The sequence below is a fragment of the Mesorhizobium ciceri biovar biserrulae WSM1271 genome, from assembly GCF_000185905.1.
Lineage (GTDB): Bacteria > Pseudomonadota > Alphaproteobacteria > Rhizobiales > Rhizobiaceae > Mesorhizobium > Mesorhizobium ciceri.
Genome location: NC_014923.1, coordinates 624362 through 678268, shown reverse-complemented (window position 1 = coordinate 678268; position 53907 = coordinate 624362). Strand labels below are relative to the sequence as shown.

Below are 53907 nucleotides of genomic sequence, written 5' to 3'. Positions count from 1 at the left end.
TAGATTCATCTTCGGGGATCAGGATTTCACGGCGACGCTGGAGGACAATCCTTCCGCGCACGATCTGGTCTCGATCCTGCCGCTGGATCTGACGATCGACGACTATTCGACCAACGAGAAGATCGCCTACCTGCCGCGCAAGCTCACCGAGGAAGGCAGCGGTCGCTTCGGCAACGAGGCGACTGGCGATCTCTGCTACTACGCCCCCTGGGGCAATCTGGCGATGTTTCATGGTCCCTACCGCTGGTCGCGCGGCCTGATCCGGCTCGGGCGACTGGACCAGGGCCCGGCGCCCCTTCTGACGCGCGGAGAACATCCGCTGCGCGTCGAAATGCTTTCCTGAACCCGGGAAGGCCGCTGCGCACGGGGACAATGCCGCGGATGCCGGACAAAACCGAAGCAGGTTTCGAGTGACTGACGCACGCCGACCAAGTGGCATGAGCGCCTGCTGACCTCGATCCATGATCTGATACAAATGATGCTCGCCTATCGGGAGATCGCTGTCAGATCGTCGTCGGCACCATCCACATCAATCACCGCTTGGAACTCCGCTCCGGCCGCGTCGGAACTCCGCCAATCTGAAGAGATTCGAACTCTTTACTGCCTAACGCCGCCGTTTCTACGCTTTTTCGCTCGCAGGCTATTCCCCGCTCGTCGCGTAGGCACCAATTCGGCAGCTATATCGTCGCAGGGAAACGATGAATGGTTTTGGCGCGCCCGAAGAGATTCGAACTCCTGACCCCCAGATTCGTAGTCTGGTGCTCTATCCAGCTGAGCTACGGGCGCGCAACAGGCCATGCTTTCCATGACCCCGCGATCCGATCGTGAACGACCGGTCGCGACGAGACGTGTTCCCTAGCGACTGAATTTCCGAAAAGCAAGCCGATCCGGTAAAAGTTTTGTCGCAGGCGTGTCATCCGGCAATGACAGCTCGCTTCTCGGCGCCTCAAAACAACCAAAGCGCATCGTGTCTGGGTGGTTCAGACGATGCGCTTTCCATGCATGCCGGCCTCTCAGGGCAAAAGGCCGTTTCGCGAGCGACATGTTTCTGGAAGGAAGGGGTGAGACCGAAAAGCTAGGTGTTGCCAAGCGGAAACCGGTCAAGAACCTCACGCCGGGCGGCGCAGGCCGTTGCGGGCCTGGTCGAGCCGGACCGGCTGGTCGGGGATGGTGACGGCGAATGTGGTGCGCCCGCCAATGCTCTCGACCAGCTCGACCGTGCCGCCGTGCGCGCGGATCAGTTCGTGCGCGATCGCCAGGCCAAGGCCGGTGCCGCCGCTGCGCGCCGAGCCGCGAAAGGCCGCGAACAGGTTTTCGCGCGCCTTGGGCGGCAGGCCGGGGCCGGTGTCGCTGACGGCGATGCGGCTGACGCTGCCCAGGCGCACGGCCGACACCGCCAGGCGGCGCACCAGGGCGCTTTCACTGTCGGCCGCCATCGCCTGCACGGAATTCCGGCACAGATTGGTCAGCACCCTGAACAACTGGTCGGAATCGGCATCGACCTCGAAGGCCGGCTCGACCGAATTGACGAACTCGATGCCTTGCTCGATGTCCAGCAGGCCGTGCACGTCCTCGACCAGTTGCCGCAGCCTCAGGCGTCGGCGCGCCGGCGGCGGCTCCTGCGTGCGGCCGTAGTGAAGCACGCCTTCGGAATAAGACACGGCGCGGTCGAGCGCGCGCAGCAGTTTCGGCGCGAAGGCCTGCACCGTCGGATCCTTGACCTGACGCAAGCGGTCCGACATCAGCTGCGCGGAAGCCAGGATGTTGCGCATGTCATGGTTGATCTTGGAAACCGCCAGGCCGAGATCGGCAAGATGCTTCTGCTCGGAGAGCATTTTTTGCAGCCGTTCCTGCATCTGCGACAGCTCGCGCTCGGCAACGCCGATCTCGTCGGCGCGGGCAGCCGGATGGATGATCCGCCCGGGATCGTCGGGCGCCTCGGAGAAGGACAGCATCGAGCGCGTCATCGTCCGGATCGGCCCGATCATGATCAGGTCGATGGCGGCGTAGACCAGCATGGCGGTGAACAGCGAGATCAGCAGCGAGACGAAGGCGACGTTGCGCGAATAGCGCAGCATCGCGTTGCGCAGGCTGTTGTCGGGCATGATCAGCTCGAACTCCTTGTCGGAGTCGCCGACCGGACCGAAGACGCGCAGCATACGGTCGCCGCCGAAAAACAACGTGTCGAGCGCACCGGTCATGCCCTTGATCATGCCGATCGAGGCGATATCGATGTGTTCGTCGACCTTCGGCGGCATTTCGGCCACCACCAGCAGCCGCGAGACGCCTCCGTCGCGCACCGCGATCGCCTTGGCGCCGATCGCCATCAGCACGTCGTTCTGCGCCGTGCGCGACAGCGAGGTGGGTTCACCCTGCACCAGCACGATCGACACCGCCGCCGCCGTGCTCAGCCGCTCCTTCAGCCAGTTCAGCCGGTAGCTGGCGATCCAGGGCAGGAAGATCAGCACTTCGGCCAGCAGCACGAAGACGATGGTCAGCAGCAGCAGCTTGGTCGACAGGCCGCGCGACAGCGGCACCGTGCGCACGCTGGCCGGCGCCTCGGTGGACCCCGCCGTGCCGATCCCTTCCTGTGCCTGTATGGTTTCGCTCATGCGGCTAATGTCTTCACGATCACTTGATCAACGCAGATTAGGCGATTACGGCTTTTTTGCCAATTTCATCCTTGGTCGCAAACATAAACCGGCCTGAATGGCGAAGCTTTCGGCCCGACGACTCCGGATTGACTTCCAAAAGCCTTCTTTCTATAAGCCCGCACACGCTCGGGCCATTCGTCCCGGCGCGGTTTCGATCGCGCCAAAGCCGGCCCGGCAAAGCTCCTGTTACACAGTGACAGAATCAAGAAGGGCCGCACCCCGCGGTATTAAAACAAATGAAGCGTACCTACCAACCGTCTAAACTCGTCCGCAAACGTCGGCACGGCTTTCGTGCCCGCATGGCCACCAAGGGTGGTCGCGGCGTCGTCGCAGCTCGCCGCAACCGCGGTCGCAAGCGGCTCAGCGCCTGAACGGAAGACGAGATCGTTGCCCGCATCCGGCAAGCCAGTGGGACCAAATCCCAAGCGGCTTCTGAAGCGCGCGGAATTCCTGGCTGTCCGTCGTGGTGAAAAACGACGCGGGCGGCTTTTTCTCGTCGAAGTTCTCGACCGCGGCGACGGCCTGTCGCCGCGCGTCGGCTACACCGTCACCAAGAAGGTCGGCAATGCGGTTGTCCGCAACCGCGTCCGGCGGCGGCTGCGAGAAGCCGTCCGTACGCATGCGGCAAGTGACATGGCGCCTGGCAATGACTATGTCATCGTCGGGCGCGAAGACGTGCTTACCACTCCGTTCGGCCAGTTGAAGGCCGAACTCTCCCGCCGACTGCGCGGAACACGATAGGCCAAGGGCTTTCGATGGAAAACAACCGGAACTTCTTCATCACCATCGCGCTGTCGGTGCTGATCCTGGCGGTATGGCAATATTTTTATGTGTTGCCGCGCAGCGAAGCGCAGCGCGAGGCCGCCCGCGTCGAACAGCAGCGCGTCGAGGAGCAGAAGAAGGCCGCCGGCACCAATCCCGGTACCGACACCGGAACGCCCGCCGCCCCTGGCGCCATTCCAAACGCACCCGGCACCGATGCCGTGACGCCGGCCGGCCGCGAACAGGCACTGGCCACGACGACCCGCGCGAAGATCGACACGCCGAGCCTCGAGGGTTCGATCAACCTGACCGGCGCCCGTCTCGACGACCTCAAGCTCAAGCACTACACCGAGACGGTCGACAAGAACTCGCCCGAGATCAGCCTGCTCAATCCGGCAGCACTGCCCAATGGCTACTATGCCGAGATCGGCTTCGTCGGCAACGACAAGACCGGCGCGGTGCCCGGTCCCGAAACAGTGTGGGCTGTCGACGGCAATGCGACACTGACGCCGACGACCCCGGTCACGCTGACCTATTCGAACGACAAGGGCCTGACCTTCAAGCGCACCTTTTCCGTCGACACCAACTACATGTTCACGGTGTCCGACACGGTGCAGAATGCCGGCACGGCCGCCGTCTCGCTGTCCAATTACGGCCGCGTCACCCGCTTCGACAAGCCGCTCGTTGCAAGCACCTATGTGCTGCATGAGGGCCTGATCGGCTTCACCGGCACGGAAGGCCTGCAGGAACACAAATACGCGTCCATCGAGAAGGACAAGCAGTTCACGCCGGGCAAGTCGACCGACGGCTGGCTCGGCATCACCGACAAATACTGGGCGGTGACGCTGGTGCCGACCGAGAAGCAGCCGTTCCAGCCGCGCTATGCCTATTTCGAGGACGGCCGCCATCGCTACCAGTCCGACTTCCTCACCGACCCGATCACCGTCGATGCCGGCCAGTCGGCGACGGTGGAGAGCGAGATCTTCGCGGGCGCCAAGGAAGTCGGCAAGATCAACGCCTATGCGGAAGACCGTCATATCAAGCGGTTCGACCTTTTGATCGACTGGGGCTGGTTCCACTTCATCACCAAGCCGATGTTCTGGCTGATCGACACGCTCTACAAATTTTTCGGCAATTTCGGCCTGGCCATTCTCGCCACCACCGTCATCGTCAAGGCCATCTTCTATCCGCTCGCCAACAAGTCGTACGCGTCGATGGCGAACATGAAGAAGGTGCAGCCGAAAATGCTCGAGATCCGCGAGAAATACGCGGACGACAAGATGAAGCAGCAGCAGGCGATGATGGAGCTGTACAAGACCGAGAAGATCAACCCGCTTGCCGGCTGCTGGCCGGTGGCACTGCAGATCCCGGTCTTCTTCTCGCTCTACAAGGTGCTCTACATCACCATCGAAATGCGGCACGCGCCGTTCTTCGGCTGGATCCAGGATCTGGCCGCGCCCGATCCGACGTCGCTGTTCAACCTGTTCGGCCTGATCCCGGTCACCCTGCCGCACATGCTGATGATCGGCGTCTGGCCGCTGATCATGGGCGTCACCATGTTCCTGCAGATGCGCATGAACCCGACGCCGCCGGATCCGACGCAGGCTGCGATCTTCACCTGGATGCCTGTCATCTTCACCTTCATGATGGCGGGGTTCCCGGCCGGCCTGGTCATCTACTGGGCCTGGAACAACACGCTGTCGATCCTCCAGCAGGGCATCATCATGAAGCGCCAGGGCGCCAAGATCGAGCTGTGGGACAATCTGGTCGCGCTGTTCCGAAAGAAACCATCACCGGCCGAATAGAAGGCGCAGCGCTTTCTCCAGCCTTCAAAGCCCCGCCTCGCGCGGGGCTTTTCGTTTAAGCAGCTCCGGCATCACGTTCCCGTGATCGGCGAAACTTGCGCCCCCTCGGCGGCGTGACTGCCTGTGCGTTTCCAAAGGCTATCAATTCCGATCAGCCCTCACACGGAGGAAGACCACATGCGCTTGCCGTCATTCAGGATCATCGCCCTTTCCGCACTCGTCGCCGGCGTGGCGATTGCCGCGCCCGCCTATGCCAAGAATCCGAATGTCGGCGGCGCGCCGATGTACACAACCAAGAACATCGTCGAGAACGCCGTCAATTCGAAGGACCACACGACGCTGGTCGCTGCGGTCAAGGCTGCCGGCCTGGTCGACACGCTACAAAGCGCTGGCCCGTTCACCGTCTTTGCCCCGACCAACGCAGCGTTTGCGAAACTGCCCAAGGGCACCGTCGACACGCTGCTGAAGCCGGAGAACAAGGGCAAGCTCACCAAGGTGCTGACCGCGCATGTCGTGGCCGGCAAGATCTCCGGCGCCGAGATGATGAAGAAGGCCAAGGCGATGGGCGGCAAGTACGAGATGAAGACCGTCTCCGGTGACACGCTGACCGCCGAAGTCAAGAAGGGCAAGCTCTACATCATGGATGAGTCAGGCGGCGAGGCGCGAGTGACGATCGCCGACGTCAACCAGTCGAACGGCGTCATCCATGTCGTCAACAAGGTGTTGTTGCCGAAGTAACGGCTTTCGGCAAAGGGGATCAAGGCAGGTCCGTTGGGGCTTTCTCGGGCCTGCCATCCCCGCCTCATGACGAGGTGCCATGTTTCTTGGGAAGTCGTATCGGCATCGGCCGGGGTCCTGTCCCTCACAGGACCCCGGTTTCTTTTTGGCTGTTGCCTGTGCAGCCGGATAAGTTTCGAGCGTCGTCACTCCATCACGGCGCTGTGGTCGATCTTGGCCGGAGTCGCCGGCTTGCGCAGCAACAGAACCAGCGGAATGGCGGCAAGCGACAGGATCATCATCAGCTTGAAGTCGTTCATATAGCTGATGATCGTGGCCTGCAGCGTGACCACGCCGTCGAGCGCGGCGCGGCCCGCGGCGCTGTAGGGATCCATTGCCTGGAAGATCGCCGGATTGCTGAACGCCTGGTTGTAGGGTGTCACATAGGTGGCGATGTTGGCGTGGTTGATCTGCACGTTCTGCGTCAACAGCGCGGTGACCACCGAGATGCCGACGCTGGAGCCGATGTTTCGTGACAGATTGTAAAGGCCTGTGCCTTCCGCGCGCCGCTCCGGCGCCAGCGTGGCGAAAGTGATGGTGGTCAGCGGCACGAACAGGAAACCCAGGCCCGCGCCCTGGATGAAGCCGGTGCTGATGATCGTCCATTGCGAGACGTCAGGCGTCCAGCCGGTCATGTCGTACATCGCCCAGGCGGTGACCAGCAGGCCGGTTAGAAGCAGCCAGCGTGTGTCCACCTTGCCGATCAGCCTGCCGACCAGGAACATGCAAGCCATGGTGCCGAGACCGCGCGGCCCCATGACGATGCCGGCCGTCACCACCGGATAGCCCATCAGCGTCTGCAGATAGGGCGTCATCAGGGCCAGCGAGGCCAGATAGGTGATGCCGATGATGAAGATGAAGATCATGCCGACGGCGAAATTCCTGTCGAGGAACAGCCGCGGGTTCACGAAGGTGTTGCGGGCGGTGAAGGTGTGGACGAGGAAGATGTAGAAGGCCGACGCGCAGATCAGCGCCTCGACGATGATCTCGGACGACGAGAACCAGTTGAGCTGCTCGCCGCGATCGAGGAACATCTGCAGCGACGCGATGGTGACGCTGAGCATGCCGAAGCCCAGCCAGTCCAGCCTGGCCTTGAGGTCCGTCTTGGTTTCCTGGACGAACATCGAGACGCCGGCGAAAGCCAGGGCCCCGATCGGGACGTTGATGTAGAACACCCAGCGCCAGCTGACATTCTCGGTCAGCCAGCCGCCGATGACCGGCCCGAGCACCGGCCCGACCATCACCGAAACGCCGAACAGCGCCATCGCCGAGCCGCGTTCCTCGACGCTGTAGATGTCGAGCAGGATGCTCTGCGCCAGCGGCACCAGGGCTGCGCCGAACAGGCCTTGCAGCAGGCGGAAGCCGACGATCTGCGGCAGCGACTGCGCGAAGCCGCACAGCACCGATGCAACGACGAAGCCGGTGATCGAGATCAGCAGGATGCGCTTGCGGCCGAAGCGATTGGCAAGATAGCCCGAAGGCGGCGTCATGACGGCCGCCGCGACGATGTAGGACGTCAGCACCCAGTTTATCTGGTCGGCGCTTGCCGAAACGCTGCCCTGGATATAGGGCAGCGCCACATTGGCGATGGTGGTGTCCAGCGCCTGCATGATCACGGCCAGGATCACGCAGGCGGTGATGGCGCCGCGATTGGCGACCACGCCACCTGTCGCGGACGCGCCGGTCATGACTTTTGTCCGAACCGACCGAGGAGGTCCGTCACGAAGTCCGGCAGGCCGCGCGCATGGCCGGTATCGATGCCGACCACGACGCTCATCCCGCCGCGCAACGGCGGCTTGCCCTGGAGATCGTCCACCGTCACGCGCATCGGAATGCGTTGCACGACCTTGACCCAGTTGCCGGTGGTGTTCTGCGCCGGAAGCAGCGAGAAGCTCGACGACGACGCCGGGCTGATCGAGGCGATCCTGCCGTGCCAGACGGCACCGGGATAGCTGTCGACGCTGATCGTCGCCGTCTGTCCCGGCCGCACATAGGTCAGTTCGGTTTCCTTAGGCTCCGCCGCGATCCACAGATCGGTCGCCGAAATCAGGCTGAACGCCGGCTGCGAAGCCGGCAGGTACTTGCCGACCTGAAGCGCGTCGACATTGGTGACGATGCCGTCGAATGGCGCCTTGACGATGGAATCGGCAAGGTTGCGCTGGGCGTCGTCCACCGCCGACTGCGCCTGGAGATAGAACGGGTTCTTCTCCACCGGCTGGCTGACGTCGCCGCCGAGCTGGGCAAGCGTCGCCTGTGCCTGCGCTTGGGCAACGGACACTTTCTGGCGGGCGGCGACGAGGTCGTGCTGGGCGCTGTCGAAGGTCGCCTTCGAGGAGGTGGAGGTCTTGAGCAGATCCTGCTGGCGTTGGAAAGCGGCCTCGTAATAGGGGATGTCGGCCTGCGCCTGCTCGATCAGCGCCTGCGACTGCTGGTAGCTCGCCTGCAAGGTCAGCACCTGGTTGCGCACTGTGCCGAGCTGTGCCTGGGCGGCGGCAAGAGCGGTTTCGAAAGAGGCCGGCCGCAACCGGAAAAGCACCTGGTCCTTCTTCACCGCCTCGTTCTCGTGCACGTCGATCTCGGACACAGTGCCGGAGACATCGGTGGAAACGCCGAGCGACTGCGCCTGGATGTAGGCATTGTCGGTCGTCATGACCTGGCCGCCGATGACGTAATAGCCGCCGACGACCAGCGCGAACGGAAGCAGGGCAAACAGGATCGGCCGTGCCCGGCCGCGCTTGGGCTTGACCGGCGCCGGAGGCGCCACCGCAACCCCGGCCTGGCGTGGCTCCTTGGACGGAGCCTCGAGCGCCGCCGGCTCCAGGGCGACCGGTGCTTCGAGCTCGTCATTGTCGATGACGGTGCTGGCTCGCCTTTGCTCGCGTTCGCTGTCCAGCCGGATGACCTGGTCGCGCGCCCGGTCGGCGGCGGATCCGTCTTCTTCGACAGGCTTCTTTGGTGAGGTTGATTCAGCCATGTGTTTTCTCCCGGTCGGCGGCAGGCTGGGCGCAAGCCGCGAGCAGATTGGATTTGATGAGGGATAGGGTTTGCAGCAGATGCAGTTGCGCATCCGCGGAAAGGCCGACAAAGGCCTCGTCACGCGTCTTCCGCCCATTGCCGCGCATGATTTCGATCAGCGGATGGGCTTGCGGCTTCAGGTACAGCAGCCATGCCCGGCGGTCAGCGGGATCGGGCCGGCGCTCGATGAAGCCGCTTGCTTCCATCTTGTCGAGCAGCCGGGCGAGCGTGATCGGCGTGATCTCGATCAGGTCCGCCAGTTTGTTCTGGTGGATGCCTTCATGCAGGCTGAGATAGGCCAGCACCTGCCACTGGGCGCGGGTCAGCCCCGATGCCCGCGACCTCTGCTCGAACCGCTTTCGAAGCAGGCGCGCGACATCGTGCAGCACGAAGCTGATGTTGGGTGACGATGGCATGGGAGGTACTGGAGTTTTTCGGCGCGACTGTTAGTGAGCATGCTTATTATCATCATGCACATAATCTTGCTGGACGCGGTGCGCAAGACGGACTAAGCCCGCCTGGAAAAAATGACGCATGGGCTGCGACCCACCCAAAGGCTCAGGTAGCGGGCTGTTGCCGGGCAAGGACACGACGATGAATTGGCTGAAGATCGCGACCGTGGCGGCCATTGCGGGATGGCCGGGCATTGCGCTCGCAAAGGGCGCCGTCAGTTGCGGCGGCGCCGCCATGCTGGGTGGCGCGCAATTGAACTGCAGCCACGTCGAACCCCAGGCGCCGCCTCAGTTTTGCACCTATAGCTGGGCTCTCCACATGCCGGACGGCGACCAGAAAATCGTCGAAGGCAGCTTCATGCTGCCGCCCGGCGCCACGAATGTCACCGTCTATCAGGGCAGCGGTTTCGACAGTGCCCTGTCCGATCCGATCGTGATTTGCCGCGGCAGCAAATGAGCGAGGCCGTCAAGGAAAGCTCGCTCGTCGCCCGATTGGTGCTATAGGGCGGATCACGCTATTTTGAACGGGCGCATTCGAGTTTCGGATGCACCTGGCGGCCATTTCTCTGACGGATTTCGACATGGACGGACCCAACCCAGACATCAAGCACCCGATCCCGATGCATACCCGCGTCGGCTTCCTCAAGGGACTGGTGAACGCGCCGAACATCGAGATCGGCGACTTCACCTATTATGACGACCCCGACGGGCCGGACAAATTCGCCGAGAAATGCGTCCTGCATCACTATCCGTTCATAGGCGACAAGCTGATAATCGGCAGGTTCTGCGCCATCGCCGAGGGCGCGCGCTTCATCATGAACGGCGCCAACCACGCCATGTCCGGCTTTTCGACCTATCCGTTCAATATTTTCGGCCATGGCTGGGAAAAGGGTTTTGACCCGGCGACCTGGTCGAAGGAGGTGCGCGGCGACACCATCGTCGGCAACGACGTCTGGATCGGCATGGAGGCGGTGATCCTGCCCGGGGTGGAAATCGGCCACGGCGCCATCGTCGCTGCGAAATCGGTGGTGACGCACGACGTGCCGCCCTATGCGATCGTCGCCGGCAACGCGGCCAAGGTGGTAAAGATGCGTTTCGACGACCGGACAATCAGGCGGCTGCTGGCGGTGGCGTGGTGGGACTGGCCGGTAGACAAGGTCAGCCGCAACCTCGATCCTATCCGGGGTGCCAATATTTCTCTTCTGGAGGCAGCAGCTTGAACGCTCTGAACAGCAGCATAATCGGCACCGAACTGTTTACGCGAGGGTGGATCTTCATCCGCGGCGTGCCGGCGATGAAGTTCCTGCCACCGGAAGGGCCGCCGGAAATCGCCTTTGCCGGCCGCTCGAATGTCGGCAAGTCGTCGCTGATCAATGCGCTGGTCAACCAGAAGGGGCTGGCGCGCACTTCCAACACGCCGGGGCGCACGCAGGAGCTCAACTATTTCGTGCCGGATGGATTTTCGGGCGAGGGCGCCGACCTGCCGCCCTTGGCGCTGGTCGACATGCCCGGCTACGGCTACGCCACCGCGCCGAAGGAGAAGGTCGACGAGTGGACCAAGCTGGTCTTCGATTACCTCAAGGGCCGGGTCACGCTGAAACGCGTCTATGTGCTGATCGACGCCCGTCATGGCATCAAGGCCAAGGACGACGAAGTGCTGTCGCTGCTTGACAAGGCGGCGGTGTCCTACCAGATCGTGCTGACCAAGACCGACAAGATCAAGACTGCCGGCGTGCCGAGGCTGATCGAGGAGACGCTGGCAAAGATCAAGAAGCGGCCGGCGGCGTTCCCGTTCGTGCTGGCCACCTCTTCTGAAAAGGCCGAGGGCCTTGAGGAATTGCAGGCAGCCATCGTGCTTGCCGCCAATGGCGGCTAAAGCATCCGCACCTTAGAGCAATCCTAGGAAAAGTGTGAAGCGGTTTTCCGTCCAGAATTGCGTCTAAACAAAGAGTTAGAGCATGGTCTGGCTAGGGCTTGGCCTCGATAGCAATCGTCTGATGGCCTTCTTCCGCCACAAGCCTTTCGGTGCCGTAGGCCTTCAGGAACATGCTGACGCCTGACCTAACGATGTGGTCGATCTCGTCCTGGGTCGGGGCCTTGGTGCGGTAGGCGAAGATGCACTGGCGGAACAGACCGGCCAGGCACAGTTCGGTGAACTGATAGGCGGCAAGATCGACATCGTCGATGCGCAGCAGGTCGCGCTCGATGGCGGCATTGAGAAAGGCCGCGACCTTGTCGTGGCCACGCTTGGGACCGCGCTCGTAAAAACGCGCGCCCATGTCGGGGATCCGGTCTGATGCCCCGATCACCGTGCGCTGCGCTTGGACGACCTTGGCCGACGTGATCTTGAGAGCCAGCACCTTGCCGAACTTCACCAGCGTCTCGCGCAGGTTGTCGGCATTGTCCAGCACGTCATACATGTTCTTGAAGATGGTGCCGCGCTCTTCCTCGATCAGCGCCTCGAACAGCTCTTCCTTGTTGGCGAAGTAGACGTAGATCGTACCCTTGGAGACGCCGGCCTCGCGGGTGATGTCGTTCATCGAGGCGGCTTCGAAGCCCTTGTCGATGAAGACACGACGGGCGCCGTCGATGATCTGGCTGCGCTTGGCCGGATCCTGCCCCGCGGCCGGGCGGCCACGACGCAAGCTTTCCAACAGGTCGTCACACGACTCGTTTTCGACATTGGGCGGGGTCTCGGCCATGAAAGTCACACCTCGAAAATAATTCGAACCAAGCGGTTCGATTGCCCTTGATATGGTCCTCTTTACGCGCTATGTCAACGGCCGGATCGAACCGAACGGTTCAGTATTATATTATAACTTTAGAGAGATGTCATGTCCTCGAACGCGCCGACCACTGCCGAAGTCCGTCCCTTCCCCAACGCCAAGGTTGCGCCAGCGACGGAAGCACCGGAAGTACCTGTCCAGCCCGTCTCGTCGCCGCCGGCAGAGGCTCCGGCCAGGAAGAAGCGTTCGGTGCGTTCCTTCCTGCTGCCGGTCATCGGTGTTGCCTTGTTGGGCGCCGGCGCCTGGTATGGGTACGACTACTGGACAACGGGCCGCTTCATGATCTCGACGGACGATGCCTATGTCCAGGCGGACATGGCGTTCATCTCGCCCAAGATTTCCGGCTATGTCGATCAGGTCAAGGTCAGCGAGAACCAGCTGGTCAAGGCCGGCGATCCGCTGCTCGTCGTCGATGACGGCGATTACAAGATTGCCGTCGCCCAGGCCGAGGCGCAGATCGCCACCTTGAGTAAGACGCTCGACCGTATCGACGCTCAGACCGACGCGGCCCGCGCCTCGCTGCAGCAGGCCCAGGCGCAGAAGGTCGCCGACCAGGCCGCGGCCGACAACGCAGCCAAGGTCGCGGCGCGCGCCTCGCAGCTGCTCAAGACCCATGTCGGCACACAGGCGCAGCTGGACGACGCCCAGACCGCGGTCCAGCAGGCCGATGCCGCCCTTGTCGGCGCCGACGCACAGATCGCCGCCGCGCAAGCCAATATCGGCGTGCTGCAGGCGCAGCGCGCGGAATCGGCGAGCACGCTGGCGTCCCTGCAGCTCAGCCATGACAAGGCGCTGCGCGATCTTTCCTTCACCGTGCTCAAGGCGCCATATGACGGCATCGTCGGCAACCGCTCGGTCGAGCAGGGCGACCTTGTCAGCCCCGGCCAGAAGCTCGCCGTCATCGTGCCGATGGACAAGCTCTACATCGTCGCCAACTTCAAGGAGACACAACTTGCCCGGCTGGTTCCCGGCGAGAAGGTCAGGATCTCGGTCGATGCGACCGACGGCCAGGACTTCGAGGGAACCGTTTCGTCGCTGGCGCCGGCTTCGGGTGCCGTGTTCTCGCTGCTGCCGCCCGAAAACGCCACCGGCAACTTCACCAAGGTCGTGCAGCGCGTTCCGGTCCGCATCGATGTGCCGGCCGATGCGCTGAAGAGCGGTAAGCTGCGCGCCGGCCTGAGCGTCGTCGTCGCCGTCGACAGCCGCACCGCCCCATCCGGGTCGGCGTCAGTGGCAGCGTCGAATTGAGCGGCGGCCGGGGAGCAATGCCATGGCAACCGCAACCCTGACAGCAGGAGCGCCGCCGGCGAGGCCGGCTGTGCCTGACACCATTTCGACGCGGCGCGTCATCGCCTTCCTGGCGATGGTGTTCGGCATGTTCATGGCCATCCTCGACATCCAGATCGTCTCCGCCTCGCTGTCGGAGATCCAGGCCGGCCTGAGCGCCAGCTCCGACGAAATTCCGTGGGTGCAGACCGCCTACCTGATCGCCGAAGTGGTGATGATCCCGCTGTCGGGCTTTCTCAGCCGGATGCTGTCGACGCGCGTGCTGTTCACCATCTCGGCGGCAGGCTTCACCGCGGCCAGTGCGCTGGCGGCGACCGCCACCAACATCGACCAGATGATCGTCTACCGCGCCGTCCAGGGCTTCATCGGCGGCGGCATGATACCGAGCGTCTTTGCCGCTGCCTTCACCATCTTCCCGCCCTCGCGCCGCGCCGTCGTCTCGCCGATGATCGGCCTCGTGGCGACGCTGGCGCCGACCATCGGCCCGACCGTCGGTGGCTATATCAGCCATGCCATGTCATGGCATTGGCTGTTCCTGGTCAATGTCGTGCCCGGCATCCTGGTGACAACGGCGGCCTGGACGCTGATCGACTTCGACAAGCCCAACCTCAAGCTGTTCAGCAAGTTCGATTGGTGGGGCCTCGCCGGCATGGCGGCCTTCCTGGGCTGCATGGAATATGTGCTCGAGGAAGGCCCCAACAATGACTGGCTGCAGGACCAGGGCGTCTTCATCTGCGCCGTCGTCATGACCGTCGGCGCGGTGCTGTTCTTCTGGCGCGTATTCACCGCCGAGGAGCCGATCGTCGACCTGAAGGCCTTCACCAACATCAACTTCGCCTTCGGCTCGCTGTTCTCGTTCGTCATCGGCATCGGTCTCTACGGCCTGACCTATCTCTACCCGGTGTTCCTCGGGCGCATCCGCGGCTACGATTCGATGATGATCGGCGAGGCTTTGTTCGTCAGCGGCCTGGCGATGTTCTTCACCGCGCCGATCTCGGGCATCCTGTCGAACAAGATGGACCCGCGCCTGATGATGATGATCGGCTTCTTCGGCTTCGCCACCGGCACCTGGTGGATGACGCATCTGACCGCCGACTGGGATTTCTATGAGCTGCTCATCCCGCAGATCCTGCGCGGCTGTTCGATGATGCTGTGCATGGTTCCGATCAACAACATCGCGCTCGGCACCTTGCCGCCCGAGCGGCTGAAGAATGCGTCAGGCCTGTTCAATCTCACCCGCAACCTTGGTGGTGCTGTCGGCCTTGCGCTGATCAACACCGTGCTGATCGACCGCAACGCCTTCCACTACGCAAGGCTCTCCGAGCATGTGCAATGGGGCAGTGAAGCCGCGCAGACCAAGCTGCAGAACATGACCCGCAATTTCGAGCAGACCCCCGGCCTCGACGCCACAAGCGCTGCGATCTCCAAGTTGTCTGGCATGGTCCAGCAGCAGGCGGCGCTGTTGTCCTTCATGGACGTGTTCTTCATGCTGACGGTGCTGTTTGCGACGCTTGGCCTGTTCACCATGCTGATCCGCAAGCCGGCCGTACCGGGTGGCGGCGGCGGTGGGGGGCACTGATACGGAGCAATTCCAAGAAAAGTGTAAGGCGGTTTTCCCGGGAAAAGCGCGCAGCGCTTTCCCTTGGAGATTGCGACAAGACAAGGATACGTGGGCAGCGGTTTCGGGAAGCTCCTCCAGTCCACGCCCGAAAAGCTCTGACCGCGTAAAAAACTCCGGGCCGCAAGCCCGGAGTTTTTTGCATTCGAGTCTATGGACTCAGGCCGTGGCCGGTTTGAAGGTCAGCGCGACGCCGTTGATGCAGTGGCGCAGGCCGGTCGGCGCCGGACCGTCGTCGAAGACATGGCCGAGATGGCCGCCGCAGCGGCGGCAATGTGCCTCGGTACGCGTCATGCCGAGCGACCTGTCCACGGTCGTGCCGATCGCCTTTGGAATCTCTTGCCAGAAGCTCGGCCAGCCGGTGCCGGAATCGAATTTCGTCTCCGACGAATAGACCGGCAGGTCGCAGCCGGCACAGGCGAAAATGCCCTTGCGGTGTTCGTTGAGCAGCGGGCTGGTGCCGGGGTACTCCGTGCCTTCCTTGCGCAGCACGTCGAAGGCGGCCGGCGACAGGATGGCTTTCCACTCGGCGTCGGTCTTGACGACCTCGAAGCTCTCGGCCGCTTGTGCTGCCTGCGGATCGCCCATGCGCAGCATCGTTGCCGCGGCCCCGATCACGCCGATGGCGGCGGCACCGCTCAAAAGAAAGTCGCGACGGTTCATGACCAGTTCCTCCTGATGTCCTTTTTGCCAAACTACACCGCCGCGCGGAAATCAAAAGCCGGTGACGGTAGCCCCTCGAACGAACACTCCGCGCCCTCCCACATCCGAATGCAGGCGGGCGCGAAGTGCACGGGCCAATTGCGGATCACGGGAGCGGGATCGTGCAATCGACGGAGGGTCCTTGCCGTCAGTTCGCCGGCAGCAAGCCCCTTGTTACATCTTGGGCAAAAGAACCTTGTCGATGACGTGGATGACGCCATTGGACTGTTCGACATCGGCGATCGTCACATTGGCGACATTGCCGTTCTCGTCGGTGACCGTGACCTTGCCGCCGTCGGCCTTGAGCGACAATTCGCAGCCGCCGACCGTCTTGACCTTGTGGGTGCCGCCGTCAGCCTTGGCCATCGCGGCGACATCTGCTCCCATCGCCTTGGCGCCGATGACATGACAGGTCAGGATCTTGGTGAGCTTGTCCTTGTTTTCGGGCTTGAGCAGCGTCTCGACCGTACCGGCCGGAAGGGCTGCGAAGGCTTCGTTGGTTGGCGCGAACACGGTGAACGGACCGGCGCCCTGCAGCGTCTCGACAAGGCCGGCGGCCTTCACGGCGGCGACCAGCGTGGTGTGATCCTTCGAGTTCACGGCGTTCTCGACGATGTTCTTGTTGGCATACATGGCGGCGCCGCCAACCATCGGGTTTTCGGCGTAGGCGGCGGTGGCAAGGGCCGAAACGGCGATCGTACCGGCGAGCAAAAGGGTGGCGTATCTACGCATGATGTCGAACTCCTCGGGTTTTTCTCTTCCCATTTTTGGGGACGCGAGGAGATACGGAACAAACTCGCCCGAGTTTCAGAAATATTGTGATTTTTGATTTTATCCATGGCGCAGAGGGATTTCCCGAGCCATCGGCCGCCTGCCGACATGCTGTCTATGGGCATGTTCAGCGAAGGATAGACTTATGATAGTCTGTTGTGATTTTTCAGGTGAAGAGCCGGTCAGATGCTCTTCAGGTCGCCAGCGGCGACCACCGGTCCGGTCGGCTGTCCGGTCGGCGAACCGCCCGACGGCTCGAGGCTGACGGCAAGCACCGCGCCCTGGGCAAGTTTCTGATGGGCCGCCGGCGAGACGATAATATGCGCCGTTGCACCTGCCGGAATGACGCCCATCGAGACCGGCGGGTTCTTGCCCTCGATCATCCACAGCTCGAAGTCCTTGCCGGAAGCACGCTCACCGGAGACATGCGACAGGCCGACTTCGTGATGCGCGGCGTCGTAGACGGCAAGATATTTGACGTCGCTGCCTTCGGCGGCCAGCGAAGCGACGAGTCGCGCCTGCGGCTGCTCGACCGGTGGGTTGAGAATGGGCACGGCGATGTAAATCGCCAGTGCCGCAACCGCGGCTGCGGCAAGGCCGCGCCAGAAGGCCAGGCTGGACCACAGGCCGCCGCGCACTTCGGCGGGCCTGCTCACCGCGGCAGCGGTAGCGAACAGGCGGCGGTCGACCGCGGTCTTCACCGAAACCGGCGGCTCGACTTCCCGATAGGCGGCGGCAAGCGGTGAGAGACTGACCTCCCAGTCCTCGACAAGACGGGCGAAAGCCGTATCCGCATCGATGCGGCGAGAGACGATCTGGCGTTCGTCGGCATCGAGCACGCCGAGAACGTACTCGGCGGCGAGCAGGTCGTCGCCTCCACGTTCCGGTCCTGTGTCTTCTGCCAGCGTCATCTTTCCAGGCATTCTCTGAGTTTCAACAGGCTGCGGCGCAGCCATGTACGCATCGTGTTCAGCGGCACGCCATGGCGCTCCGCCAGTTCGGCATAGCTCTCGCCCTTGAGATAGGCGCCCCGGACGGCTGCTGCCCGGTCCTTCTCCAGCTCATCGAGACAATGGTGGATACGTTCGGATTCGTCGCCCGCCACCGCCATCGCTTCAGGCCCCGGCGCCGGATCGGCCACGTCGAGCGCGGCATCGATGTCGGCGGCGGGTTTGCGCCGCGCTCTGATGCGATCGATCGCATGATTGCGCGCGATTGCCACCAGCCAGGAGATCGGGCTTAGATCGGAAACAGCAAAACGGTCGGCCTTCGTCCATATCTTGACGAAGACTTCCTGCAGCGCTTCTTCCGCGTCTCCCCGGTCGTTCAATACACGAAGACAGACGCCAAAAAGTTTCGCGCTGGTCTGCCGGTAAAGCAGATCGAACGCGGCCCGATCCTTCATCGAAGTCCGAACGATCAGCTTGGTGATGTCCTGCGGCGTCATTGCAGGCAAATTAGGCGATTGCCATGTATTTGCAACGACGGAAATAACCTTGTGCACGCCTAAGCTTTTGTGTGTCGCCGGCCCGGATCCGTCGGTCGATTGCCAATGGAATTGCCACTGGCTAGCTTGCTTTCATTGATGGGGGAGCGCGCATGTCGGTCGAACGGATCCTTTGGGAAGAAGATGCCACCGGCCTCGCCAATCTGGTCCGCAAGGGCGAGGTTTCGGCCGTCGAACTGACCGACGCCGCGATTACCCGCGCCGAGGCCACCCGTCCCGACATCAATGCCACGGCCGAACCGCTCTACGATGCTGCCCGCGCCTGCGCCAAGACCGTCGACCCCTCGCTGCCGCTGGCTGGTGTTCCCTTCGCCATCAAGGATCTCGGCATCGCCATCAAGGGCGTGCCGACGCATGGCGGCAGCCGCATTCCGGCATGGCTGGCCGACGTCAATTCGGCGCTGACCGACCGCTATCTCGCTGCCGGACTTATCCCGATCGTCACCTCGACATCGCCGGAGCACGGGCTTCGATTGATGACCGAATCCAGGGCCTTTGGCATCACCCGCAATCCGTGGAACACCGGCCATACCAGCGGCGGCTCTTCGGGCGGTTCGGCAGCACTGGTCGCAGCCGGCGTCGTGCCGGTGGCGCATGCCTCCGATGGCGGCGGCTCGATCCGTGTGCCTGCCGCCTGCACCGGGCTTGTCGGCCTGAAGACGTCGCGCGGCCGTACACCGCTGACGCCCCTGGTGAGCGAAAGCTGGTACGGCATGGTCGTCGACCATGCGCTCACCCGTTCGGTGCGCGATTGCGCGCTGCTGCTCGACCTGACCCACGGGCCCGATCCTCTGTCGCCCTATGCCGCGCCGCGGCCGAAAGGCACGTTCGCGGCTGCCGCCGCGCGCGATCCCGGCAAGCTCAGCCTAGCCGTGTACCGCAAATCGCCGCTTGGCCTGCCGATCTCGGACGAGACGCTCAAGGCGCTCGACAACGGCGGTGGCGCTTGCCCGCGAGGGCGGCCACACGGTCGAGGAGATCGACTTGCCCTTTATCGGCCGCGATTTCTTCGCCGATTTCTGCAGGACGGTTGCCTCCGCCGTCGCTGGCACGATGCGGGCCGAAGCGCTGCGCGTCGGCCGTTCCGTTGCTGGCGACATCGAGCGGGCCACGCGCGTGCTCGCCCGCTTCGGCGAACTGGTGTCGGCCGGCGGGACCTATGCCGACCTGCAGCGGCTGCATGCCGCCTCACGGCGGCTGATCGCAGAGACCGCGCAGTATGACGCCGTGCTGATGCCGATCATTGCCCACCCGCCGCTTGCCTGCGGCGCAATGGATCCGAAAGGCGCCGACGACCTCATCGAGAACCTGCTCGACAAGCTTCACCTGACGCCCTTGCTGAAGCTGAAGCCGTTCTTCGGCCAGTTGATGGACAAGAGCCTCTGGTTCACCCATTGGCCGGCGATCCAGAATGTCAGCGGCCAGCCATCGATCGCCCTGCCGGTCCATGTCACCGACGCCGGCCTGCCGATCGGCGTCCAGGCTGCCGGCCGTCCGGGCGACGAGGAGACGCTTTTGTCGCTCGCCGCGCAGATGGAGAAGATCTCGGGTTGGCTGGGTCGCAGGGCGCCGCTGATGGTGCCGACACGATGACGAGGCCGTGAAGCGCTCGAATATGACAGCAAAGCCATTTGCGGGCGGCGCCAATTCCCGCTAAGACGCCGCCGTCCTTACCGATCTCCAGGGAAAAAAGCCGATGACGGAAATAACCGCCACCGCCGAAATGCAGGCAGCCCTGTTGTCGCGGGCGCTGCCCTACATGCAGCGCTACGAGCACAAGACGGTCGTGGTGAAATATGGCGGCCATGCCATGGGCGACATCGAGCTCGGCAAGGCCTTCGCGCGCGACATCGCGCTGCTCAAGCAATCCGGCGTCAACCCGATCGTCGTCCACGGCGGCGGCCCGCAGATCGGCGCCATGCTGGCCAAGATGGGCATCGAATCCAAGTTCGAAGGCGGCCTGCGCGTCACCGACCAGAAGACGGTCGAGATCGTCGAAATGGTGCTGGCCGGTTCGATCAACAAGGAGATCGTCGCGCTGATCAACGCCGAGGGCGAATGGGCGATCGGCCTGTGCGGCAAGGACGGCAACATGGTGTTCGCCGAAAAGGCCCGCAAGACCATGATCGATCCGGACTCCAACATCGAGCGCGTGCTCGATCTCGGCTTCGTCGGCGAGCCGGTCGAGGTCGACCGTACCTTGCTTGATCTTCTGGCACGCTCCGAAATGATCCCGGTGCTGGCGCCGGTGGCGCCGGGACGCGATGGCCACACCTACAACATCAACGCCGACACCTTCGCCGGCGCCATTGCCGGCGCCTGCCAGGCGACGCGCCTGCTGTTCCTCACCGACGTGCCGGGTGTGCTCGACAAGAACAAGAAGCTGATCGACGAACTGACCGTGGCCGAGGCCAAGGCGCTGATCAAGGACGGCACGGTCTCGGGCGGCATGATCCCCAAGGTCGAGACCTGCATCGAAGCGATCGAGCGCGGCGTCGAAGGCGTCGTCATCCTCAACGGCAAGACCCCGCATGCGGTGCTGCTGGAACTGTTCACCGAACATGGCGCCGGCACGCTGATCGTGCCCTGAGGGGCTCGTCAGCCGGCTAACTTTCTCGCCTCAGAATCTTCAATATTGTCGATGGTGGGAATGGCGGGCTTTCTGGCCGGGCGTCGAACGGACATCGATTCCTCCTCGGCGTCCTGCGGCGCGCCCCAGAATTCGGCCAGCGTCGGGCCGTCTTTCACCCTGATGTCGCGGACCAGAAAGCCCCAGACCTCGCGGAACCACACGCGGCGGCCCATCTGTGTGTACCAGCGCATCGAATGGCGCTGCTCGGGATCCTTGTGGAACAGGATGCGGGCCAGCGCCTTCGGCCGTGATTGCACCGCCAGCTCGATCAGCTTGACGCTGAAGAACAGCATCCACGGCTTCAGCCGCGTCATCTGCAGCACCTGGTGCTTGTAGTCCCACAGGCGCGCATCCTGCTGGATCACCTTGCGATCCCGCGCGATGCGGAAGAACGGCGTCCAGCGATGCGGCGTCACATAAAGCGCCTGGATCTGGTCGGGGTCGTAGGCGATGAGTTGGCGAAAGCCGCGCCACAGGTCGCGAAACCCTTCGTCCTCGAAGCCGGACACCCAGGTCGCCATAGACAGGATGCCGCTGAGACGCAGCAGCCTTATCGCCTCGCGATCGGATGAGGTGCTGCCGCCCTTGCGGATCAACTGAAGCGTCTGCTCGTCGGTGTTTTCCATGCCGAGCAGCCAGCGGATGACACCGGCCTTGCGGTAGAGATGCAGGATGTCGGCATCGCGCACTATGTCGTCGGCACGGGTCGAACCGACGATCAGCACCGGCACGTTCTCGGCGATCAGGGCATCGAGGAAGGCCCGCCAGGCTTTCTTCGAGACCGTCGGATTCTCGTCGGCGAGATTGATGAGCTCGACGCCATGTTGGCGATGCAGCCATGCTATCTCCCTGGCGAATTTCACCGGATCGCGATGCCGCCAGCGGGTCCAGAAGCCGCGCTGGCCGCAATAGTTGCACAGATGCGGACAGCCGCGCGAAAACTGCATGACCACGGCCCGCTTGCCGCCCCAGTAGCTGTAACTGGTATGGTCGATCAGTTCCCAGCCGACGCGGTAGGCGTCGAGGTCGGCAATGGTCATGGCCGCCTGTGTGGCGAAGGGGCGGCTGAGATCGTCGCGATAGGCGATGCCGGCCACGCTCGCCGGCGGCTGGCGCATTTCCAGCCCTTCGACCAGCGCCACCACCGTCGCTTCGCCCTCGCCGCGCACGATGAAGTCGAAGGCATCGGTAGCGGCCAGGATGTCGCGCCAATGATAGGTCGGGAAAACGCCGCCATAGATGATGATGGTCGCCGGCTCGCGCTCCTTGATCATGCGCGCGATCGCCAAGGCGGTCGGGTGCGCCGAGGTCGAGCCGGAATGGCCGATCAGGACGAAGTCGGGGTGGTCCTCCAGTGCGCTGCGCACGACGTCATCGAGCGGCATCGGCCCGAACTCGGCGTCGACGAGGCGCACCTGATGGCCGGCATCGATCAGCGGCCCGCCGATCGCCAGCAGGCCGAGCGGCGGCAGGTGATCGTCGGGCACGCGGCTGCCGATGGCGGTGTGCGGCGGATTGATCAGGACGATTTTCATGGCGGACCTCCTGGGCAGTTGGTCCGCACAAGCTGGCCGGCGATGTGGACACGCGCTTGGCCCGTTTCAGCAGTTTGCGTGCAGCTTTTCCTCAAGGAGTGCGAAGGGCAGGCATTGTCATCGCCTGAGATGCCCGAGCGGCACATGGCCCGGGCCCTTGATGTTCTGCAGCACCAACTGCGTGTGGACGTCGCGCACGCCGTCGAGCCGCATCAGCCGGTGCATGACGAAAGCGTTGAGCTCGTCGACCGACGGCACCATGACATGCAGCAGAAAGTCATGGTCGCCGGTCATCGTCCAGCACGAGGAAACCTCGTCCATGCGCTGCACGGCGGCGATGAAGCTTTCGGGCGAGCCGTCGCTGTGGCTGACGAGGCGCACCTGGATGAACACCTCGACCATCAGCCCGACAGCGCGGCGGCTGATCACGGCGGCAAATCGCTTGATGATGCCGGCCTCCTGCAGCGCCTCGAAGCGCCGCGCGCATGGTGTCGTCGACAGGCCGATCTCTTGCGCCAGCTCTGAAACCGGTTTGCGCCCGTCGCGCTGCAGGACATCGAGCATCTTGATCTCGAAATCATCGAATCGAGGCATTTTCACTCCTTCCTGGGAATTTCTGAGTGAATATTATCCCGATTTCCGAATTCGAACCATCATCAAAACCGATTCGCCTCCGCAAATCCGCTTAACGTTCAGCACGTCAGCGATTTGCTTTGCGAGGAGAAAAACCATGACGACGATGAGCGTTGCCGAATACGCCCGCGACTGCGCGGCGCAAGGATTGCGCGGCGACTACTCGGTCTGCCGTGCCGATTTCACCGTGTCGCAGGGTTACGATTACAGCGATGAAGAGCAGGCGGTGTGGCGCACGCTGTGCGACCGCCAGACCAGACTGACGCGCAAGCTCGCCCACCATTCCTACCTCGACGGCGTCGAAAAACTCGGCCTGCTCGACCGTATTCCCGACTTCGACGAGGTCAGCGCCAAGCTGCGCAAACTGACCGGTTGGGAGATCGTCGCGGTGCCGGGGCTCATTCCCGCGGCTCCGTTTTTCGACCATCTCGCCGATCGCCGCTTCCCGGTCACCAACTGGCTGCGGACCAGGCAGGAGCTCGACTACATTGTCGAGCCCGACATGTTCCATGATTTCTTCGGCCATGTGCCGGCGCTGTCGCAACCGGTGTTCGCCGATTTCATGCAGATGTATGGCGAGAAGGCCGGCGACATCATCGCGCTGGGTGGCGACGAGATGATTTCCCGGCTCTACTGGTACACGGCCGAATATGGCCTGATGCAGGAGGCCGGCCAGCCGCTGAAGGCCTTTGGCGCCGGCCTTATGTCGTCGTTTACCGAGCTGCAGTTCGCGGTCGAAGGCAAGGACGCCCACCACGTGCCCTTCGACCTGGAAACGGTGATGCGCACCGGCTACGAGATCGACAAGTTCCAGCGCGCCTATTTCGTGCTGCCGTCCTTCGACGCCTTGCGCGATGCCTTCCAGACCGCCGATTTCGCGGCAATCGTCGCCCGGCGCAAGGACCAGCCGGCGCTCGACCCGGCGACGCTCTAGAGCAATTCCAGGAAAAGTGTGAAACGGTTTTCCGTCCGGAATTGCGTCAAACAAAGAGTTAGAGCGGATCGCCGTTCCGTGAAACGGTGAACTGCCCTAGGCAGCATGCTGCCCTGCAGCCGTCAGGCGGTGACCACCTTGCTGAGATGGTCGCCCAGCCGGCAGGCCAGCGCGGTGATCGTCGTCGTCGGGTTGCATTGACCCGACGTGCAGAACACCGAGGAGCCGCCGACATAGAGATTGTCCATGCCGTGCACCTTGCAGTTGGCGTCGACCACGCTCTTGCTGATGTCGGTGCCCATGCGCGTGCCGCCCATATGGTGATGGCCCGCCGTCTCGTCGTTGGTCGGATAGTCCTGACCATTGCTGATCCAATCGGCAATGCGCACGCGGCCGAGATTCTTCTCGATCAGCGTTGCGCCGAACAGTCTGAGCCCTTCGAGAAGGGTGCGATGTTCCAGTTCGGATTTCTTCCAGTGCAGTTCGATGCGCGGCACGCCGGCATGGTCGACATCGGTCTTCGACAACTCGATCTGGTTGGAGGCCAGCGGCGCCTGTTCCCAGGCGACGTAGAGCTGGGCCGCGCAGCGCAGTCGCTGACTGAGCTGGTAGGACATCCATTCCGCCATGCTGGGCGCCGTGCAGGCGAGGTCGGCGATAAGACTCTTGACCCCGGGATACGGCGTCTCGATCAGCCGGATGCCGAAATTCATGATCTGCAGCCGCTCCATGGCGGCGAGTGTCGGCGAGAAGAAGGCCTCGTTGACGGCGTCGACCTCGAACGCGTTATAGTCGGCCAGGATGGCGTTGCCGCCCTCGAAGGTCGGATGCTCCATCCAGTAGCGGCCAAGCGCAGTTGCATTCGGCACGACGCCGCCGTTCGAGCGCTGGTTGGACCACAGAAGCAGCCGCGAATTCTCCAGCCCACCGGTGCAGACGATGAAATAGTCAGCGCTGAACGAGCCCGCATCCTGTCCGTGCGACCACAGCCTGGCGCCAGTCACGCGTCTGCCGTCGCCGGCAAGTTCGGTGGCACAAGTGTTGAGCACCACCGCGATGTTCGTGGCCTTGTCGAGTTCATCGCCGAACTTCTCGGCGAAGCGCACGGCCGGGCTCTTGATCAGCTGCACCCAGCGAATGTCGTCCGAGATCGGCATATCGGGCCGGAGGGCCGGAAGGTCGAGAATATCGCGCACTTCCGGCAGATAGGGTTCGATGTCGGTGCGGGCGATCGGCCAGCCCGTATCGGGTACCCAGGCCTTCGGCTCGAAATCCTGCTTGTCGAGCACGCGGCACCAGCCTGCCCAGTGGTTGGAACTGCCCCCCATGAACCGCAGCCGGGTGATGTCGAGATCGAAATAGAAATCCCCGACCGTGCTGCCCCGGTAAAAGTCCTGCGAGTCGTCGCTGAATTCGCGCGGACCGGCCTCCATCACCACCACCGGAATGCCGGCCGCGCCAAGCTTGCGGGCAATGGTCATGCCGGCCGGACCGGAGCCGAGGATGCAGACCTTCGGGGTGAAGTTCGCAGCGCGATACGCCTCGTAGCTGTCGAAGATCATGCCAGGTCGCTCCGCTTCAGGATCCAGCCACCGACCTCGACGATCTCGTTCGGGTCGGGCTTTGGACCGGCGGCATCGGCATCAGGCAGCTTGCGGAACAAAGACAGGGCAGGCAATGCGATCAACGCCTGCACGAGCGCGCGGCGTGACATTTTCTTGATGATGAAACTCATGGCTGGTCTCTCGGCTGGGCTTCGGCACTGCATGGCGTTCCCAGAACGGCAATTCCCGGAACGACACATGCATCACCGTGGAAGCCAGTATCGTGCCAAGTCTGGCCGCAAAGCAGTGAAAACCCGGCTAAGCGGTACAACCGAGTGCAAACAAGGTTAGAGTTTTCTTAACAGGCCGGTTGCGGCAGATCGGATCACGCCGCCTCGGAAATGCCGGTGTCGATGATCGTCAGGTTACGGCCCTGGTGCTTGGCCTGGTAGAGGCGTCGGTCGGCGGCGCGCATCAACTCCGACACGCTGGCTTCCTCGCCGCAGACAGTACCGCCGATGCTGACCGTGAGCGGAATGGTCCGCTCGTCGACGGGCCGGAAGCGGATCAGCTCGACTTCGCGGCGAATGCGCTCGGCGACGCGCTTGGCCTCCTGCTCGGTGGCGCCAACCAGAAAGGCGCCAAATTCCTCGCCGCCGATGCGGCCGAGCACATCGCCGCTGCGCACGCCGCGCTGAATCGCGCTGGCGATCAAAAGCAGCGCGTCATCGCCGGTCAGGTGGCCGAAATTGTCGTTGATGGTCTTGAAGTGGTCGGCATCGATGATCAGCAGCGCGCCGCGATCGGACTTGCGGCGCGAACCGTCGAGCGCGGCAAAGAAGCTTTCCCGGTTGAGCATGCCGGTCATGTCGTCGCGGCTCGCCTTTTCCGCCAGGCGGCGATGCGCGGCGGCGAGCTGGGCATGGGCTCGGGCGAGATCGCGATGCGCGTTTTTCAGCCTGTCGCTTTGCCAGAAAGTGCTTGCGCTGGCGGCCCACGCCAGCACCAGCGGACAGAGCGTGGAGGTCAGCCAGATCGTCCGGTTGACCGGAAATCCCATGGCCGGAACGATGATCAGGGTCAGCAGGAGAGAGGCCGCGACTGAGGCGAAAGCAACGGCGGCGGATCTCAGAATTATGCTGTTCATCGCTTGCTCCCACAAGACTGCCTCTCTGCCAGCAAGCCCTGAAGGCCACCTTTCCCAGATGCCTAAAATTTGAATCGTGAGACGATTTACGCAACCTCAACGAGCAGAAGTTGTGGATAAAGTCGCTTTCGGAATGCGCGTTTCATGCCATAAGGAGCCCATGACCACGCTCCCTGACCCCGCCCGCTTCGCCCATGTCACCGACTGGGTCTTCGATCTCGACAACACGCTCTATCCGCACCATTCGAATCTGTTCTCGCAGATCGACGTCAAGATGACCGCCTATGTCGGCGAACTGTTGGCATTGCCGCGCGACGATGCGCGCAAGTTGCAGAAGGAGCTCTACCGCGAATATGGCACGACGCTGAACGGCCTGATGACACGCCACGGCATCGACCCCGACGATTTCCTCGAGAAGGTCCACGACATCGACTATTCATGGCTGGTGCCCGATCCCGTTCTCGGCACCGCCATCCGCCAGCTTCCCGGCCGCAAGTTCATCTTCACCAATGGCGACCGCAGGCACGCCGAGCGCACCGCGCGCCAGCTCGGCATCCTCGACCATTTCGACGACATCTTCGACATCGTCGCTGCGGGGCTCAATCCCAAGCCGGCGCGCCAGACCTACGAGAAGTTCGCCGAACTCCACGCCGTCACCGGCCACAATGCGGTGATGTTCGAGGATCTTGCCCGTAACCTTTCGGTGCCGAAGTCGCTCGGCATGACCACGGTGCTGATCGTGCCGCGCAATTTCGAGCCGACCTTTTCCGAAATCTGGGAGCGCGACCCGGCCAATGAGGATGATGTCGATTTCGTCACCGACGATCTGGCGGGGTTTCTGACGGCGATTGTGGAGAGGGGGGAGGGGAAATGAAGAAATGATGAAATGACGAATTGGGGATCGATCCGAACGCAGAGCCACAATCCCTTCATTCTTCAATTCTTCAATTCCCCGATCCCCAGCCCTACTCTCCTAACTTATAGAACCGGCTGATAATCCCCCACGCCTCATCCGCGGTGTCGACGAAGTCGATGATGTCCTGATCACCGGGGCTGATCGTGCCCTGCTCGGCGAGGAAATCGAGATCGATCGCCCGCTTCCAGAAGGATTTGCCGAACAGGATCACCGGCACGCGCTCCATGCGCCCTGTCTGGATCAGGGTCAGCGTCTCGAAGAATTCGTCCATCGTGCCGAAGCCGCCCGGAAACACCGCGACCGCCTTGGCGCGCATGACGAAATGCATCTTGCGGATAGCGAAATAATGGAAGTTGAAGCAGAGCTCCGGCGTCACATAGATGTTCGGCGCCTGCTCGTGCGGCAAGACGATGTTGAGGCCTATCGACGGCGCGCCGACATCGTCGGCGCCGCGGTTTCCCGCTTCCATCACGCCAGGCCCGCCGCCGGTCACCACGACATATTCGCGGTAATAGGAGGTAGCCGATTGCTGCGAGCAGAGGCGGGCGAATTTGCGCGCTTCCTCGTAGTATTTGCTGTTCTCTTCGAGGTTCTTCTTCTGCGTCTCGTTCTTGGCCGCCCAGGCCTCGCCGCCGGGTTCCGGCAGGCGCGCACCGCCGAACAGGATCACCGTCGAGCGGATGCCGCGTTCGGCTAGGATCATTTCCGGTTTCAGGAGTTCGAGTTGCAGCCTGACCGCGCGCAACTCGCGCCGCGTCATGAAGTCGGGATCGTTCCAGGCGAGCCGGTAGGTTTCGGCACGCGTCTGCGGCGTGTCAGGTACGCTCTTCGACCGCTCCAGATCCTCGTCCGAATGCGGCAGCGGCGTCCACCCCGCCTTTTCCATAGGAGTCATAACTACCCGTCCAATTCCCTTAACTGCGCCGTCCCGTGACGCACACGCGATTGACCCCCATTAAGCCTTAACATAGGGTCCGCGCGACTTTCAAAACAGGTTAAGGCTCAGCCCCTTAACAGCTTGGTAATGGAGCGAATTCATGTCGAAGCCCGATCTGGCGAGCCTCGAAAAGACCATCGAGAAGGCCTTCGAGGAACGCGATGCGATTTCGACTGCGACGCGCGGCGAAACGCGCGATGCCATCCAGTCGGCGCTTGACCTGCTCGACCGCGGCGCCGTCCGCGTCGCCGAGCGGCAGGCCGACGGCAAGTGGCATGTCAACCAGTGGCTGAAGAAGGCCGTGCTTTTGTCCTTCCGGCTCAACCCGATGGAGATCATCAAGGGTGGTCCCGGCGAAGCGACGTGGTGGGACAAGGTGCCGTCGAAGTTCGATGGCTGGGGCGCTGTCGATTTCGAAAAGGAGGGCTTTCGCGCCGTGCCGGGGTCGATCGTGCGTCGCTCGGCCTATATCGCGCCGGGCGCCGTGCTGATGCCGTCCTTCGTCAATGTCGGCGCCTATGTCGATACAGGCACCATGATCGACACCTGGGTCGGGGTAGGCTCCTGTGCCCAGATCGGCAAGAACGTGCATCTTTCCGGCGGCGTCGGCATCGGCGGCGTGCTGGAGCCGATGCAGGCAGGTCCGACCATCATCGAGGACAATTGCTTCATCGGCGCGCGCTCGGAAGTGGTCGAGGGCTGCATCGTGCGCGAAGGCTCGGTGCTCGGCATGGGCGTCTTCATCGGCCAGTCGACCAAGATCGTCGACCGCGCCACCGGCGAGATTTTCTACGGCGAAGTGCCGCCGAATTCCGTCGTCGTCGCCGGAGCGATGCCGGGTAAGCCCTTTCCGAACGGCGAGCCGGGTCCGAGCCTCTACTGCGCCGTCATCGTCAAGCGCGTCGACGCCAAAACCAGGTCCAAGACCTCGATCAACGAATTGCTGCGCGATTGATCTTTGCGCAAAGCGGGCGCACCTTCCGCCGGCGCGACAATCGGTCGCGCGGGTTCATCATGGAGGGGTGACATGGACTGGAAGTATCTGCTCACAAGTTTTGACGGTCGCATCAACCGTGGCAAGTTCTGGGCCGCGATTGGCGTTTTCATCGTCATTGGCATCGTTGCCTTTATTCTCGATGCGATCCTCGGTACACGCATCACCACGGCCAGTGGCGCCCAGATCGGCATCATCGGCATTCTCATCGCTCTGGCCTCGATCTATTTCGCACTCGCAGTCTACGCCAAGCGCTGGCATGATCGCGGCAAGTCGGGCTGGTGGAGCCTGATCATGCTGGTGCCATTGATCGGCCCGATCTGGTTTCTGGTGGAATGCGGCATTCTCGAAGGCGCCAGGGGCGCCAATCAATATGGACCGGACCCGCTTGCCTGACAGATCAGATCTCACCTGGCTTTTCTTCAAAACCTCGGGCCGCGTCAGTCGCGCGGCCTATTTTCTTGGCGGGTTGCTCGTCGCTATCATCCAGGCCTTCCCGCTCTACCGCTTCACGCTGGTGCCGGAAGGTTCGGCCGAGAGCAACATGTGGTCGTTCATCTTCTTCGTCGCCTTCATCGCCTCGCTGTGGTCGAACATTGCCCTGGCGGTCAAGCGGCTGCACGATTTGGACAAGCCGGGCATTGCGGCGCTGATCCTGTTCGTGCCGGTGGTCTCGATCGTGGCCTTCCTTGTGTTGTGCCTGTTTCCGGGGCAGCCTGGACCCAACCGCTACGGCCGGCGCACCAACGAGCCAGCACAACCCTGAGGTTCGATCGGACATGCGCTACCGTACGCTTGATCCGAAACTGATCATCGAGACCGCAGAACGGCTGGAGACGCGCGTTGCGGAGCGTTTCCCCGATGCCGGCCTGCGCGGCGTTGCCGCCGAACTGGTCTCGCTGTCGCGCGACCTGGCACAGGGCGCCAAGGCCCTGGAAGCGCCGATCTGGTGGCTGCGCGGCCTCATCGTCGCCGCTGTCGTTGCCGGCGCACTGATGTTCATCTTCGTCGGAACCGTATTGCCATTCGACCGCATTTCCAAACCGGGTGATGCCGTCCAGTCTGTGCAAGGCATCGAAGCTTCGCTCAACATGTTCATCCTCGCCATTGTCGGATTTCTCGCCTTGATCCGCTCCGAGGAGCGCATCAAGCGCAAGCAGGTCTTTCGCCAACTGCATGGCCTGCGCTCGCTGATCCACGTCATCGACATGCACCAGCTGACCAAGGATCCGGCGGCGCTGTCGGCCGATTTCAAGCCAACGTCGCATTCGCCCGCCCGCATCACCAATGCCGCCGACCTGGCGCGTTACCTCGACTATTGCTCCGAAATGCTGTCGATCACCGGCAAGATCGCCGCATTGTTCGCGCAGTCGGTCAATGACGACGTGGTCATCGACGGCGTCAACGACATCGAGAGCCTGGCGTCCAACCTGTCGCGGAAAATCTGGCAGAAGATCACGTTGATCGACGGCCGGCCGGTGCAACAATCTGCTCCGGCGCCAGGCCCGGCGAGCCAAGCCGCTCCGCTTCCGCTGCGCGCACCAAGGCGATGATCCGCTGAACCGTCGGCACGGGCGTGCCGGCCTTCCCCGCCAGCCGCAAGATGGCACCTTGCAAATCGTCGATCTCCGTCGGCCGGCCGCGCTGAAGATCGTCCCACATCGACGAGCGCGCCTGCGGGTCGATCGCCAGCATGCGCCGCGCCAAGAGCTTGAACAGCCAGTCCGGCAGCCTGAGCACTTTCGGCAGCAGCGCCGGCCGCAGGCCGGCGACCCGCGCCGGCTCGATGCCGGACGCTTTCAGTGCCGTCAGCGCCTCGTCGATCTGGCCGGCCAGGATCAGCCGCCAGCGTCGGTCGGCCAGTTCGGTTGCCAGCGGCAGGCCGGAAAGCGCCACCAGCGCGTTGTTCAGATTCATCAGCAGCTTACCCCACAGCACCGCCTTCATGTCGCCATGCGCTTCAACCGCAAACCCTTCGACGCCAAGCAGGCCGACCAGGCCGGCATCGCCATCCTCGACCATCACCTTGCCGTCGCTGGCGCGGTGCACGCGCAGCGGCAGCTCGCCGTCCGGCGACTGCACCACATTGAACGGCACCATGCCGGCCAGCACCGTTCGCCGGCCAAGTCCGGCACGCAGCCTGTCGGCATTGTCGACACCGTTCTGCAGGCTGATCACCACGGCGTCGGGCCGGGCATGAGCTTTGATAAGATCCGCCATGTCCTGAGTGGCGCCGCTCTTGACCGTGACCAGGATCACGTCCGCCTGCGGCAGGGTGGCGGCCGGATCGGTGGTGACGGCAAGCGCCTCCGGCTTGATCGAGCGATCGCGGCCCTGGAGGTCGCTGACCCGCAATCCACCCTGCCGCAACGCTGCCTCGATGCGCGGCCGGGCCAGCAGAATGACCTTTCGGCTGGCCAGCGCCAGGCAGCCGCCGGCATAGCAGCCGATGCTGCCGGCACCGGCTATGACGATCCGTTTGTCCTTGTCTGCCATCCTGTCGCCCGCGCCGGGTCGCAACTATACGACATGAAAACCATAATATCGGCGGTATCGCCAGCCATGAGGCTGGCCCCTATGTCTGGCCGTGACAGGCCCTGCGCTTTCGACTATCGCTTTTGCCATGACGCTGCCGACCGATCCTGCCGAAAACCTCGCCGCCCTTATCCGTTGCGCTTCGGTGACGCCCGCTGAGGGCGGTGCGCTGACCGCGCTGGAGACGATGCTCAAACCGCTCGGCTTCCTGGTCGATCGGCCGGTGTTTTCCGAAGACGGCACGCCCGATATCGAAAACCTCTATGCAAGGCGTTCCGGCAATGGCCCGCATCTGATGTTCGCCGGCCACACCGACGTGGTGCCGGTCGGCGACGAAGCCGCCTGGACGCATCCGCCCTTCGCCGCCGAGATCGCCAATGGCGAGATGTATGGCCGCGGCGCCGTCGACATGAAGGGCGGCATCGCCTGTTTCATCGCCGCCGTGGCGCGCCATGTCGAGGCCAATGGCGGTCCGAAAGGCTCGGTCTCGCTGCTGATCACCGGCGACGAGGAAGGCCCCGCGATCAACGGCACGGTCAAGCTGCTCGAATGGGCGGCTTCCAGGGGCGAGAAATGGGATGCCTCTGTCGTCGGCGAGCCGACCAACCCGGATGCGCTGGGCGACATGATCAAGATCGGCCGCCGCGGCTCGATGTCCGGCGCCGTCACCGTCAATGGCCGCCAGGGCCATGTCGCCTATCCCTTGCTTGCCGACAATCCGGTGCGCGGGCTGATGAGCCTGGTCGATGCCTTGCTGCATCCGGTTTTCGACAAGGGAACCAGGGATTTCCAGCCGACCAATCTGGAGATCACCTCCATCGATGTGGGCAACCCGGCCACCAATGTCATCCCGGCCAAAGCGACCGCGACCTTCAACATCCGCTTCAACGACACCTGGACGGACGAGACCCTGCAGGCCGAAATCCACAACCGGCTCGACCAGGCGGCCAGGCGCAAGAAGTACCGGCAGGGCAAGAAGACGCCGGTCGACTACGAGCTCGTCTGGCGCGACCGGCCGAGCCATGTCTTCCTGACCCGTGACGACAGGCTGATCGAAACGCTGCGCGGCTCGATCAAGTCGGCGGTCGGCAAGGAGCCGACGCTGTCGACCTCCGGTGGAACCTCCGATGCGCGTTTCATCAAGGACTATTGCCCGGTGGTCGAGTTCGGGCTGGTCGGCAAGACCATGCACATGGTCGACGAGCGCGTCGCCATTGCCGACCTCGAGACGCTGACGCAAATCTACCAGCGCTTCATAGAAGACTGGTTCGGACAGGGCTGAACAGCATGCTTTCGGCGGACGAAACCCAAGCTTCGCTGACGGGCGCCTGGCGATTGATGCTCGGCAGAGCCGACGGCCTGCGCCTGCTCGACCTGTCGGCCGACGGCTTCTGGAATTCCTTCTTCGCCATTGTCGTTGCAGCACCGGCGCTGATCGTCGGCTGGGTCGGCATCGCCAACGAAATCGGCGATCCCGACGCCTTCGCGGGGCGCTTCAGCATGCTGGTGCGCCTGGCGACGGTCGACATCGGCTCCTGGGTGCTGCCGCTGGTTGCGCTCGCTTTCATCGCGCCGCGCGCCGGCATAGGCGGCCGCTTCGTCCACTACGTCGTTGCCAGCAACTGGGCTTCGGCCATCACCGCCTGGCTGATGCTGCCTTCGGCGCTGATCCGGCTTTTCCTGTCGTCCGCAAGCCAGGTTTCGAGCCTTGTGTCGCTGTTCCTCTTTGCCCTTTCTATGGTGCTGACCTGGCGCATGACAAATGCCACGATGGGCAGGGGCGCAGCGGTCGGCACGGCCGTTTTCGTCGGCATGTTCATTGCGTCGCTGCTGGTGCTGTTCGGCCTGCAGACGTTGCTCGGCATCACCGTCCCGGACGATGTCGGAGTTCAGAGCCTTTCCGGGCTCGTCTCGACCGGATAATCGACACCGGTGAGAAACAGCCCGTCGGGCGGCGCCACCTGGCCGCAGGCGGCGCGGTCGCGCGCCTCGAGCGCTGTTTTCAGGTCGGCCGCGCTCCAGCCGCCGTCGCCGACACGCTTGAGCGAGCCGACCATCGAACGCACCTGGTTGTGCAGGAACGAGCGCGCCGAAGCCCTGACCTCGATCATGTCGCCTTGTCGGCTCACATCGAGCCGTTCCAGCGTCCTGATCGGGCTGTTGGCCTGGCACTGGGTCGAGCGGAAGGTGGTAAAGTCATGCCGTCCGAGCAGGACCTTTGCCGCTTCGTGCATGGCGCCGGCGTCGAGCCGCTTCGGCACCCACCATACCTTGCCCTTGTCGAGCGCGGCCGGCGCGCGGCGGTTCAGGATGCGGTAGAGATAGTGGCGGCCAATGGCCGAGAAGCGGGCGTCGAAACTGTCGGAGACCACCGTCGCTTTCAGGATGGCGATGCGCGCCCCGGCCGCCTGCAGATGGGCGTTGACGGCATCGCGCACCTTGTCGCTCGGCCACGCCTTGACGAGGTCGACATGCGCCACCTGCGCAGTCGCATGCACGCCGGCATCGGTGCGGCCGGCGGCGCGCAGCCTGATCGCTTCGCCGCAGAATTTTTCGATCGCCTGTTCGATCGCCTGCTGCACCGAAGGCTGATCCGCCTGGTGCTGCCAGCCGGCAAACAGGCTGCCGTCATATTCGATGTCGAGGCGAAAACGCGGCATTTGCGGCTAGAGCTCTCGCCTCGAGCAATTCCAGGAAAAGTGTGAAACGGTTTTCCGTTCGGAATTGCGTTAAAACAAAGAGGAGTGCAGTTCGCCGTTTCCGTGAAAACGGCTGACTGTTCTACGCGGCGAGAGCGGTGAAGGCGGAGGCGTAGACCAGCCTGCCTGCTTCTGGCGCGTCACCCCAGGCCAGCGCCTGCAGCGCTTCGCCCTGGTATTCGCTTTCGAAGTTCTCGGCACGCGTGTGGCTATAGCCGAAACGCCCGTAATAGGTGGGGTCGCCCAGCACCACGGCCAGCGTCTCACCACCATCCTTGAGGCGGATATGCGCCTCGCGGATCAGCGCGCCGCCAATGCCGCTGCCATGGAACGAGGGCTCCACCGCCAGCGGCGCCAGCGCTACGGCCGCGAAGGTCTTGCCGCCATTCTGGACGAACAGCCGCGAAAACAGGATATGGCCGACCACCTGGCCGTCCTCTTCCGCAACCAGTTCGGCAACCGCGTCGCCGCCGGTCACCAGCGCGTCGACCAGACCGGCCTCCGCCTGCTGGCCGAAAGCGTGTTCCTCGACGAGGCGGATGGCCTCGCGATCCCGCGGCGTTGCCGCGCGTATCGACATCATGCTCATGAGAATTTCAGTCCTTTTTCGATCTTGGCCCCGCGCAGGAATTCCGACGCGGCAGCGGGCTTTCCGCCCGCCCGTTGAACTTCGACCAGCCTGATCGCGCCTGCCCCGCAGGCGACCGTCAGCCGGTCATCGAGAATTCCTCCCGACTCGCCCAAATCTTCCGAAGGCGACAGGCCTTGCGACAGCGTCGAGCGAAGCAGTTTCAGCCGCTCCTGGCGGCCGCCAATTCCTATCTCCGACCAGGCGCCTGGAAAGGGCGACAGGCCACGAATATGATTGTGGACCTCACTTGCCGAGCGAGTCCAGTCCACGCGAGTCTCGGATTTATCGATTTTCTTGGCGTAGGTCACCCCATCCACAGCTTGTGTGGTGAATGTCAGGGTGTTCCCTTCCAACCGCGCCAGCGCTTCCACCATCAAGGCAGCACCGACACTCATCAACCGATCATGCAGATCGCCGGCTGTCATATCGGGTTCGATGGCGCACTTTTCAACCAGCCCGACCGGACCGGTGTCCAGGCCCTCTTCCATGCGCATCACCATCATGCCGCTTTCCAGGTCTCCGGCCATGATGGCGCGCTGGATGGGGGCGGCGCCGCGCCAGCGCGGCAGAAGCGACGCATGGCCGTTGACGCAGCCGAGCCGGGTTGCCTCCAGAACCGCCTTCGGCAGCAGCAGTCCATAGGCGACGACCACCGCCACATCGGCCTGCAAGGCGCGAAAAGCGGCCTGTTCGGCCTCGCCTTTGAGCGAAACCGGCGTCCGCACCTCGATGCCCAGTCGCTCCGCCTCGCGCTGCACCGGCGACGGCGTCAGCTCCAGCCCGCGTCGTCCGGCAGCGCGCGGCGGCTGGGTATAGACGGCTGATATCTCATGGCCAGCCTCGGCGATCGCGCGCAAGGTCGGCACCGAAAACTCCGGCGTACCCATGAAGATGACGCGAAGGGGCATTTTTTCTTCCGGTATCCTGTCTTCTTGCTCGCGCAGTGTGCCGGCTCAGGCATCCGCTTCAAACGGGTTTACGAGCTTTAGGTCAAGGCCGTCGAAGTCGCGGGACGACCGTCGCGCTATCTTTCCGCTTCGATCTTCTCCATGATTTCCGCGTATTCATCGCCAATTGCGCTTTCAGATACGAAAGCCGAGCGAATTGCAGCCCACGCCGAGAGGCTCGACTCCTCTCGGGCCGGCCTCTCCGCAACTATGCCTTTGCGCAGAAGGCCGATGGCCTTGTCCGAGACGCTCTGGCCGACCTCGCGCGCCGCCAGTTCGATCTCGCGCTTCAAAGGCTCAGGAATGTCCCTGATCAGCATGTCGACCGTCGGCATCTCCATTTGGTGGCAATCCTGCCGACAATAGGCCTGGAGGGGACTCCCGTACCTTATCCCGCGAGCTTGCCCGGCGCCTTGTCCCTGGCGAGCTTCTTGAATTTCTTTACCACCATGTCGCGCTTCAGCTTCGAGATGTGATCGATGAACAGGACGCCATTGAGGTGGTCGATCTCGTGTTGCAGGCAGGTCGCCATCAACCCCTCGGCCTCTATCTCCTGCAATTTGCCGTCGCGGTCGAGATATTTGACCCGCACGGAGGCGGGGCGTTCGACCTCGGCGTAATAATCCGGGATCGACAGGCAGCCTTCCTCATAGACGGAGCGCGCGTCGGCGCTCTCCAGGATTTCCGGATTGATGAAGACATGCGGCGCCGGCGTCTCGTCTTCCTTGGCGAGATCGATCACCAGCAAGCGCAGCGGCTCGCCGATCTGGATTGCCGCCAGCCCGATGCCCGGCGCATCATACATGGTCGCCAGCATGTCGTCGGCTAATTTGCGCAAAGGCGCGTCGACACGCTCTACGGGCTTGGAAACCTGGCGCAGGATGGGGTCGGGAAGGATGATGAGCGGCTTGATCGGCATGGCGTTCCACCTAAGACCTCCAGCGAAACGCGTCAACCGGTTGGCATCAGGCGCGTTCACGTTTTGATCTGTGCTATCGCGGCGAATCGTCTATGCTGTCCACATGAATGATTTGAGCACCATCCTTTCGGAGCCTGTCGCCCGGCTTGGCGCCACAACGATCACGCTCGGCCATGCGCTGGCCTTCGGCGTTTTGCTGTTTCTGGCCCTGTTCGTGGCGCTGGTCATTGCGTTGTGGCGGTCGGCCAAGGCGCGCGCCGTGGCGGCCGCGGAAGCCGCCGATCATGCCCGCGATGCGGAAGTGCGGATGGCCGGCATTCTGCAAAGCCAGGCCGAAATGCAGGGCCGCATGGGCGCCATTGCGGAAGTGTTCGGCGCACGGCAGGCGGAACTGACGCAATCGATCGGCCAACGCCTCGACGCCATGACCGGCCGGCTCGGCCAGACCATGACCGAGCAGACCAAATCCACGCATGAGAGCCTGGCCAAATTGCAGGAACGGCTGGCGATCATCGACGTCGCGCAAGGCAACATCCAGTCGCTCGCCGGCCAGGTCGTGCAATTGCAGGCGATCCTCTCGAACAAGCAGACGCGCGGCGCGTTCGGCCAGTCGCGCATGGAGGCGATCGTTGCCGACGGCCTGCCGCACGGCGCCTATGAGTTCCAGGCGACGCTGTCGAACGGCAGCCGGCCCGACTGCCTGGTGAAGATGCCGAATGGCGCGCCGTCGCTGGCCATCGATGCAAAATTTCCGCTGGAAGCCTGGAACGCCATCCGCGCCGCCGATGGCGCCGATCTGCAGAAGGCAGCTTCGCAGGCCTTCCGCCGCGACATCGAGATCCATGTCCGCGATATCTCGGAAAAATACCTGATCCAGGGCGAGACGCAGGACACTGCCTTCATGTTCGTGCCGTCGGAATCGGTGTTCGCCGAGATCCACGAGAATTTCGAGGCGATCGTGCACAAGGCGCACCGTGCGCGCGTCGTCATCGTCTCGCCGTCGCTGCTGATGCTGTCGATCCAGGTCATCCAGGCGATCCTCAAGGATGCCCGCATGCGCGAACAGGCGCACCTGATCCAGGGCGAGGTCATCCGGCTGATGGAGGATGTTGCACGTGTCGATGAGCGGGTGCGCAAGCTGCAGGTGCATTTCGGCCAGTCGGCCAAGGACATCGACGACATACTGGTTTCGACGTCGAAGGTCACCAAGCGCGGCCAGAAGATCGAGGCGCTGGAATTCGGCGCGCAGCCCGACGGCGATGCCGCCGTAGACGCCGCGTCACGGGGTCCCGCCGCCAAGGTCGATACCGGCGCGCGCGTTGCCGATTCGAAAACCGGGCAGCTCAGGCTGAGGGTCGTCGAAGGCGACGATTGAGGCGCGGTGCCGGACCGGTGCTACTGCTCCTCCAACGTGGTCATGCCCTGAAATTCAGGCAGCCAGTGCAGCGCCGAGCGGTGCCATTTCTGCTGTGTCGGGATCAAATCCTGGCGCTGCCGCGCGGTCCCCACGCGAATTCCATAGACCTTCGGACCATCTCCGACAGACGTGGCGTAAAGATGCGAACCGCAGTCGGCGCAAAAGGCCTGGGTGCGCTTGGCGCCGCTCGCCACGATCTTGATGTAGATTTTCGGCGTGCCCTTGGTGATGCGATAGTTGCTTTCCGGCGCCGGAACCGTAAGGCGAAAAGCCGTGCCGGTCAGTTGCTGGCAATCCGTGCAGTGGCAGATCGTGGTCTTTTCCGGATCGACCTCCGCCTCGTAGGTGATGGCGCCACAATGACAGCCGCCGTCTATTCTCATCTTCGTTCCTCCAAAGCCCCTTCAATCTAGCGGCGCAAGGCCGTGAGGCAATGGCACGGTTTTAGTCCAGGGCAGGATCGGATGCGGAATCGATCAGCCTGCGTCGCTGCTCCCAGGTGCCTGACGTCTGCGGCTTGACGAACAGCCGTGTGATCTCCGGCATTTCCTTCTTCAACTGCGCCTCCAGGCGCTCGACGCAAGCTTCGATCTCGGGCGCCGTCAAATGGTCCTCGAACTCGATGCTGAGCCCGGCGACGATCTCTGTCGGCCCCATATGGACGGTCAGGACGCCGTTCGCCCGCTGCACCGCCGGATCCTGCTGGGCGATCGCCAGCACTTTCATCTGCACCTCGGGCGACGCCGGCTCGCCGATCAGCAGGCCCTTGCTTTCGCGGGCCAGGAAGATCGCGGTCGCGCCAAGGATCAGCCCGATGCCGATAGAGGCGGCGCCGTCGAGCTCCGGCATCTCCAGCAGTTCCGCCGCCAATATGCCGGCGAAAGCGACGATCAGGCCGAGAAGTGCCGCACTGTCCTCGAACAGCACGGTGTAGACGCTCGGATCCTTGCTCGACTGCACGGCCTGCAGCCAGCCTTGCCTGCCCTTCTGCCGGCGAAACTCCTTCAGCGCCACCCACCACGAACTGCCTTCGAACAGGAAGGAAAGGCCCAGAACAATATAGTTGACCTTGGCGTTGGCGACCGGCTCCGGCGCCATGATATGGACCACGCCTTCGTAGAACGACACGCCGGCGCCCAGCGCGAAGACGAGGAGCGCGACGATGAAGCTCCAGAAGTAGAGTTCGCGGCCGTGGCCGAGCGGATGCGTGCGATCGGCAGGGCGAGCGGCGCGGTGCATGCCGTAGAGCAGCAGGCCGCCATTGCCGGTATCGACCAGCGAATGGACGCCCTCCGACAGCATCGCCGAACTGCCGGTAAAGGCGGCGGCGGCGAACTTGGTCAGCGCGATGGCGAGATTGCCGGCGAGCGCCGCGTAGATCACCTTTTTTGAGCCGCCGTGCCCGGCCATGGCATTTGCCCCCGTTCAAGGCGCAGTTTAGCGGCCAGGCCGCTAAAGCTCCACAGGCATCACACCGCGCGAATGTCGGGTCGTCCACGGCAGCGGCCATGAGAGATCGGTCTATGGAAAACGGCGACTACTCGATGATCTCGCTGGTCCACACCTTGAAGCCGGCAAGCGTTCCCGGGCCGAAAATATGGGTCAGCGGCACGTCGGCGGCGTCGCGGCCGGAGGCGATCAGGATGCGGCCGATGCGCGGTGCATTGTTGCGCGGGTCGAAGACATGCCAGCGGCCGCCGAGATAGACTTCCATCCAGGCGCAGAAATCCATGCTTGCCCATGGCTTCGGCATACCGATGTCGCTGATGTAGCCGGTGCAATAGCGCGTTGGGATGTTGAGTGCCCGGCAGAAGGTGACGGCGAGATGCGCGTAGTCGCGGCACACGCCGCTCTGTTCACGATAGGCTTCCGCCGCGGTGCGCGTCGGCCGTGCATTGCCGTAGTTGAAGACGATGTGGCTGTGGACGAAGTCGCAGACCGCCTGCACGCGCGGAATACCCAGCGGCGTGTTGCCGAACAGCCGCCACGCCTCGTCAGCCAGAAGGTCGCTTTCGCAAAAACGGCTGGGCAGCAGGAACAGCAATGTGTCCGCCGGCAGGTCGCGCACCTCGTGCTGCCAGGCCATCAGGTCGCCCATCTCGAAGTTGCCGGGGTCGCGGATCACCGCGTCGGTGCCGAAGGTGAAGCGCCCGGGCGGCGCGACAAGCCGGTTGCACCAATTGCCGAAACTGTCGCGATAGCTTTCGATCGGCACCGGCGGATTGGAGATCAGGAAATCCGGCCGCTCGAGATCGGAGGCCCGCGAATAGTGCACATTCAGCATCGCGATGAGCGGCGTTTCCTGCGGAAAGTCGAAGCTCATCTCGCAGCCGATGTGGATTCGCATTGTCGTCCTGACGGCCTGCCTGACGATCACCCGGCGAAGCTCGGGTCGATGCTGCAGTGCGAAAATGACCATGGCACGGACCGCCATGGTTTACGAGCAAATTAGAGCAATTCCAGGAAAAGTGTGAAGCGATTTTCTGTCCGGAATTGCGTCAAAACAAAGAGTTAGAGCAATTCGCTGTTTCCGCGAAACGGTGAATTGCTCTAGAAACCGGTTGAAAGCGATCCGCTGCCGGCGGCAACAGTCGCTAACCCCTTGCGGTCGGGCGGTTCTCTTGTTTCACTTGGCTTCTCACATCAGGAGGAACGAATCATGGCTAAAGGTGCGATGAAGGCAGGCAAGGAAGCCCGCAAGCCGAAGAAGGACGCCAAGAAGCCCGCTCCGGCTCCGGCGCTGAAGGCGCCGCCGGTCAAGGCGATGAAGCTCAAGGACAAGTAGGTCCGGCGATCCACTTCGCAATAAGATTACGGCCGGCGACACTTGTTGCCGGTCGCTGTTGCTCGAGCGCCCGAAATTCCTATATTGGCGTGGCGGGGACGACCTCGCGCTTCCCCAAATCCGGACGGGACGACCCGCCATTGGTTGACTGATCGTCGGACGCCGAAGTCACTTTTCGGTCCGATGCTCTGATGGAGCGTTGTCGATGTCGTGGATTCTTCTCTTTTTCGCTGGCTTGTTCGAGATCGGCTGGGCAATCGGCCTCAAATACACCGATGGCTTCTCGAAGCTGGTGCCGACCGTGCTGACCGTTGCCTCGATGGTCGTCAGCCTCACTCTGCTCGGCCTGGCGCTGAAGGCGCTGCCCGTCGGCACCGCCTATGCGGTGTGGACCGGCATCGGCACCGTCGGTACGGCACTGCTCGGCATCTGGCTGCTCGGCGAACCGGCCACCGCGATCAGGCTGGCCTGCATCGCGCTCATCGTCTGCGGCATCATGGGGCTGAAGTTCGCCGCCTGACGGTAACGCTTGGGTCTCTTGGTTTGCGCATGTCGTCCTCCCAGAGCCGGGACCAGGGCGACATGCATGGGACAAACACGTTCAGGGCCGCTGCGAGGCGACCCTGGTTCTCGAAGCAGATTGCTCCGTAGCCGAGAGCTAGCGGGCGGAGAAGCCCGGAGGCGTCCTGCCGGTACGCTGCTTGCGTGCCGCATAACGCGCGTCGCGCTTGGCCTTGCGTTCGGCTTCGTCGGCCAGAAGACGGGCGATGCGCTCGTTCTCTTCGGATTCCCGAATCTTGGCCTCGGCCTGTGCAGCTTCCTCGGCGGCGATACGTGCCGCTTCGGCTGCTGCCTCGCGCTCGGCCTTCTCGACCGCTTCGCGTGCCAGCTTCTCCTGCTTCAGCCGGGCCTTTTCGGCCTCGCGGATTTCGCGGGCCGCAAGGATAGCCTTGCGTTCAGCCTGCCGCGCCAGCACTGCGGGATCATCCGCCGCCGGCTTTGCCTTGAAGCGCTCGAGGAGCGCCTTCTTTGCCTCGTTTGCGGCATTGCGCCGCTCGAAAACGTCTTTTTCCCTGTAGATAGCCAAGTCCACTTCCCTGAAGTCAATTCGCGACGCTTACATACGCGCGAAAACCGAGAGTTCAAGCGCCAAAACGGCATGGCAGCCATGAAATTGTCGGCTGTTGCACTCGGGAGACGCCTTTGGAGCAATTCCAGGAAAAGTGTGAAGCGGTTTTCCGTCCGGAATGGCGACGAAGAGATAGAGCCGAAACCGACATGCACTGTTCACCGTCCGCCCCACTGGCGGCGCGGCTGAGGCGTCGCTACGTCTAACCCGAAAACCCAACACCAGGATGACATCAAATGGAACTCGGTCTCTACACATTCGCCGACGTCAGCCCGCAGCCGGGCCCCGGTGCCATCGGCCCGCATGAGCGGCTGCGCAACCTGATCGAGGAGATCGAGCTGGCCGACCAGGTCGGCCTCGACGTCTTCGGCCTCGGCGAGCATCACCGGCCCGACTATGCCGCCTCCGCACCGGTCGTGGCCCTGGCCGCGGCGGCCGAGCGTTCGAAGCGCATCAAGCTGACCAGCGCGGTCACCGTTCTGTCTTCCGATGACCCGGTGCGCGTTTTCCAGCAATTTGCCACGCTCGATCTTCTGTCGGGCGGCCGCGCCGAGATCATGGCCGGGCGCGGCTCGTTCATCGAATCCTTCCCGCTGTTCGGTTTCAACCTCGAGGATTATGACGAGCTGTTCGCCGAAAAACTGGATCTGCTGCTTGCCATCCGCGACAGCGTGAAGGTCACCTGGTCGGGCAATCTGCGTGCGCCGATCAACGATCGCGGCGTTTATCCCCGGCCCTTCCAGGACAGGCTACCGGTCTGGATCGCCATTGGCGGCACGCCGCAGTCTGCCGCCCGCGCTGGCGCGCTCGGCCTGCCGCTGGCGCTCGCCATCATTGGCGGCGAGCCGGCGCGTTTCGCGCCGCTGTTCGATCTCTACCGCGAAGCCGCCAAGCGCGCCGGCAGTGATCCGGCGGGCCTTGCCACCAGCATCAACGTGCACGGCTTCATCGCCGAGACGACCGAGCAGGCGGCGGACGATTTCTACGGCCCGCAGGCGGAAGTGATGAATCGCATCGGCCGCGAGCGCGGCTGGGGTCCGACCTCGCGGGCGCATTTCGACCAGTCGCGCGGCCCCACAGGCGCCCTGTTCGTCGGCAGTCCCGAGCAAGTGGCTGAAAAGATCGTCGCCCAGCACAAGATCTTCGGCAATGACCGCTTCCTGCTGCAGATGGCGATCGGCACCATGCCGCATGCCAAGATCATGAAGGCGATCGAACTCTACGGCACCAGGGTGGCGCCGATCGTGCGCAAGGAAACAGCCAAGCCCGCCACAGCCGTCACGTCGCCGGCAGCCTGACCCGGAGCCGGCGCGAGCGGCCTCAATCCCGAAGCCGGCTCATGGAACCCTCGCCCGTAACTCTGCGTTTCATGGAGGCGATTGCCGTGCGAAGGGGCGCCGGCTTGAGGGGTGACCATGAAAACCGAACCCACAGCCTGGGGTCAGGACGTTTCCGATGAACCGGATTCGCGCGTCGCGGCTCGCGCCGACACGCGTCTGATGCGCTCGTTGCTGATCGGCATCTTTCTCTTCATGGCCATCTACGCGCTCTATTTCGCCCGCGCCTTTTTCATGCCAGTGCTTCTGGCTTTCCTGCTGGCGCTGACGCTGACGCCGATCGTCCGGCTGCTGCGCAAGCACGGTATCCCGGAAGTGATCTCGGCAACCCTTCTGGTGCTGTTGTCCCTTTGTGTGTTCGCCACCGCCGGCTATCTGCTCAGTGGCCCGATCATCGATCTTATCAACAATACCTCGTCGATCGGCCAGAAGCTCACCGAACGGTTGGCGCAATTGCGACAGCCGCTCGAGAAGATCATGCAGATTTCGCATCAGATCGAACAACTGACCGAGACCTCGCAGGAGTCGGGTATTCAGAAGGTGGCGGTAGCGCAGTCCGGCATCCTGTCGGCGGCCGCCAGCAACATCCTGTCGGCGGGAACAGGCCTCACCATCATCTTCGTGCTGTCGCTGTTCCTGCTCGCCTCCGGCACGATGTTTTATGAAAAGATCATCCAGTCCTTCGCCAGCCTCAGCGAAAAGAAGCGGGCGCTGCGCGTCGTCTATGACGTCGAACGCGAAATCTCGCACTATCTGCTCACCGTCACGATCATCAATGCCGGCCTCGGCACGGTCATCGCTCTCGGTCTTTGGGCGCTCGGCGTGCCCAATCCGCTGGTCTGGGGCGTTGCTGCCGCCCTGCTCAATTTCCTGCCCTATGTCGGAGCACTGATCACCATCGTGCTTGTCACGGTCATGGCGTTGATCAGCTTCGATACCATCTTCTACGCGCTTCTGGCGCCCGCCTTCGTGATCTTGTGCGACATCGTCGAAGGCCAGTTCGTGACGCCGATGGTGGTCGGCAGGCGCCTCGAGATCAACGCCGTGGCGATCTTCATCGCCATCGCCTTCTGGTCATGGCTGTGGGGTTTCGTCGGCGCCCTGATGGCGGTGCCGCTGCTGGTCGTCATCAAGGTGTTCTGCGATCATTTCGATGGGCTCAGCCATGTCGGCAATTTTCTCGCCGCGCAGCACGCGGTTGTCGTCGAGGAGGACGACATCGCCGACCCCGAAGCTGTCAAAGGCTGATCAATATTTTTGAATTTGCGGCGCCGCCGGATGCTTCCTACATGCGGTCCTGACACAGGATCCCACCCATGACCGACCTTTCCGTTCTCGACCTGTCGCCGATCGTCGAAGGCAGCGATGCCTCGCAGTCGCTGGCCAATTCGCTCGATCTTGCCCGCCATGCCGAGCGCCTGGGCTACAAGCGTTTCTGGCTGGCCGAGCATCACAACATGCCGGGTATTGCCAGTGCCGCCACAGCCGTCGTCATTGCCCATGTCGCGGGCGGCACCAAGACCATTCGTGTCGGCGCCGGCGGCATCATGCTGCCCAACCATTCGCCGCTGGTGATTGCCGAGCAGTTCGGCACGCTGGCCGCATTGCATCCGGGCCGCATCGATCTCGGCATCGGCCGGGCGCCCGGCACCGACATGGGTACCGCCCGCGCCTTGCGCCGCAATCTCGAGGCCGGGGTCGACAATTTCCCGCAGGATGTCGTCGAGCTGATGGGCTATTTCCAGCCGGCCGAGGAAGGCCAACGCATCCGTGCCGTGCCCGGCGAAGGCCAGGGCGTGCCGGTCTGGATCCTCGGCTCCAGCCTCTACGGCGCGCAGCTTGCCGCCATGCTCGGCCTGCCCTATGCCTTCGCCTCGCATTTCGCGCCGGCGGATCTGGATCACGCGCTGGATGTCTACCGCTCGCGCTTCCAACCCTCCGAGCAGCTCGACAAGCCGCATGTCATGCTTGGCCTCAACGTCTTTGCCGCGCCCACCGATGCCGAGGCTCGTTTGCTGTTCACCTCGCTGCAACAGGCTTTCGTCAATCTGCGCACCGGCCGGGCCGGACGGCTGCCGCCACCTGTCGAGAACTATGACCGCGATCTCGATCCGATGGCAAAGACCATGCTGGGCCAGGCATTGTCCTGCGCCGTCGTCGGCTCCCCGGAAACGGTGCGGCAAGGCATCGATGCTTTCGTGCGCCGCACCGGCGCCGACGAGCTGATGGTCACCGCGCAGATTTTTGATCATGCGGCGCGGGTGCGGTCGTTCGAGATCCTGGCCGAGGCGCACAAATCGCTGTCGCAGGCGGCCTGACAAGTTCTGGTACGATATATGCTGGGCGAAAAACTATGCGCTCACGCTCTGCGCAATCGCCCCGAGCGGGCGGCATGAATTGCGGATCATCAGCCGGCCCTTGAGCAAAAGCTTGCGCGGCGGCGCGTCCCTGTTGCCGGCGAGACGGTCGAGAAGCAGATTGGCCGCCTGTTCGCCGATCGCCTGCACCGGCTGCGCGACGGTGGTCAGCTGCGGCTGAAACACGTCGGACCATGGAAAGTCGTCGAAGCAGGCAACTGAAATGTCTTCCGGGCAGGACAGGCCGATGTCGCGGATCGCCTTCATGGTGCCGATCACCATCGGGTTGTTGGCCGAGAAGATCGCGCTTGGCCGATCGTGCGAGGACAGCATCTGCATGGTCGCGTTGTAGCCGTCGATCTCGTGGAAATTGCCGAAGCGGATCAGCTCCTCCGCGATCGGCAGGCCGGCGGCGTGAAGCGCCTCGCGATATCCCGCCATGCGGTCATGCATCGGCGAAATGTCCGACGTGCCGGTGATGTAACCGATGCGCCGGTGGCCGAGATTGATCAGATAGGTGATGGCGTCGAACACCGCGCGCTGGTTGTCCAGCACCACGGCATCGGTGTCAACGCCTTTGCAGATACGATCGAGCAGCACCACCGGCACGTTGGCGTCGTCGACGATCCGCTTGAGGATCGCGCCGTCGCCGACGCGCGCCACGATCAGCCCGTCGACCATGCGGTCGAGCAGCAGCTTGATCTGATCGTCCTGGGTGTTCAGATCCTCGTCCGTGCAGCACAGCATGACGGCATAGCCGGCCCGGTCGAAGGCCTGCTGGATGACCGAGACGACATCGGTGAAGAATGGGTTGGTGATGTGCGGCACGGTCAGTCCGATCGTGCGGGTCGTGCCCATCTTCAGGCTGCGGGCGATCGCGTTGCGCTTGTAGCCGATATCGCGGATCGCCTGTTCGATGCGCTGGCTAAGCTCCGGACTGACCGTCGCCGTGCCATTGATCAGCGCCGAAACGGTAGCGACAGAAACACGTGCCGCTTCAGCCACATGAAGCATGGTGGGCGCGGTGGATTTCCGGTGTTTTTTTTGCCCTGATGCTGTCATTTTCGAAACGTTTCGCCACCCTTGCCGGCCAATACGTACGGAATCCTGTCCTTTTTAGCAAGAATCGAAATGCAGTAAACATGCGGTACCTCATATCAGCTTGACATGATCGAAACGTTTAGATTAGCGTTTGCGGGAAGTTGACGACGACGGAAGGGAGGCCGCCATTGTCATGCGAGAGAGCAGTTCCCTTTCCCCGCTGCACGGCGCTGCCGATCGGTCGGACACCGTTCTGAGCGCCGAGCATATTTCCAAGAGCTTCGGCGGCATCGCCGCCCTGGTCGATGTCGGCTTCGAGCTGCGGCGCGGCGAGGTTCATGCCTTGATGGGCGAGAACGGCGCCGGCAAGTCGACGCTGATGAAGATCCTCTCCGGCGTCTACACCGGCTATGAAGGCACGGTCAGCGTCGATGGCCACCCTGTCAATTTCGCTGGCGTACGCGACGCCGAGGATGCCGGCATTGCCATCATTCATCAGGAGCTCAACCTGGTGCCCGAACTCAGCGTCGCCGACAACATCTTCCTTGGCCGCGAGAAGCTGATCGCCGGGCTGATTGTCGACCGCAAGGCAAGCAGCCGCGCGGCGGGCGCTTTGTTGCAGCGGCTCGGCATCGAGCTCGATCCGCAAGCCCGCGTCGGTGCCCTGCGTGTCGGCGAGCAGCAGCTGGTCGAGATCGCCAAGGCGCTGTCGATGTCGGCACGCATCCTGATCATGGACGAGCCGACCTCGGCGCTGTCGCCGGCCGAATGCCAGCGGCTGTTCCGCATCATCCGCCAGCTTGCCGAGAGCGGTGTCGCCATCGTCTACATCTCGCACCGCATCGACGAGGTCATGCATCTGGCCAGCCGCGTCACCGTGTTTCGCGACGGCCGCCATGTACTGACCGAGCCGATGGCCAGGCTGGACGAAGATGCGATCATTTCGGCGATGGTCGGACGCAACCTGCTCGCTTCCTCCCAGGAAGAGCGCCACTCCGGCGGCAACATTGTGCTTTCGGTCGAAAACCTGTCGCTGTCGAAGCCCGATGCGCATGGCTGGCGCACGGTGATCGACGGCGTTGGCTTCGATCTTGCCGCCGGAGAGATCCTCGGCATTGGCGGGCTGCTGGGTTCGGGCCGAACCGAGATCCTGGAAGCGATCTTCGGCTCGAGCGATGGCCGCACCGGTGGCGAAATCCAGGTCGACGGCCGGCCTGTGGATATCCGTTCGCCCCGCGACGCAAGGCGGCTGGGCATTGCACTGGTCACCGAGGACCGCAAGACGCAAGGCCTGCATCTGCAGGCTTCGATCGCAGACAATGTCGCGCTGCCGCTGGTCGGGTCGCTGGCCCGCTTCGGCATCCGCTCGCTGGCCGCCGAGCAGGGGCTGGCGCGGCAGGCGGTCAAGGCGCTCGGCATCCGCTGCCGGGACATCGACCAGCCTGCCGGCACGCTGTCCGGCGGCAACCAGCAGAAGGTCGTCATCGGCAAGTGGCTGGCGACCAGGCCAAGGGTGCTGTTGCTGGACGAGCCGACGCGCGGCATCGATGTCGGCGCCAAACGCGAGATCTACGACCTGATCTTCAAGCTGGCGCGCGATGGACTGGCCATCGCCGTCATCAGCTCCGAACTCCCGGAGCTTTTGCATCTCTCCGACCGCATCCTGGTGATGGCCGATGGCCGCCAGACAGGCATTCTTTCCCGCGACGCGGCCAGCGAGGAGGCCATCATGCGTCTCGCCGCCCCGCGCAGGACCATATCGAGACCAGCCGCATGACTGCCCTGAAACTCCTGTCCCGTACCAAGCTCTATTGGGGCCTGATCGCCATCTTCCTGATCGGCGTGCTGGGCTCGCCGATGAGTTCCAAGGGCAACAACATCTTCCTCTCCTACGGCAACCTGCTCGACGTGCTGCGCCAGGTCTCGACCACCGGGCTGATCGCCACCGGCATGACGGCTGTCATCATCACCGGCGGCATCGATCTCTCCGTCGGCTCGCTGATGGCCATCTGCTCGGTGGTCTGTGCCATGCTGCTGACGGTCCCAGGCGTGACGCCGGGCGTCGTGCTGGGCGTGCCGACCGTCGCGCTGGTGGCGCTTTGCCTCGGTTTCGTCGTCACCCGCTTCATCTTCCAGAACCTGGCAAAGTCCCGTGCCGGCGCCGATCTCGTCCGCGAGATCAGGCTGGACGGGATTCGCGGCCTGATCACGCCCGCCGTCGTCGGCGTGGTCTTGTGTTGCCTGTCGCTGTGGTTTCTGCTGCCGCAGATCGAGCCGAAATTCGGCGTGCTCGGCGTGCTGCTGGTGGCGCCGTGCGTTGGTTTGCTGTTCGGCGCGCTCAACGGCTTCATCATCGTTGCCGGACGGCTGCAGCCCTTCATCGTCACCCTGGCTATGATGGTGACGGCGCTCGGCATCGCACGGCTGACCGCCGGCCAGAACAATGCGGTGCTGCCGGTCTATACCGGCTCCAACGCCACCGCCGATTTCGAGATCCTGCGCTCGCTGGTGTTCGGCATCATCCCGATGCCGGGCCTGTTCTTCCTCGGCGCCATCGTGATCTACGGCGCGGTGCTGCGCTTCACGCCGTTCGGCCGCTATGTCTATGCCATCGGCGGCAACGAGGAGGCGGCGCGCCTCTCCGGCATCGCCGCCGGCCGCGTCAAGATCGCCACCTATGCCGTCTCCGGGCTGCTCGCCGGCATTGCCGCCGTGCTCTATGTCGCGCAGTACCGGCAAGGCAAGCCGGATGCCGGCGCCGGGCTGGAGCTCGACGCCATTGCCGCTGTGGTCATAGGCGGCACCAGCCTGATGGGCGGGCGCGGCAGCCTCATCGGCACGTTCTGCGGCGTGCTGATCTTCGGTCTGCTCTCCAACATCCTGCAGCTCCACAACATCAATTCGAACCTTCAGCTGGTGCTGAAGGGGATGATCATCATCGGCACCGTGCTCGTGCAGGAGCGCAATGCCGGTGATCTCCTGGCCTATCTGCGCCTGCCCGGCGGGCAATCGGCGCACAAGGAAACGGCCGCGGCAAAGCGGCCGTCGCAAGAGACACCGTCTCTCAATCTCGGAGGAAACAAAAAATGAAACGACGTGACATGCTGAAGCTTGCCGCCGTGACCGCGGCACTGCTGACCACCACCGCGCTGCTGACCACCGGCAATGCCTATGCCCAGGACAAGAAGTGGAAGATCGGCTTCTCGCAGGTGACGACCATCGAGCCCTGGCGCGCGCAGTTCAACAAAGACATCCTGGCCGAAGCCGCCAAGCACCCCGAGGTCGAGCTGATCATCACCGACGGCGAGGACAAGACCGAAAAGCAGGTCGCCGATGTCGAGAACCTGATCCGCCAGGAGGTCGATGCGCTGTTGGTGTCACCGAAGGAATCGGCCGGCCTGACCGGCGTCGTGCAGCAGGCGATCGACGCCAAGATCCCGGTCTTCGTGCTCGACCGCAATGTCGACACCAAGGACTACACGCAGTTCGTCGGCGGCGACAACGCGCTGATCGGCCGCGCGGCCGGCGAATATGCCGTCGAACTGCTGGGCGGCAAGGGCAAGGCTGCAGGCAATGTCGTCGAGATCTGGGGCGGCATGGGCACCCAGCCGGCGCATGACCGCCATGACGGCTTTCACGAATTCACCGACAAGGAGCCGGGCATCAAATATCTGCTCGACCAGCAATCGGGCGACTGGAAGCAGGACCAGGCCTACAATCTGATGGCCAACGCGCTGAAGAGCAACGAGAAGATCGATCTCGTCTACGGCCACAACGACCCGATGGCCTATGGCGCCTATCTCGCCGCCAAGGATGTCGGCCGCGAGAAGGACATCAAGTTCATTGGTATCGACGGCCTGCCCAATGAAGGCGTGCAGATGGTGAACAAGGGCGAGCTGACGGCGACCTTCACCTATGTCACTCCCGGTGCCGAGGGCCTGCGCCAGGCGATCAAGTTCCTCAACGGCGAGAAAGTCGAAAAGACCATTACCCTACCAACCGAGAAGATCACCAAGGAAAACGCCGCCCAGGTGCTGAAGGACAACGGCCTCTGAGGCAAACTTCCTGCCGGGTGCCTCCTTTGGCGCCCGGCGGGTCTAAGCCAGCTTCACCAGCAGCTTCATGAAGGTGGCGATCTCCTTGGCCGAGAGCGGCGCCAGCGTCTCCTTTGTGATCTCGCGCGCCAGCGGGATCAGGCGCTCGATGGCATCGCGGCCTGCCGCGGTCAGATTGACCAGCAGCCGTCTTTTGTCGACCTCGTGCCTGGAAAGCTCGACCAGGCCGCGCGCCTTCAGCCGGTCGATGACGCCCTTCACCGTCGCCGCATCCATCGCTATCAGCGTGCCGAGCTGGTTCTGCGAGGTCTCGCCGACGTCACGCAGCTTGGCCAACGCCGCGAATTGCGGCGGCGTCAGATCGCCGATATGCGCGGCAAAGATCGCGACATGGCGCTGATGCGCCTTGCGCAGGATGAAGCCGACCTGCTCCTGCAGGAGGTAATCCTGGTCGTCCGGCGCCTCGACCTCGACCAGCTTGAGCAGATTGTCCTCGCCGCTCACCGCAGCCCATCCCAGGCTTTGATGTCATCGGCCGCGAGACCACCCATGCGATCGTGGATGCGCGGACCACAAGTCATGGCGAGGCAGAACAGGATCTCGTCGGGGCACGGACCATCGGACATGCCGACTTCCATGGCGTCGAAATGGCTGCGCACATAGGCGGCGTTGATGTGGCCGAGCGGCACGTCGAGCTTCGAACCGAAAGCGCCGACCTTCTTGGCCGACGGCACGATCGCCTTGGCGTCGCCGAGCCGCTCGCGCATGGCGTAGCCGCCGGGCACATGCCAGAGCGCGCCGTGTTCCAGCTCACCTGCGGTGCCGACAATGGCGCCTTTGCCGTAGCCGTCGATCTGCTTGACGTCGCCGCCGAGCGCCGCGATCAGCCGGTCGGCGAGCAGCAGGCCGAGCGGCTTGAGATCGTCCATGGCGCTCTGCAGCTCCTCGACATAGCGCCCGGCGAACGGGTTCTTTACCAGCGCCATGGCGGCGGCACGGCGGCGCGGCACCTTGGCCACCGGCCCGCCCTCGTGAAAGATCTCTTCGGTCAGAACCGCGATCTTGCGGATCGGAAACTCAGGCATGGGCAACTTCCTCCCTCGAAGTTTCGTTGGGCGCGGCAAGCGCAACCGAGCCACTGATGCGGATCTCGCCGCCGAGAAACAGCGCCGACCCGGCAATAAGCCCCCGCCGGCGAAAATCTTCGGCGACGGCAAGGCCATTGTCCAGCGCGCGCGCCACTTCGCCAAGGGCAAGCGTGCCGACGCCTTGCGTCACCAGCCGCGAGCCGAGATCGCTGTCGGGCGACAGTTCGTGTGCGGAAATGCGCTTGATGGCGGGATTGCCGGGCAGGTCCACCGCGTTGGCGATGAGCGTCGCCGCCGCATCGGCTTCGGCGCCGGTCCGCGCCAGCACGGTGACGGCGTCGGCAATGCCAAGCGAGAAGGAGCGGCCACGCCAACCGCTGGTGGCGACGCCGCGAACGCCATCTTCCGCGCGGATCGTGATCCGGTCGGTCATGCCGTTGCCGGTACCGGCTACCGCCAGACCCATCGACTGGCCCTTGCCGATATGGAGCGCGCAGTCGCCGCCATTGTTGACATAGGCGCGCTCGATCTTGCGACCGGCATGCAATGCGGCGAGCATTTCGTCGGCTACCGATCCCGCGACGGCCGCCATCGGAGTTATAAAGCATTCCGCCAGGGGCATGACGGCTGCCTCCATGCGGCGCGCCGTCGGGCCGGCGAAGGTGCGCGGCGCCAGGAAAAACGCCGGCAGCCGCAATTCGGGGAGTTCCTCGACCAGCTCCACTAGGATCGTCTGGAACCGCGCTATGGCCTGTTCATAGGCTCGGCGGCATTCATCCGCCTCACCAAAAACCTCGACGATCAGGTCGATCGGCCCGTGGTTGAGATGCAGCCGTTTGCCGTCCTGCAGCCAATGGGCTTGCGGGCCTTGCATCACCCGGCCCCGTTCGAGCCGGCACGACGTAGCTGCGCGAGTGGCGGCCATGGATTGTTGGCTTCGGCGCCTGTGCCGCGGCGCGGATTCAGGTACTCACCGCCTTTTGCGACAATATCCTCGACGCTGCGGATCTCCGCCTCGTACCCGCCGAGCCTGACATAGTCGTCGCGGCGCAGCGTGAATTCGATCGGCGCCACCAGCGCCGGTGTAGGCACATAGCCGAAGGCGCCTTCCGGCACCCGTGTGACATCGACCATCAGCGTGATGCCGCCGCCCGGCCAGACATAGACCGGCGCGCCGCCGACCGTGACATAGGTGGTCAGGCCCTGAACCGAGCGGGTGAGATTGACCGGGTTTTCGGTGACGCCGGCGCGCAGCGAACCGCCGGCGCCGCCGATGAACAGCACCGTGCACAAAGCCGGCTCGCAATTGTCCTCGATCAGGCCGACCGATTTTTGCAGCCGTTCCGGAAACGGCTTTTGCACCGGCTTCAACTCGTCGTCGAGCTCGTAATAGGCGAATTGCTCGCCGGTGGTCGAAACCATCAGCAATGACAGGCCCGGCCGCGCACCCTTCTTGGCGTTCCACTCGCCAAGGATCGACAGCGGGTCTGAAATGCTGGTGCCGCCCCAGCCGAGGCCTGGCTCGGACACCTTGAAATAGCGGCCCGGCGTCGAACGGC

The 53907-nt window shown here is 63.4% G+C and carries 60 protein-coding genes and 1 tRNA gene (2 of these 61 only partly in view); 30 read left to right on the top strand and 31 right to left on the bottom strand.

Annotated features, from left to right (window positions below; translation table 11 throughout):
- Positions 1-343, top strand: the 3' portion of a protein-coding gene (locus MESCI_RS03195; RefSeq protein WP_024502099.1) for a cyclophilin-like fold protein. 128 nt of this gene lie to the left of the window's left edge; 343 of the gene's 471 nt are visible here — the last part of the coding sequence; its start codon lies off the left edge, out of view; the stop codon is at positions 341-343.
- Positions 344-709: 366 nt separating this feature from the next.
- Here the strand turns inward: MESCI_RS03195 and MESCI_RS03190 are convergent.
- Both MESCI_RS03190 and MESCI_RS03185 read right to left on the bottom strand, forming a co-directional pair.
- Positions 710-786, bottom strand: a tRNA-Arg gene (locus MESCI_RS03190).
- Between the two features lie 323 nt (positions 787-1109).
- On the bottom strand, positions 1110-2612 hold the full coding sequence (locus MESCI_RS03185; protein ID WP_013528506.1) for a sensor histidine kinase: 1503 nt from the start codon (positions 2610-2612) through the stop codon (positions 1110-1112).
- A gap of 278 nt (positions 2613-2890) precedes the next feature.
- On the opposite strand from MESCI_RS03185, the gene rpmH reads away from it, so the two are divergent.
- The 4 genes from rpmH (at position 2891) to MESCI_RS03160 (ending at position 5959) form a co-directional block, all read left to right on the top strand.
- Complete coding sequence (gene rpmH / locus MESCI_RS03175; protein WP_008833937.1) at positions 2891-3025, top strand: 50S ribosomal protein L34; 135 nt, start codon at positions 2891-2893, stop codon at positions 3023-3025.
- A gap of 16 nt (positions 3026-3041) precedes the next feature.
- Positions 3042-3395, top strand: coding sequence for a ribonuclease P protein component (gene rnpA, locus MESCI_RS03170; protein ID WP_013528505.1), 354 nt, complete (start codon positions 3042-3044; stop codon positions 3393-3395).
- 14 nt (positions 3396-3409) lie between these two features.
- On the top strand, positions 3410-5221 hold the full coding sequence (gene yidC, locus MESCI_RS03165) for a membrane protein insertase YidC (RefSeq protein WP_013528504.1): 1812 nt from the start codon (positions 3410-3412) through the stop codon (positions 5219-5221).
- 177 nt (positions 5222-5398) lie between these two features.
- The gene (locus MESCI_RS03160) at positions 5399-5959 is read left to right on the top strand and encodes a fasciclin domain-containing protein (protein ID WP_013528503.1); all 561 of its coding nucleotides are present in this window, start codon (positions 5399-5401) and stop codon (positions 5957-5959) included.
- Between the two features lie 185 nt (positions 5960-6144).
- On the opposite strand, the gene MESCI_RS03155 is transcribed toward MESCI_RS03160, so the two are convergent.
- From MESCI_RS03155 to MESCI_RS03145, 3 genes are read right to left on the bottom strand one after another with little or no spacing between them, the layout of a single operon-like run.
- Positions 6145-7686 carry a DHA2 family efflux MFS transporter permease subunit gene (locus MESCI_RS03155; protein WP_013528502.1) on the bottom strand — a complete coding sequence of 514 codons (1542 nt, stop codon included), beginning with the start codon at positions 7684-7686 and terminating at the stop codon, positions 6145-6147.
- Complete coding sequence (locus tag MESCI_RS03150) at positions 7683-8972, bottom strand: HlyD family secretion protein (RefSeq protein WP_013528501.1); 1290 nt, start codon at positions 8970-8972, stop codon at positions 7683-7685. Before MESCI_RS03150 ends, MESCI_RS03155 begins: the two co-directional genes overlap by 4 nt.
- The gene (locus tag MESCI_RS03145) at positions 8965-9429 is read right to left on the bottom strand and encodes a MarR family winged helix-turn-helix transcriptional regulator (protein WP_013528500.1); all 465 of its coding nucleotides are present in this window, start codon (positions 9427-9429) and stop codon (positions 8965-8967) included. The genes MESCI_RS03150 and MESCI_RS03145 overlap by 8 nt, the downstream gene beginning before the upstream one ends.
- A 178-nt stretch (positions 9430-9607) precedes the next feature.
- Between MESCI_RS03145 and MESCI_RS03140 the strand changes: the two genes are divergently transcribed.
- The 3 genes from MESCI_RS03140 (at position 9608) to yihA (ending at position 11341) form a co-directional block, all read left to right on the top strand.
- Positions 9608-9922 carry a hypothetical protein gene (locus tag MESCI_RS03140; RefSeq protein ID WP_013528499.1) on the top strand — a complete coding sequence of 105 codons (315 nt, stop codon included), beginning with the start codon at positions 9608-9610 and terminating at the stop codon, positions 9920-9922.
- A gap of 124 nt (positions 9923-10046) precedes the next feature.
- Positions 10047-10685, top strand: a complete 639-nt coding sequence (locus MESCI_RS03135; protein ID WP_164919842.1) for a CatB-related O-acetyltransferase — start codon at positions 10047-10049, stop codon at positions 10683-10685.
- Positions 10682-11341 (top strand): ribosome biogenesis GTP-binding protein YihA/YsxC, encoded by a 660-nt coding sequence (gene yihA / locus MESCI_RS03130; RefSeq protein WP_013528497.1) that lies wholly within the window; start codon positions 10682-10684, stop codon positions 11339-11341. The genes MESCI_RS03135 and yihA overlap by 4 nt, the downstream gene beginning before the upstream one ends.
- A gap of 91 nt (positions 11342-11432) precedes the next feature.
- Here the strand turns inward: yihA and MESCI_RS03125 are convergent, their stop codons facing one another.
- Positions 11433-12167, bottom strand: coding sequence for a TetR/AcrR family transcriptional regulator (locus tag MESCI_RS03125; protein ID WP_013528496.1), 735 nt, complete (start codon positions 12165-12167; stop codon positions 11433-11435).
- A gap of 132 nt (positions 12168-12299) precedes the next feature.
- On the opposite strand from MESCI_RS03125, the gene MESCI_RS03120 reads away from it, so the two are divergent.
- Together MESCI_RS03120 and MESCI_RS03115 are read left to right on the top strand one after the other, a co-directional pair.
- Positions 12300-13499, top strand: coding sequence for an HlyD family secretion protein (locus tag MESCI_RS03120; RefSeq protein WP_013528495.1), 1200 nt, complete (start codon positions 12300-12302; stop codon positions 13497-13499).
- Between the two features lie 22 nt (positions 13500-13521).
- The gene (locus tag MESCI_RS03115) at positions 13522-15117 is read left to right on the top strand and encodes a DHA2 family efflux MFS transporter permease subunit (protein ID WP_013528494.1); all 1596 of its coding nucleotides are present in this window, start codon (positions 13522-13524) and stop codon (positions 15115-15117) included.
- A 198-nt stretch (positions 15118-15315) separates the two neighbouring features.
- Here MESCI_RS03115 and msrB read toward each other — a convergent pair whose 3' ends face one another.
- From msrB to MESCI_RS03095, 4 genes are all read right to left on the bottom strand, one after another.
- On the bottom strand, positions 15316-15819 hold the full coding sequence (msrB, locus tag MESCI_RS03110; RefSeq protein ID WP_013528493.1) for a peptide-methionine (R)-S-oxide reductase MsrB: 504 nt from the start codon (positions 15817-15819) through the stop codon (positions 15316-15318).
- Between the two features lie 213 nt (positions 15820-16032).
- Positions 16033-16590: a fasciclin domain-containing protein gene (locus tag MESCI_RS03105; RefSeq protein ID WP_013528492.1), complete on the bottom strand. Its 558-nt coding sequence runs from the start codon at positions 16588-16590 to the stop codon at positions 16033-16035.
- Between the two features lie 221 nt (positions 16591-16811).
- Positions 16812-17540, bottom strand: a complete 729-nt coding sequence (locus MESCI_RS03100; RefSeq protein ID WP_013528491.1) for an anti-sigma factor — start codon at positions 17538-17540, stop codon at positions 16812-16814.
- The gene (locus tag MESCI_RS03095) at positions 17537-18076 is read right to left on the bottom strand and encodes a sigma-70 family RNA polymerase sigma factor (RefSeq protein WP_013528490.1); all 540 of its coding nucleotides are present in this window, start codon (positions 18074-18076) and stop codon (positions 17537-17539) included. The genes MESCI_RS03100 and MESCI_RS03095 overlap by 4 nt, the downstream gene beginning before the upstream one ends.
- A gap of 152 nt (positions 18077-18228) precedes the next feature.
- Here MESCI_RS03095 and MESCI_RS33030 point away from each other — a divergent pair, with 152 nt between their 5' ends.
- The 3 genes from MESCI_RS33030 (at position 18229) to argB (ending at position 20726) form a co-directional block, all read left to right on the top strand.
- Positions 18229-19359 carry an amidase gene (locus MESCI_RS33030; RefSeq protein ID WP_338048501.1) on the top strand — a complete coding sequence of 377 codons (1131 nt, stop codon included), beginning with the start codon at positions 18229-18231 and terminating at the stop codon, positions 19357-19359.
- Complete coding sequence (locus MESCI_RS33025; protein WP_338048500.1) at positions 19277-19729, top strand: amidase family protein; 453 nt, start codon at positions 19277-19279, stop codon at positions 19727-19729. The genes MESCI_RS33030 and MESCI_RS33025 overlap by 83 nt, the downstream gene beginning before the upstream one ends.
- Before the next feature lie 103 nt (positions 19730-19832).
- Positions 19833-20726, top strand: a complete 894-nt coding sequence (gene argB, locus MESCI_RS03085; RefSeq protein ID WP_013528489.1) for an acetylglutamate kinase — start codon at positions 19833-19835, stop codon at positions 20724-20726.
- An 8-nt stretch (positions 20727-20734) separates the two neighbouring features.
- Here the strand turns inward: argB and bchE are convergent, their stop codons facing one another.
- Together bchE and MESCI_RS03075 are read right to left on the bottom strand one after the other, a co-directional pair.
- Complete coding sequence (gene bchE, locus MESCI_RS03080) at positions 20735-22303, bottom strand: magnesium-protoporphyrin IX monomethyl ester anaerobic oxidative cyclase (RefSeq protein WP_013528488.1); 1569 nt, start codon at positions 22301-22303, stop codon at positions 20735-20737.
- A gap of 117 nt (positions 22304-22420) precedes the next feature.
- Positions 22421-22897: an Lrp/AsnC family transcriptional regulator gene (locus MESCI_RS03075; RefSeq protein WP_013528487.1), complete on the bottom strand. Its 477-nt coding sequence runs from the start codon at positions 22895-22897 to the stop codon at positions 22421-22423.
- Between the two features lie 136 nt (positions 22898-23033).
- Between MESCI_RS03075 and phhA the strand changes: the two genes are divergently transcribed.
- Positions 23034-23870, top strand: coding sequence for a phenylalanine 4-monooxygenase (phhA, locus tag MESCI_RS03070; protein WP_013528486.1), 837 nt, complete (start codon positions 23034-23036; stop codon positions 23868-23870).
- 122 nt (positions 23871-23992) lie between these two features.
- Here the strand turns inward: phhA and MESCI_RS03065 are convergent, their stop codons facing one another.
- The 3 genes from MESCI_RS03065 to MESCI_RS03060 all read right to left on the bottom strand — a co-directional run bounded on the left by MESCI_RS03065 (position 23993) and on the right by MESCI_RS03060 (position 26561).
- Positions 23993-25432, bottom strand: a complete 1440-nt coding sequence (locus tag MESCI_RS03065) for a GMC oxidoreductase (RefSeq protein WP_013528485.1) — start codon at positions 25430-25432, stop codon at positions 23993-23995.
- Positions 25429-25605, bottom strand: coding sequence for a hypothetical protein (locus MESCI_RS32200; RefSeq protein ID WP_013528484.1), 177 nt, complete (start codon positions 25603-25605; stop codon positions 25429-25431). Before MESCI_RS32200 ends, MESCI_RS03065 begins: the two co-directional genes overlap by 4 nt.
- 194 nt (positions 25606-25799) lie before the next feature.
- The gene (locus tag MESCI_RS03060) at positions 25800-26561 is read right to left on the bottom strand and encodes a GGDEF domain-containing protein (protein WP_013528483.1); all 762 of its coding nucleotides are present in this window, start codon (positions 26559-26561) and stop codon (positions 25800-25802) included.
- 160 nt (positions 26562-26721) lie between these two features.
- Between MESCI_RS03060 and MESCI_RS03055 the strand changes: the two genes are divergently transcribed.
- Positions 26722-27435, top strand: coding sequence for a pyrimidine 5'-nucleotidase (locus MESCI_RS03055; protein ID WP_013528482.1), 714 nt, complete (start codon positions 26722-26724; stop codon positions 27433-27435).
- Positions 27436-27526: 91 nt separating this feature from the next.
- Here MESCI_RS03055 and MESCI_RS03050 read toward each other — a convergent pair whose 3' ends face one another.
- The gene (locus tag MESCI_RS03050) at positions 27527-28372 is read right to left on the bottom strand and encodes an LOG family protein (RefSeq protein ID WP_013528481.1); all 846 of its coding nucleotides are present in this window, start codon (positions 28370-28372) and stop codon (positions 27527-27529) included.
- Between the two features lie 142 nt (positions 28373-28514).
- On the opposite strand from MESCI_RS03050, the gene dapD reads away from it, so the two are divergent.
- The 4 genes from dapD (at position 28515) to MESCI_RS03030 (ending at position 30961) form a co-directional block, all read left to right on the top strand.
- Entirely contained in the window at positions 28515-29369 is an 855-nt protein-coding gene (gene dapD / locus MESCI_RS03045) for a 2,3,4,5-tetrahydropyridine-2,6-dicarboxylate N-succinyltransferase (RefSeq protein WP_013528480.1), read from the top strand.
- A gap of 72 nt (positions 29370-29441) precedes the next feature.
- Positions 29442-29804, top strand: a complete 363-nt coding sequence (locus MESCI_RS03040) for a DUF805 domain-containing protein (protein WP_013528479.1) — start codon at positions 29442-29444, stop codon at positions 29802-29804.
- Positions 29797-30174 (top strand): DUF805 domain-containing protein, encoded by a 378-nt coding sequence (locus MESCI_RS03035; protein WP_024502086.1) that lies wholly within the window; start codon positions 29797-29799, stop codon positions 30172-30174. Before MESCI_RS03040 ends, MESCI_RS03035 begins: the two co-directional genes overlap by 8 nt.
- Before the next feature lie 13 nt (positions 30175-30187).
- Complete coding sequence (locus MESCI_RS03030; RefSeq protein ID WP_013528477.1) at positions 30188-30961, top strand: hypothetical protein; 774 nt, start codon at positions 30188-30190, stop codon at positions 30959-30961.
- Here MESCI_RS03030 and MESCI_RS03025 read toward each other — a convergent pair.
- Complete coding sequence (locus tag MESCI_RS03025; RefSeq protein WP_013528476.1) at positions 30864-31904, bottom strand: 2-dehydropantoate 2-reductase; 1041 nt, start codon at positions 31902-31904, stop codon at positions 30864-30866. The two genes, MESCI_RS03030 and MESCI_RS03025, sit on opposite strands and share 98 nt — an antisense overlap.
- Positions 31905-32031: 127 nt before the next feature.
- Between MESCI_RS03025 and dapE the strand changes: the two genes are divergently transcribed.
- Together dapE and MESCI_RS03015 are read left to right on the top strand one after the other, a co-directional pair.
- A complete protein-coding gene (gene dapE / locus MESCI_RS03020) occupies positions 32032-33225 on the top strand; it encodes a succinyl-diaminopimelate desuccinylase (RefSeq protein ID WP_013528475.1) in 1194 nt (397 codons plus the stop codon).
- A 5-nt stretch (positions 33226-33230) separates the two neighbouring features.
- A complete protein-coding gene (locus tag MESCI_RS03015; RefSeq protein WP_013528474.1) occupies positions 33231-33866 on the top strand; it encodes a hypothetical protein in 636 nt (211 codons plus the stop codon).
- On the opposite strand, the gene truA is transcribed toward MESCI_RS03015, so the two are convergent.
- From truA to def, 5 genes are all read right to left on the bottom strand, one after another.
- On the bottom strand, positions 33833-34603 hold the full coding sequence (gene truA / locus MESCI_RS03010; RefSeq protein WP_013528473.1) for a tRNA pseudouridine(38-40) synthase TruA: 771 nt from the start codon (positions 34601-34603) through the stop codon (positions 33833-33835). The genes MESCI_RS03015 and truA overlap by 34 nt on opposite strands.
- 121 nt (positions 34604-34724) lie before the next feature.
- Positions 34725-35231 (bottom strand): GNAT family N-acetyltransferase, encoded by a 507-nt coding sequence (locus tag MESCI_RS03005; RefSeq protein ID WP_013528472.1) that lies wholly within the window; start codon positions 35229-35231, stop codon positions 34725-34727.
- A complete protein-coding gene (gene fmt / locus MESCI_RS03000; protein WP_013528471.1) occupies positions 35228-36181 on the bottom strand; it encodes a methionyl-tRNA formyltransferase in 954 nt (317 codons plus the stop codon). Before fmt ends, MESCI_RS03005 begins: the two co-directional genes overlap by 4 nt.
- A 116-nt stretch (positions 36182-36297) precedes the next feature.
- A complete protein-coding gene (locus MESCI_RS02995; RefSeq protein ID WP_244506880.1) occupies positions 36298-36540 on the bottom strand; it encodes a plasmid stabilization protein in 243 nt (80 codons plus the stop codon).
- 68 nt (positions 36541-36608) lie between these two features.
- A complete protein-coding gene (gene def, locus MESCI_RS02990; protein ID WP_013528469.1) occupies positions 36609-37139 on the bottom strand; it encodes a peptide deformylase in 531 nt (176 codons plus the stop codon).
- A gap of 103 nt (positions 37140-37242) precedes the next feature.
- Here def and MESCI_RS02985 point away from each other — a divergent pair, with 103 nt between their 5' ends.
- Complete coding sequence (locus MESCI_RS02985) at positions 37243-38514, top strand: DNA recombination protein RmuC (RefSeq protein WP_013528468.1); 1272 nt, start codon at positions 37243-37245, stop codon at positions 38512-38514.
- 20 nt (positions 38515-38534) lie between these two features.
- Here MESCI_RS02985 and MESCI_RS02980 read toward each other — a convergent pair whose 3' ends face one another.
- The 3 genes from MESCI_RS02980 to MESCI_RS02970 form a co-directional block, all read right to left on the bottom strand.
- Positions 38535-38939, bottom strand: a complete 405-nt coding sequence (locus tag MESCI_RS02980) for a GFA family protein (protein ID WP_013528467.1) — start codon at positions 38937-38939, stop codon at positions 38535-38537.
- Positions 38940-39000: 61 nt separating this feature from the next.
- Complete coding sequence (locus MESCI_RS02975; RefSeq protein ID WP_013528466.1) at positions 39001-39966, bottom strand: cation diffusion facilitator family transporter; 966 nt, start codon at positions 39964-39966, stop codon at positions 39001-39003.
- Positions 39967-40093: 127 nt separating this feature from the next.
- The gene (locus MESCI_RS02970) at positions 40094-40903 is read right to left on the bottom strand and encodes a transglutaminase-like domain-containing protein (protein WP_013528465.1); all 810 of its coding nucleotides are present in this window, start codon (positions 40901-40903) and stop codon (positions 40094-40096) included.
- 312 nt (positions 40904-41215) lie between these two features.
- Between MESCI_RS02970 and MESCI_RS33020 the strand changes: the two genes are divergently transcribed.
- Positions 41216-41341 carry a hypothetical protein gene (locus MESCI_RS33020; RefSeq protein ID WP_013528464.1) on the top strand — a complete coding sequence of 42 codons (126 nt, stop codon included), beginning with the start codon at positions 41216-41218 and terminating at the stop codon, positions 41339-41341.
- A 205-nt stretch (positions 41342-41546) separates the two neighbouring features.
- Positions 41547-41861 carry a quaternary ammonium compound efflux SMR transporter SugE gene (gene sugE / locus MESCI_RS02965; RefSeq protein ID WP_013528463.1) on the top strand — a complete coding sequence of 105 codons (315 nt, stop codon included), beginning with the start codon at positions 41547-41549 and terminating at the stop codon, positions 41859-41861.
- Positions 41862-41999: 138 nt separating this feature from the next.
- Here sugE and MESCI_RS02960 read toward each other — a convergent pair whose 3' ends face one another.
- Entirely contained in the window at positions 42000-42428 is a 429-nt protein-coding gene (locus tag MESCI_RS02960) for a DUF6481 family protein (RefSeq protein WP_013528462.1), read from the bottom strand.
- Positions 42429-42706: 278 nt separating this feature from the next.
- Between MESCI_RS02960 and MESCI_RS02955 the strand changes: the two genes are divergently transcribed.
- The 3 genes from MESCI_RS02955 to MESCI_RS02945 all read left to right on the top strand — a co-directional run bounded on the left by MESCI_RS02955 (position 42707) and on the right by MESCI_RS02945 (position 46125).
- The gene (locus MESCI_RS02955) at positions 42707-43768 is read left to right on the top strand and encodes an LLM class flavin-dependent oxidoreductase (RefSeq protein WP_013528461.1); all 1062 of its coding nucleotides are present in this window, start codon (positions 42707-42709) and stop codon (positions 43766-43768) included.
- 117 nt (positions 43769-43885) lie between these two features.
- The gene (locus tag MESCI_RS02950) at positions 43886-45055 is read left to right on the top strand and encodes an AI-2E family transporter (protein ID WP_013528460.1); all 1170 of its coding nucleotides are present in this window, start codon (positions 43886-43888) and stop codon (positions 45053-45055) included.
- Between the two features lie 68 nt (positions 45056-45123).
- Positions 45124-46125: an LLM class flavin-dependent oxidoreductase gene (locus MESCI_RS02945; RefSeq protein WP_013528459.1), complete on the top strand. Its 1002-nt coding sequence runs from the start codon at positions 45124-45126 to the stop codon at positions 46123-46125.
- 33 nt (positions 46126-46158) lie between these two features.
- Here the strand turns inward: MESCI_RS02945 and MESCI_RS02940 are convergent, their stop codons facing one another.
- Entirely contained in the window at positions 46159-47178 is a 1020-nt protein-coding gene (locus MESCI_RS02940) for a LacI family DNA-binding transcriptional regulator (RefSeq protein WP_013528458.1), read from the bottom strand.
- A gap of 220 nt (positions 47179-47398) precedes the next feature.
- On the opposite strand from MESCI_RS02940, the gene MESCI_RS02935 reads away from it, so the two are divergent.
- The 3 genes from MESCI_RS02935 to MESCI_RS02925 are packed head-to-tail and all read left to right on the top strand — an operon-like array spanning position 47399 to position 51260.
- Positions 47399-48982, top strand: coding sequence for a sugar ABC transporter ATP-binding protein (locus MESCI_RS02935; protein ID WP_013528457.1), 1584 nt, complete (start codon positions 47399-47401; stop codon positions 48980-48982).
- Complete coding sequence (locus tag MESCI_RS02930) at positions 48979-50295, top strand: ABC transporter permease (RefSeq protein ID WP_013528456.1); 1317 nt, start codon at positions 48979-48981, stop codon at positions 50293-50295. The genes MESCI_RS02935 and MESCI_RS02930 overlap by 4 nt, the downstream gene beginning before the upstream one ends.
- Entirely contained in the window at positions 50292-51260 is a 969-nt protein-coding gene (locus MESCI_RS02925) for a substrate-binding domain-containing protein (protein ID WP_013528455.1), read from the top strand. Before MESCI_RS02930 ends, MESCI_RS02925 begins: the two co-directional genes overlap by 4 nt.
- A 42-nt stretch (positions 51261-51302) precedes the next feature.
- Here the strand turns inward: MESCI_RS02925 and MESCI_RS02920 are convergent, their stop codons facing one another.
- The 4 genes in view from MESCI_RS02920 to MESCI_RS02905 are tightly spaced (each overlapping or abutting the next) and all read right to left on the bottom strand, a layout consistent with a single transcriptional unit that may run on beyond the window.
- Positions 51303-51764: a MarR family winged helix-turn-helix transcriptional regulator gene (locus tag MESCI_RS02920; protein ID WP_013528454.1), complete on the bottom strand. Its 462-nt coding sequence runs from the start codon at positions 51762-51764 to the stop codon at positions 51303-51305.
- Positions 51761-52345 (bottom strand): amino acid synthesis family protein, encoded by a 585-nt coding sequence (locus tag MESCI_RS02915; RefSeq protein ID WP_013528453.1) that lies wholly within the window; start codon positions 52343-52345, stop codon positions 51761-51763. The genes MESCI_RS02920 and MESCI_RS02915 overlap by 4 nt, the downstream gene beginning before the upstream one ends.
- On the bottom strand, positions 52338-53222 hold the full coding sequence (locus MESCI_RS02910; RefSeq protein WP_013528452.1) for a UPF0280 family protein: 885 nt from the start codon (positions 53220-53222) through the stop codon (positions 52338-52340). The genes MESCI_RS02915 and MESCI_RS02910 overlap by 8 nt, the downstream gene beginning before the upstream one ends.
- On the bottom strand, positions 53222-53907 hold the 3' portion of the coding sequence (locus MESCI_RS02905) for a hypothetical protein (protein ID WP_013528451.1). Its footprint extends 856 nt past the window's final position; only the last 686 of its 1542 coding nucleotides appear in the window; the start codon falls outside the window, past its right edge — the gene reads right to left on this strand; it ends in the stop codon at positions 53222-53224. The genes MESCI_RS02910 and MESCI_RS02905 overlap by 1 nt, the downstream gene beginning before the upstream one ends.

Excerpts from the sequence above, each read along its gene's own strand:
- MESCI_RS03185 (WP_013528506.1), bottom strand. The coding sequence starts at position 2,612 with ATGAGCGAAACCATACAGGCACAGGAAGGGATCGGCACGGCGGGGTCC.
- rpmH (WP_008833937.1), top strand. The coding sequence starts at position 2,891 with ATGAAGCGTACCTACCAACCGTCTAAACTCGTCCGCAAACGTCGGCAC.
- yidC (WP_013528504.1), top strand. The coding sequence starts at position 3,410 with ATGGAAAACAACCGGAACTTCTTCATCACCATCGCGCTGTCGGTGCTG.
- MESCI_RS03160 (WP_013528503.1), top strand. The coding sequence starts at position 5,399 with ATGCGCTTGCCGTCATTCAGGATCATCGCCCTTTCCGCACTCGTCGCC.
- MESCI_RS03155 (WP_013528502.1), bottom strand. The coding sequence starts at position 7,686 with ATGACCGGCGCGTCCGCGACAGGTGGCGTGGTCGCCAATCGCGGCGCC.
- MESCI_RS03150 (WP_013528501.1), bottom strand. The coding sequence starts at position 8,972 with ATGGCTGAATCAACCTCACCAAAGAAGCCTGTCGAAGAAGACGGATCC.
- MESCI_RS03145 (WP_013528500.1), bottom strand. The coding sequence starts at position 9,429 with ATGCCATCGTCACCCAACATCAGCTTCGTGCTGCACGATGTCGCGCGC.
- MESCI_RS03140 (WP_013528499.1), top strand. The coding sequence starts at position 9,608 with ATGAATTGGCTGAAGATCGCGACCGTGGCGGCCATTGCGGGATGGCCG.
- MESCI_RS03135 (WP_164919842.1), top strand. The coding sequence starts at position 10,047 with ATGGACGGACCCAACCCAGACATCAAGCACCCGATCCCGATGCATACC.
- MESCI_RS03125 (WP_013528496.1), bottom strand. The coding sequence starts at position 12,167 with ATGGCCGAGACCCCGCCCAATGTCGAAAACGAGTCGTGTGACGACCTG.
- MESCI_RS03120 (WP_013528495.1), top strand. The coding sequence starts at position 12,300 with ATGTCCTCGAACGCGCCGACCACTGCCGAAGTCCGTCCCTTCCCCAAC.
- MESCI_RS03115 (WP_013528494.1), top strand. The coding sequence starts at position 13,522 with ATGGCAACCGCAACCCTGACAGCAGGAGCGCCGCCGGCGAGGCCGGCT.
- msrB (WP_013528493.1), bottom strand. The coding sequence starts at position 15,819 with ATGAACCGTCGCGACTTTCTTTTGAGCGGTGCCGCCGCCATCGGCGTG.
- MESCI_RS03105 (WP_013528492.1), bottom strand. The coding sequence starts at position 16,590 with ATGCGTAGATACGCCACCCTTTTGCTCGCCGGTACGATCGCCGTTTCG.
- MESCI_RS03100 (WP_013528491.1), bottom strand. The coding sequence starts at position 17,540 with ATGACGCTGGCAGAAGACACAGGACCGGAACGTGGAGGCGACGACCTG.
- MESCI_RS03095 (WP_013528490.1), bottom strand. The coding sequence starts at position 18,076 with ATGACGCCGCAGGACATCACCAAGCTGATCGTTCGGACTTCGATGAAG.
- MESCI_RS33030 (WP_338048501.1), top strand. The coding sequence starts at position 18,229 with ATGTCGGTCGAACGGATCCTTTGGGAAGAAGATGCCACCGGCCTCGCC.
- argB (WP_013528489.1), top strand. The coding sequence starts at position 19,833 with ATGACGGAAATAACCGCCACCGCCGAAATGCAGGCAGCCCTGTTGTCG.
- bchE (WP_013528488.1), bottom strand. The coding sequence starts at position 22,303 with ATGAAAATCGTCCTGATCAATCCGCCGCACACCGCCATCGGCAGCCGC.
- MESCI_RS03075 (WP_013528487.1), bottom strand. The coding sequence starts at position 22,897 with ATGCCTCGATTCGATGATTTCGAGATCAAGATGCTCGATGTCCTGCAG.
- phhA (WP_013528486.1), top strand. The coding sequence starts at position 23,034 with ATGACGACGATGAGCGTTGCCGAATACGCCCGCGACTGCGCGGCGCAA.
- MESCI_RS03065 (WP_013528485.1), bottom strand. The coding sequence starts at position 25,432 with ATGATCTTCGACAGCTACGAGGCGTATCGCGCTGCGAACTTCACCCCG.
- MESCI_RS32200 (WP_013528484.1), bottom strand. The coding sequence starts at position 25,605 with ATGAGTTTCATCATCAAGAAAATGTCACGCCGCGCGCTCGTGCAGGCG.
- MESCI_RS03060 (WP_013528483.1), bottom strand. The coding sequence starts at position 26,561 with ATGAACAGCATAATTCTGAGATCCGCCGCCGTTGCTTTCGCCTCAGTC.
- MESCI_RS03055 (WP_013528482.1), top strand. The coding sequence starts at position 26,722 with ATGACCACGCTCCCTGACCCCGCCCGCTTCGCCCATGTCACCGACTGG.
- MESCI_RS03050 (WP_013528481.1), bottom strand. The coding sequence starts at position 28,372 with ATGACTCCTATGGAAAAGGCGGGGTGGACGCCGCTGCCGCATTCGGAC.
- dapD (WP_013528480.1), top strand. The coding sequence starts at position 28,515 with ATGTCGAAGCCCGATCTGGCGAGCCTCGAAAAGACCATCGAGAAGGCC.
- MESCI_RS03040 (WP_013528479.1), top strand. The coding sequence starts at position 29,442 with ATGGACTGGAAGTATCTGCTCACAAGTTTTGACGGTCGCATCAACCGT.
- MESCI_RS03030 (WP_013528477.1), top strand. The coding sequence starts at position 30,188 with ATGCGCTACCGTACGCTTGATCCGAAACTGATCATCGAGACCGCAGAA.
- MESCI_RS03025 (WP_013528476.1), bottom strand. The coding sequence starts at position 31,904 with ATGGCAGACAAGGACAAACGGATCGTCATAGCCGGTGCCGGCAGCATC.
- dapE (WP_013528475.1), top strand. The coding sequence starts at position 32,032 with ATGACGCTGCCGACCGATCCTGCCGAAAACCTCGCCGCCCTTATCCGT.
- MESCI_RS03015 (WP_013528474.1), top strand. The coding sequence starts at position 33,231 with ATGCTTTCGGCGGACGAAACCCAAGCTTCGCTGACGGGCGCCTGGCGA.
- truA (WP_013528473.1), bottom strand. The coding sequence starts at position 34,603 with ATGCCGCGTTTTCGCCTCGACATCGAATATGACGGCAGCCTGTTTGCC.
- MESCI_RS03005 (WP_013528472.1), bottom strand. The coding sequence starts at position 35,231 with ATGAGCATGATGTCGATACGCGCGGCAACGCCGCGGGATCGCGAGGCC.
- fmt (WP_013528471.1), bottom strand. The coding sequence starts at position 36,181 with ATGCCCCTTCGCGTCATCTTCATGGGTACGCCGGAGTTTTCGGTGCCG.
- MESCI_RS02995 (WP_244506880.1), bottom strand. The coding sequence starts at position 36,540 with ATGCTGATCAGGGACATTCCTGAGCCTTTGAAGCGCGAGATCGAACTG.
- def (WP_013528469.1), bottom strand. The coding sequence starts at position 37,139 with ATGCCGATCAAGCCGCTCATCATCCTTCCCGACCCCATCCTGCGCCAG.
- MESCI_RS02985 (WP_013528468.1), top strand. The coding sequence starts at position 37,243 with ATGAATGATTTGAGCACCATCCTTTCGGAGCCTGTCGCCCGGCTTGGC.
- MESCI_RS02980 (WP_013528467.1), bottom strand. The coding sequence starts at position 38,939 with ATGAGAATAGACGGCGGCTGTCATTGTGGCGCCATCACCTACGAGGCG.
- MESCI_RS02975 (WP_013528466.1), bottom strand. The coding sequence starts at position 39,966 with ATGGCCGGGCACGGCGGCTCAAAAAAGGTGATCTACGCGGCGCTCGCC.
- MESCI_RS02970 (WP_013528465.1), bottom strand. The coding sequence starts at position 40,903 with ATGCGAATCCACATCGGCTGCGAGATGAGCTTCGACTTTCCGCAGGAA.
- MESCI_RS33020 (WP_013528464.1), top strand. The coding sequence starts at position 41,216 with ATGGCTAAAGGTGCGATGAAGGCAGGCAAGGAAGCCCGCAAGCCGAAG.
- sugE (WP_013528463.1), top strand. The coding sequence starts at position 41,547 with ATGTCGTGGATTCTTCTCTTTTTCGCTGGCTTGTTCGAGATCGGCTGG.
- MESCI_RS02955 (WP_013528461.1), top strand. The coding sequence starts at position 42,707 with ATGGAACTCGGTCTCTACACATTCGCCGACGTCAGCCCGCAGCCGGGC.
- MESCI_RS02950 (WP_013528460.1), top strand. The coding sequence starts at position 43,886 with ATGAAAACCGAACCCACAGCCTGGGGTCAGGACGTTTCCGATGAACCG.
- MESCI_RS02945 (WP_013528459.1), top strand. The coding sequence starts at position 45,124 with ATGACCGACCTTTCCGTTCTCGACCTGTCGCCGATCGTCGAAGGCAGC.
- MESCI_RS02940 (WP_013528458.1), bottom strand. The coding sequence starts at position 47,178 with ATGCTTCATGTGGCTGAAGCGGCACGTGTTTCTGTCGCTACCGTTTCG.
- MESCI_RS02935 (WP_013528457.1), top strand. The coding sequence starts at position 47,399 with ATGCGAGAGAGCAGTTCCCTTTCCCCGCTGCACGGCGCTGCCGATCGG.
- MESCI_RS02930 (WP_013528456.1), top strand. The coding sequence starts at position 48,979 with ATGACTGCCCTGAAACTCCTGTCCCGTACCAAGCTCTATTGGGGCCTG.
- MESCI_RS02925 (WP_013528455.1), top strand. The coding sequence starts at position 50,292 with ATGAAACGACGTGACATGCTGAAGCTTGCCGCCGTGACCGCGGCACTG.
- MESCI_RS02915 (WP_013528453.1), bottom strand. The coding sequence starts at position 52,345 with ATGCCTGAGTTTCCGATCCGCAAGATCGCGGTTCTGACCGAAGAGATC.
- MESCI_RS02910 (WP_013528452.1), bottom strand. The coding sequence starts at position 53,222 with ATGCAAGGCCCGCAAGCCCATTGGCTGCAGGACGGCAAACGGCTGCAT.